Here is a 55,933-nt window from a genome sequence, read left to right as displayed (position 1 = left end):
CGCTGCGCACCCAGGGCACGGAGGCGCTGTATGCCGGCGCGCTCGGACGGGCGATCGTCGCCGAGTCCCGGGCGCCGCACACCAAGGCGGGTTCCTCGGTCATGGGCGGAAAGATGACGACGGCCGACCTGCGCGCCTACCGCGCCCTGACCAAGGCCCCGATCCACTCGCAGTACAAGGGCTACGACGTCTACGGCATGCCGGTCCCGAGCTCGGGCGGCATCGCGGTGGCCGAGATCCTCAACCTCGTCCAAGCCTACGAGGACCGCACGGGCGTCTCGACGTCCGACCTGTCGGACGTCGACTACCTGCACCGGTTCTCGGAGGCGTCGGCGACGGCCTTCGCCGACCGCAACCGCTGGGTGGGTGACGTCCCCGACGTGCCGGTCAAGGAGCTGACCGATCCTGCCTTCGCCGCAGAGCGCGCCTGCCTCTTCGACCCGATGAAGGCCCAGGCCCGTCCGATCCCGTTCGGCTCGCCGGACGGTGCCTACACCGCCTGCACGCCCGGCACGGTCGCGCAGAGCGAGCCCTACGAGGGGCAGTCGACGACGCACCTGACGGCCACCGACCGCTGGGGCAACGTCGCGTCGTACACCCTGACCATCGAGCAGACCGGTGGCTCGGGCATCACGGTCCCCGGGTACGGGTTCCTGCTCAACAACGAGCTCACCGACTTCAACTTCACGCCGCTGACCCCGGGCGTCCCGGACCCGAACCTGCCCGGCCCCGGCAAGCGTCCGCGGTCGTCGATGAGCCCGACGATCCTGCTCGACGACGGCAAGCCCTTCCTCGCGGTGGGTTCGCCGGGCGGTGCCACGATCATCACGTCGGTGTCGCAGACGATCCTCGGCTACCTCGACCGCGACCTGTCGCTCGTCGACGCGATCGCGGTGCCGCGCCTCAGCTCACGCAACGGCTCGAGCGAGGGCGCCGAGCCCGCGATCCTCAGCGGTCCGACCGGTGCGGCGCTGACGGCGATGGGCCACAAGCTGGCATCGGCGGGCACGCCGAACGAGATCGGTGCCGTGACGGCGATCCGCAGCCTGCGCGGGGGCCTGTTCGAGGCTGCCGCGGAGACGACGCGTCGTGGCGGCGGCTCGGCCATGGTCGTGCACCCCCGCTGACCTGACGACGAGACCCACGCGACGGGTGAGGCCGGTCCCGACGGGGCCGGCCTCACCTGTGTGCCAGGGCTCCGGCAGGTGCTTGAAATCGCAATCAGCGCGTTACCACACCAACCTTGTGATTGACGCATCCAGCCCATAACACGCCGAGAGTCCGTGTCGTTGACATGAGTACATCGGTCAGGGGATCGATGAGCAGGGCATCGATGACAGGAGCACGACCATGAACAGGAAACTCACGGCGATCCTCGCAGCAGCGGCCATCTCCACGATGGCCGCGCCCCTCGGTGCCGCACCGGCATCCGCAGCACCGCCGGCGACCGGAGTCTCGGCCCTCGCCTACGGCACCTACGTCGTGGTCGGGGGCCTCGTGCGTTCCGGGCCCACGGCTCTCGCCTCGATCGGCTGCACGACTGCCTTCGGCCACACGGCCACGGGATCCACGGCGGCAGTCACCGTCCCGACGGCCGGGTCGGTGGGGGCGACGCGCACCTCGGCCGCGACCTCGACGACGACGACCTACAAGATCAGCCGTGCCACGGCGACCACGGGGGCGGTCAACCTCCTCGGCGGGCTCGTCCGAGCCGATGCCGTCACCGGGGCCAGCACGGCGACGTTGAGCACGTCAGGCGTCTACAGCGGCGGCAACCGCGCCGAGCTGATCGGCCTCAAGATCGGCGGGCGTGCCCTCAATGCGAACCCGGCTCCGAACTCGGCGATCCCGCTGCGGACCTCGGCCGGGGCCGCTCTCGCCACGGTCTACCTCAACACGCAGACGAAGGCGTTCTCCGGCAACGACTGGCGAGTCAGCACGACGGCCCTGCGGGTCGTCATCACCGCACAGAACTCCCTCGGCCTGCCGGTCGGGTCACGCATCGACGTCGGGGTCGCCAATACCTCCTTGTCGCGACCGGTGGTCGGGCTCGTCTCCGGCATGGGCTACGCCACGTCGGCCAACCTCGCCGACGGCGCCGTGTCCTCGAGCCGGACCGCTCTCGCGTACCCCCCGTGCACCGGAGGCTCGGGACGTGCGACGGTGGCCACGGCAGGGGTGCCGGGGGTCGTGTCGACCGGCACGACGACGACAGACGTCATCTCCACCATCACGGCCACGTCCCGTCGCAGCCAGGTGAAGAGCACCATCGGTGCGCCCCGCGTGCTGAACGGCCTCATCAGCGCCGACACGATCGTCGCCGAGACCTCGGCGGCCCAGTCGAGCGCGGGCGCCACCCCGGTGACCACCGACGCCTCGCGGTTCGTCGGGCTGCGCATCACCGGTCTGCCCTCCATCACCTCGACGGTCAAGCCCAACACGGTCGTGACCGTGCAGGGGCTCGGCCGGGTCACCCTGCACAAGGTGACCCGCACCGCGACGTCGGTCGAGGTCGTCATGATCGAGGTCGTCACCGACCGCGTGCTGGGCTCGCTGCCGACGGGCTCCGTCGTCCGGGTCGGCTACTCCGCGAGCTCGCTGCTCTGAGGCGGCACCCATCGTGACGAGGCCGCGGTCGGCATCACCGACCGCGGCCCGTCATTTGGGGGAGAGAGGGCATATGCCGGCCGCGACGTGGGAGGTCAGGCCGGCTTGGGGGTCGGCCAGGGCCACGCCGTGCAGCCCTTGAGGCCGTAGGTCTGCTGCATCATGACCGGGGCCACCTTGCCCGAGCCGCCGCAGTAGGCGTGCGCGTGCCCGATGCCGTGGCCGACCTCGTGGTTGACGAGGTAGGTGCGGTAGCCGGCGATGTCGGTGCCGTAGGCCTCCGCGCCGAGGACCCACCGTCGCAGGTTGAGCACCACCCGCCCGGAGTTGTGGCAGCTGACCTGGCCGCGGGTCTGCAGCGGCGCGCAGAGCCGGTCGGTCGTGTCGGGGCTCGCGAGCGAGATGCGCAGGTCGACCGCGGCACCCTTGGCGGCTGCGGCGGGGGAGACGTTGACGAAGCGGACGCCGTCCTTCGCCTGCCAGCCCCGCGGATCGGTCAGCACGCTCCCCACCGTGGTGGCCAGGTCCGCGGCCTTGATGTCGAGACCACCTTCGAGCTCCACGGTGTAGCGCACCGTGCGGCCGCTCGGGGGGGTCGGGCGCAGGGCGGCCGCGGGCATGGCCACGACCGTGAACCTCCCGGACCCAGCCTGGACGACCGCGCCCTTGTCGTCTTTGCCGTCGTCCTTGCCGTCGTTCTTCCCGGCGGCCACCGCGTCGTCCGACGACGTCGAGCCCGTGGTGCCTGCCGCACCGGTCGCACCCGTCGAGGCGGAGCCGTCGACCTGCGAGTCCGTCGCGGCCTCGGGCACTCGCTCGACCTGGTCGATGGGGACCGCGGGTGCCGTGCCGGCCGTCAGGGAGACCCGCGCGGCACGTGAGACCGCGCCCTCGGGGACCGGCTCGTCGGCGCCGGCCGACGTCACGACCCAGAGGTCGGCAGCCACGCACAGCACGACGGCCAGACCCGCCCACGTCCGGCGGCGGCGGATCGCCTGCCGCCGTGACGGGGTCGGGCGGCGGACTGCGCTGCCACTCGCCATGGGGGTCACGCTAGGTCACGTACCCGGTGTGGTGGGGGATCGTGCGTCGGACCCGCCGACAGGGCCCGGGCTCGATTTGGTCCGCAGCGGTCCAGCCCGTACTGTGGTCCACGACCAATGACCGCCGGTTGGAGGGCGTGGGCAACCACGATCTCCCGAAGGTTCCGCACGATGCGGGCAACCAGCGCAGGACACTCAGCCTCACGGCATACCTCGAGTATGTCGCTGCGAGCCCCGAGCGCCCTGCGCCGGGGCTGTTTTCGTGCAGGCCCTCCGGGCCCCTTCGACAGGCGGCACCACGCAAGGGAAGGAGGCCCAGATGGCGAACTCCGAGAAGACGGCTGCCATTGCCGAGATCGCGGACAAGTTCCGTGAGTCCGGTGCGGCCGTTCTCACCGAGTACCGCGGTCTGACCGTGGCCCAGCTCTCGCAGCTGCGCACCTCGATCCGGGAACACGCCACCTACGCCGTGGTCAAGAACACGCTCACGGAGCGCGCCGCCAAGGAGGCCGGTATCACGGCCTTCGACGGTCACCTCCAGGGCCCCTCGGCCATCGCCTTCATCACCGGTGACCCGGTCGAGGCGGCCAAGGGTCTGCGTGACTTCGCCAAGGCACACCCCCTCCTCGTGATCAAGGCTGGCGTCCTCGACGGCAAGACCTTGTCTCCCGAGGAGATCACGAAGCTCGCGGACCTCGAGTCCCGCGAGGTTCTCCTGGCCAAGCTTGCGGGCGCCATGAAGGGCTCCCTCAACAAGGCCGCCTACCTCTTCGTCGCTCCTCTGTCGCAGACGGCCCGCGTGGTCGACGCCCTGCGCCAGAAGGTCGAGGCGCAGGGTCCCGCCACGGAGGCCGCTCCGGCCGCCGAGGCAACCACCGACGTCGCCGAGGGTGGCGACGAGAGCTGATTGCGCTCCTGCGCACCAGCTCGATTCAACAACACGCCACTCACGGCAATATCTAGGAAGGAAGCCACCATGGCGAAGCTCAGCACCGACGAGCTCCTTGACGCTTTCAAGGAGATGACCCTCATCGAGCTCTCCGAGTTCGTGAAGCAGTTCGAGGAGACCTTCGAGGTCACCGCTGCTGCCCCCGTTGCCGCGGTTGCCGCCGCTGCCGGTGGCGGCGCTGCCGCCGTCGAGGAGGAGGAGAAGGACTCGTTCGACGTCGTTCTCACCGCCGCGGGCGAGAAGAAGATCCAGGTCATCAAGGAGGTCCGCGCGCTCACGAGCCTCGGCCTCAAGGAGGCCAAGGACCTCGTTGACGGCGCCCCCAAGCCCGTCCTCGAGGGTGTCGACAAGGCTGCGGCCGAGAAGGCCAAGGAGCAGCTCGAGGGCGCCGGCGCGTCCGTCGAGCTCAAGTGATCTGACCCGGCTCTGCCGGGATCACTGCTCTACCGCGAAGGCGGGTCCGACCACACGGTCGGGCCCGCCTTTCGCTGTCCCGGTTTGCGGGGGTTGCTGGTTGGGCGGTCGTGCGGCGCGACGGCGCTCGCGGCGTGGAGCGTCGGCGGGGCGTATGCCGGCACGCTCGCTCCCAGCGTCAGCGCCCGCCGTCGATGCCGCGACCACCGCCACGCCCCGCGCCCCTCGAACGGGGGGCTGCGTCAGGCGGCGTGGGCCATGGCGTCCTTCAGGGCGGCGAGGACGAGGGCGACGCGGTCGGGGCGCGCGTTGTGGCCCATCAGGCCGATGCGCCAGACGGTGGAAGCGAACTCGCCCACGCCGGCGCCGATCTCGAGGTTGTGGCGCTCGAGCAGGTAGGCGCGGACGGCGGCTGAGTCGACCCCGTCGGGCACGCGGACCGTCGTCAGCTCGGGCAGGCGGGAGCCCTCGGCGGCGAAGAGGGCGAGGCCCATCTCCTCGAGGCCGTACTGGAGGAGGCGGCCGGCCTCGGCGTGGCGGTCCCAGACCTTCTCGAGGCCCTCGTCGGCGATGCGCTGGAGGCCTGCATGGAGGCTCGCGACCATCGCGGTCGGCGCCGTGTGGTGGTAGGTGCGCTTGCCCGAGCCAGAGGCCTCACCGACGTAGCCGCCGAGCAGGCCGAGGTCGAGGTACCAGGACGACGGCTTCTCGACGCGGCGCTCGAAGGCGCGGTCGCTGATGGTGAAGGGAGCGAGGCCGGGCGCGACGCCCAGGCACTTCTGGGTGCCGGCGTAGCCGATGTCGATGCCCCAGTCGTCGGCGCGCAGCTCGATCCCGCCGATGCTGGTGACCGCGTCGACGAGCAGCAGGGCGTCGCCCTTGACCGCGCCGAGGGCGGCGACGTCGGAGCGGACGCCGGTGGACGTCTCGGCATGGACTGCGGCGATGATCTTCGGTGCGGGGTGGGCGGCGGCGACCCTCTCGGCATCGACGGGTGTGCCCCACTCGTGGTCGACGCGGACCACCTCGGCGCCGTGACGGCCCGCGACGTCGACCATGCGCTCACCGAAGAGCCCGTTGACCGCCACGACGACGACGTCGCCGGGGGAGACGGTGTTGACGAAGGCGGCCTCCATGCCCGCTGACCCGGTGGCCGAGAGTGGGAGGGTGCGGCGGTTGTCGGTGCCCCAGGCGTACCGGAGCAGGTCGCACGTCTCGTCCATGATCGCGAGGAAGTCGGGGTCGAGGTGTCCGAGCAGAGGTGCTGCGAGGGCGAGGGTCGCCTCGGGGTAGGGGTTGCACGGACCGGGACCGAAGAGGTGCCGGTCGGCGATCGGGCGGCGGGTCGTGACGGGCGGGGTCGCGGTCATCAGAATCCTGCTCCGGGGTTGAGGATGCCCTGCGGGTCGAGGGCGTTCTTGATGCGGTGGGTGAGGGCCATGACGTCGGGCCCGAGCTGCTCGGGCAGGGCCGCGCGCTTGAGCCGGCCGACGCCGTGCTCGCCGGTGATGGTGCCGCCGAGCCCGATCGCGAGGCTCATGACCTCCGAGAAGGCCTGTGCCGCACGGGAACCGGCGTCCGTGTCGCCCGGCGGATAGACGATGACGGGGTGCGTGTTGCCGTCGCCGGCGTGGGCCACGACGGGGATCTCGAGGTCGTATCTGCGTGAGATGTCGGCGATGCCGGTCAGCAGGTCGGGGAGGCGCGGCACCGGCACGCCGACGTCCTCGAGCATGATCGCACCTCGCCGCTCGATGGCGACGATGGCGGCTCTGCGGGCCGCGACGAACATCTCGCCCTCGGCGGCATCCGTCGTCGTGAAGCACTCGCGCGCGCCGCCATCCCTGCACAGCCGCTCCATCACGGCGATCTCCTCGCCGCGGGCCGCGCCGGGGGCGTCGGACTGCGCGAGCAGCATGGCACCGGCCTCGCGGTCGAGCCCCATGCTGCGGTGGTCCTCGACGGCGTTGACCGACGCCCGGTCCATGAGTTCCATCATCGACGCGCGGAGGGTGTTGCCGATGGCGACGACCACCCGCGCGGCGTCCTCGACGGTGTCGAAGGTGGCCACGAGGGTGGCGGGCGGCGCCTGCGCGGGGACGAGACGTAGCGTCGCCCGGGTCACGACGCCCAGAGTCCCCTCGCTGCCCACGAAGAGCTTGACGAGCGAGAGGCCTGCGGTGTCCTTGACGCGCTGGCCGCCGAGGTGCACGAGCGTCCCGTCCGCGAGGACGACGTCGAGGCCGAGCACGTAGTCGGTCGTCACGCCGTACTTGACGCAGCACAGGCCGCCCGCGTTCGTCGCGACGTTGCCGCCGATCGAGCAGATCTCGAAGGACGACGGGTCGGGCGGGTACCAGAGCCCGTGCTCGGCGGCCGCCTGCTTGACCTCGGCGTTGAGGGCTCCGGCCTCGACGACCGCCGTGCGCGTGGTCGGGTCGATCTCGACGGTCCGCATCCGCTCGAGACTCAGCACGATGCAGCCGTCGACGGCGTTCGAGCCCCCTGAGAGCCCGCTGCCGGCACCGCGGGGCACGACGGGGACCTCGTGCTCCCCGGCCCAGCGCACGGKGGCCTGCACGTCGGCGGCGCTCGTCGCGCGGACCACCGCGAGCGGCACACCGGCTCCGGCGTCAGCCGTGTAGTCGAAGCGGTAGGCCGCCACGCTGTCGGGGTCGGTCAGCAACGCGCCGGGCGTCAGGGACTCGGCGAGCCCCTCGAGGGCGCGCAGGTCGGGAGCGTCCTTGCTCACTGTCGTCACCGGTCCACCGTAACCACGACCGGTGGGCGCGGGCGTCCCGGTCGAGGAGATGGCGTACGCCGTCCCGCGATCCGCCGATGGGCCCCGGTAGGTTTGCCCGCATGGGATGGCTGTCGCGCACCTTCAGGCCCGCTGCTGACGACGGTGCGGACACCGCCGCCGAGCAGGCGCCCCCCGTTGACCCCGACGCGCCCGAGGTGGCAGCGGCGCCGACGGTGCCCGCCCAAGCGCACAGCCCGGCCGCCGCGCCCGGCCCTGCTGCGGCAACCAGCCCTCTCGGGGCACTGACCGCCTCGATCCGCACGGCGCCTCCGACCCCGACGGCGGGCCCGATGGCCGACGCCTCGAGACCGACGACCGACGCCTCGAGTCCGACAGGACGCTACGGGCCCCTGGTGTACGTGACGCGCTTCGACAGCGCGCCGCCCGAGCTGGAGTGGCAGCTGCCGCTCAACGGCGAGCTGTACCGGCTCATGCCGGGCTCTGACCGGCCGGACTACTCGCTGCTCGTCCTCGAACGCCCGCTGCACTTCTACCCCCGCGACGGGTTCGACCTGCGTCGCGTTGAGCCAGAGCAGCAGGTGCAGGACCGCAAGGGCCGGACCATGGTGCGTGTGCACGCGCTGCTGCTGTGTGCGCGCTTCGTCGGCCAGCAGCTGCACCCGGGCATGGCCGACCTCGCCGTCAACCTCGCCTACGTCATCGACAACTCGCTGGCCCGCGACGCCGAGGTCGACTTCGCCAAGATCCAGTTCGCCGCGATCGGCTTCCTCAGCGAGGGCCACGCCCCGCGAGCCACGGCAGAGCCGGCCACCGAGGCCCCCGCGACGCCCGTCACCGATCCCATGGACGAGCCGGTCACCGACCCCGCCACGGAGCCGACCCCGCCGACCCCGCCGACCCCGTCGACCCCGTCGGTCACGTCGGACGCAGCGGCGGGCGGACGGCATACGCCCCCCACGCGGCTCGACGGGCTGCTCGACGAGCTGGCGACGACCCTGCGCCGCGGCGTCGAGGAGCAGCGGGGCGCGCCGGTCCAGCGGATGACCGCAGCCCTGACGATGGACGCCGACCACCGACTGACGGGGCTGTCGGGCAACGCCGACGGCCGGGCACCCGTGCCCAGCCCCGAGACCTTCGGCCGGATCGCCGACCTGCTCGCCCGCCTCGCGGACCTCGAGGGGGCCGACCGCGTCGCTGCGGTCACCCTGCGCGTCGACGGGGACGTCGTGACCCACGAGGTCACGGCCACGCACGACGGAGGTCAGTCGCCGGCGACCTCGCGGTAGCCGCGCACGCGTGCCGGGTCGGCGAGTCGACCGACACTGATCTCCCACATGCCGCCGTCGAAGCTCTCGTAGACGAGGACGGCATCGGATGAGTCCGTCGCGACGAACTCGACGAAATCGCACGTGCCCCGGACGCCGAGACCCGTGTCACCCTCGGCCGTGTAGGTGAGCGACCCGGCCTCGAGCAGCGTCCAGTCGCGGCCGTCGAGACTCATGGCCCCGTGCTTCGGGTCGCCGAAGAGGTCATCCCGAGTCCGCCAGTGGATGACGCACCCGGCGCCGCGCGGCTGCAGCGAGAGCCACTCCCGCGGCCCCGACGAGGTGATGCAGTGCTCGCCCCACCGAGTGCCGCCGAGGTCGAACCGGACGGTCCCGACGACGCGGTACGTGCTGCCCTCGACCTCGAGCAGAGCCCCCGGTGCGACCTGTGACGGCCGCAGTTCTGCGCGCATGCATCCTCCTGGCTCCACATGACTCGCACAGGTTAACCGTGGGGGAGCCGCCTGGCCGGGAGAACCCGACTGGCGCGTAACTTCCGCCCGGCGCCCTCGTTTCCCCCGTAGCCGAGTCGAGACGGCCAGGAAGACATAGGTGGATGCCACATGGGTGTGGAGATCGCGGTGCAAGGTCTGACCAAGACCTTCGGTTCGCAGACGATCTGGCGGGACGTGACCCTCACGCTTCCCGCGGGAGAGATCTCGGTCATGCTCGGGCCCTCGGGCACCGGCAAGTCCGTGTTCCTCAAGACGCTCGTCGGCCTGCTCAAGCCCGATGCCGGGTCGATCGTCATCAACGGACGTGACCTGACCCGCCTGCGCGAGGCCGACCTCTACGAGGTGCGCAAGCTCTTCGGCGTCCTCTTCCAGGACGGCGCCCTGTTCGGGTCGATGACCCTCTACGACAACGTCGCCTTCCCGCTGCGCGAGCACACGAAGAAGACCGAGGCCGAGATCAAGCGCATCGTGACCGAGAAGATGGACCTCGTCGGTCTGTCCGGTGCCGAGGGCAAGCTCCCGGGAGAGATCTCAGGCGGCATGCGCAAGCGCGCCGGACTGGCCCGGGCGCTCGTTCTGGACCCCGAGATCCTCCTCATCGACGAGCCGGACTCCGGTCTCGACCCGGTGCGCACGAGCTACATCAACCAGCTCTTCGTCGACCTCAACGCGCAGATCGACGCGACGTTCCTCATCGTCACGCACGACATCAACACGGCCCGGACGGTGCCCGACAACATCGGCCTGCTCTACCACAAGCACCTCGCGATGTTCGGGCCGCGCGAGATGTTGCTCAGCTCGGAGGAGCCCGTCGTGCGGCAGTTCCTCAACGCACAGACGATCGGCCCGATCGGCATGTCGGAGGAGAAGGACGCCGACGAGCTGGCCGCCGAGTCCGGTCAGGAGCTGCCGCCCCTGCCGCCGATCGCCCTCCAGCTCCCGACGAGCGACGGCAAGCCGCGTCGCGCGGAGCGGCCCGCCGGCGGCTGGTGCCGCGACAACGGCATCACCCCGCCCCCCGGCTCCTTCGAGTCGCGCAACGCCGGCATCCCCGGTGTCCGGGCGGGGGTGAGCTGACGTGGCCGCACCCCTCACGGGCGCCCTGCGCCAGTCCGGCTCGCTCTTCGCGCTCGCCCTCGACGTGTTCCGGGCCCTGCCCAAGCGCCCGTTCCAGGTCAAGGAGTTCATCCAGCAGGCGTGGTTCATCGCGAGCGTGACGATCCTGCCGACCGCCCTCGTCTCCATCCCGTTCGGCGCGGTCATCGCCCTCCAGCTCGGCACCCTGACCCGTCAGCTCGGCGCCCAGTCCTACACCGGCGCGGCTAGCGTCCTCGCCGTGCTGCGCGAGGCCAGCCCCATCGTCACAGCGCTGCTCATCGCCGGCGCGGGTGGCTCGGCCATCTGCGCCGACCTCGGCTCGCGCAAGATCCGCGAGGAGATCGATGCGATGGAGGTGCTCGGTATCAGCCCGATCCAGCGCCTCGTCGTGCCGCGCGTGCTCGCCTCGATGCTCGTCGCGGTCCTGCTCAACGGGCTCGTGTCGGTCGTCGGCGTCGTCGGCGGCTACGTCTTCAACGTCATCGTCCAGGGCGGCACACCGGGCGCGTACATCGCGAGCTTCACCGCGCTGGCCCAGCTGCCCGACCTCTGGACCGCCGAGATCAAGGCCCTGATCTTCGGTGCCATCGCGGCCGTCGTCGCGGCCTACAAGGGGCTCAACGCGGGCGGTGGTCCCAAGGGCGTCGGCGACGCGGTGAACCAGAGCGTCGTCATCACCTTCATGCTGCTCTTCGTCGTCAACTTCGTCATCACGGCCGTGTACTTCCAAGTCGTCCCGCAGAAGATCTGAGGAGAGGGCGATGGCGACCAGGACCCAGAACCGGACTCGACCGGGTTCGGAGCGGCTGCTCCACCTCGCGAGCCGGCCCTCCCGCGCGCTCGACTCGCTGGGCGAGCAGATGCGCTTCTACGTGCGCTCCCTCGCGTGGAGCGGACGCACGATCCGCCGGTACAAGAAGGAGGTGATCCGGCTGCTCGCCGAGGTCTCCCTCGGCACCGGTGCGCTCTCGGTCATCGGCGGCACGGTGGGCGTCATCGCCTTCCTCGCCTTCTTCACCGGCACCGAGGTCGGCCTGCAGGGCTACTCCTCGCTCGAGCAGCTCGGCACCGGGGCCTTCACGGGCTTCTTCTCGGCCTACCTCAACACCCGGGAGATCGCCCCGCTCGTCGCGGGACTGGCGCTCGCGGCCACGGTCGGCTGCGGCTTCACCGCCCAGCTCGGCGCCATGCGCATCTCGGAGGAGGTCGACGCGCTTGAGGTCATGGGCATCCCGTCGCTGCCGTTCCTCGTCACGACCCGCATGATCGCCGGCTTCATCGCCGTCATCCCGCTCTACGTCCTCGGGCTGCTCAGCTCGTATGCCGCCACGCGCTTCATCTCGACGGCGTACTTCGGGCAGTCGGAGGGCACCTACGACCACTACTTCCACCTGTTCCTGCCACCGGGTGACGTCTTCTGGTCGTTCTCGAAGGTCATGGTCTTCGCGGTCGTCATCATCCTCATCCACTGCTACTACGGCTACACGGCGTCGGGCGGCCCGGCCGGGGTCGGCGTCGCCGTCGGCACCGCGGTGCGCACGTCGATCGTCGCCATCAACATCGTCGACTTCTTCCTCTCCCTGGCCATCTGGGGCGCGACGACGAGCGTGAGGATCGCCGGATGAGCGACACCAGTCCAGGCCCGCTCACCCAGCTGACGCGGTGGCGCATCGGCGTGAAGGCCTACGGCATCGTCTTCCTCCTCGTGCTGGCGCTGCTCGTGGGCCTGGCCATCGCGTCCTTCCAGAAGCGCTTCACGCCCGTCGTCATGGTCACGCTCGAGACCGACCGCCTCGGCAGCCAGCTGCAGGAGAGCTCCGACGTCAAGCTGCGCGGCCTGCTCGTCGGCGAGGTGCGCCACGTCGAGGCCACCCCCACGGGAGCGCGTCTGGAGCTGGCCCTTCAGCCCGACGAGGTCGCCAAGATCCCGTCCAACGTCAGTGCACGGCTGCTGCCCAAGACGCTCTTCGGCGAGCGCTACGTCGACCTCGTGACGGCCACGTCGAACGCCCGGCCCATCGAGGCGGGGGACACCATCCCGCAGGACCGCAGCCGGGTGTCCATCGAGCTCGAGACGGTCCTCGACAACCTCTACCCGCTGCTGCGCACGGTGCAGCCGGCCAAGCTCGCGACCACCCTCAACGCGCTGTCGACCACGCTCGACGGCCGCGGCGACCAGATCGGCCGCAACCTCGTGCTCGTCGACCGCTACCTCAAGGCGCTCAACCCCAGCATGCCCACGATCCGACAAGACATCTCGCTGCTCGCCGACACCGCCGACCTCTACGCCGGCGTCGCGCCCGACTTCTTCCGTCTGACCGAGTCGCTGCGCGTCACGAACAAGACCATCGTCGAGAAGGACCAGCAGCTCGCGGCCTTCCTCGTCGGCACCGCAGGGTTCGCCAACGAGGCGGCCGGCTTCCTGCGCGACAACGAGCAGCGCATCATCCAGGTCGGCCAGGTCAGCAAGCCGACGCTCCAGCTGCTCGCCGAGTACTCTCCGATCTACCCCTGCGTGGCCTCGGGCCTGGTCAACTGGCTGCCGCGCGCCAACGCGGCCTTCGCCGGCGGAACCTTCCACATCACCCTCGAGGTCGTGCCTCCCCGACAGCCGTACAGGCCGGGTGAGGAGCCCCGTTGGGACGACAAGCGCGGGCCCCACTGCTACGGCCTGCCCACGCCCGACGGTTCACAGGCGAACCCCTTCGCGGGCAACCACTTCGACGACGGCACCCAGTCCGCGAGCGACGCGACGCCCTTCTCGTCCGTGCCCCAGGCACTGCTCGGCGACGCCTCCGCGGCCGACTCCGGCAGCGCCGGCACGGTCGACGAGCAGCGCGTCGTCGGGGCGCTGCTGGCCCACGGCGGACAGCCGTCCGACGGCGGCGAGAGCGGCATCCAGACCCTGCTCGCGGGGCCGATGATGCGCGGCACGGTGGTGAGCACCCGATGAAGGTCAAGGGCTCACTCATCAAGCTCATCGTCTTCGCGGCGGTCACGCTCTTCGCGACGAGCGTTCTCGCGCTGACGATCGCCAACATCCAGCTCGGCTCCAAGGCGACCTACACGGCTGTCGTCACCGACGCGACGGGTGTCATCGCCGGGCAGGACGTCCGCATCGCCGGTGTCAGGGTCGGCGAGGTCACCGACGTCCGCGTCGCCCACGACGCGACGTCCGAGGGCGCCACCGCCGAGATCGACTTCTCGGTGCTCAAGAGCTCGGTGCTGACGCAGGGCACCGAGGTGACGGTCAAGTACCGCAACCTCGTCGGCCAGCGCTACCTCGCGCTGAGCCAGGGCACCGGCGCCCCCGCCCCGCTCGCCGACGGCTCGACGATCCCGCTCTCGCGCACCCACCCCGCGCTCGACCTCACCGTCCTCTTCAACGGCTTCAAGCCGCTCTTCGCCGCGCTGTCGCCGAGCGACGTCAACGAGCTCTCGGGCCTGCTCATCCAGACGTTGCAGGGGGAGGGCGGCGACGTCAACACCCTGCTCGCCAAGACGGCCAGCCTCACGTCCGCCATCGCCGACCGCGACGCCGTCATCGGCCGCACCATCGACAACCTCAACACCGTGCTCGGCACCGTCGATGCCCACGACCAGCAGCTGCTCTCGCTCATCGACCAGCTCCAGCGCTTCACGAGCGGGCTCGCGGCCGACCGCGAGACGATCGGCCGTTCGCTGTCCGGGATCAACACCCTCTCGGCCGAGACCGCCGACCTGCTCGTCTCGACGCGCCCGCTCATCAAGGACGACGTCTCCCAGCTGCGCACGCTGGCCACGACGCTCAACAAGCCGGCCAACGTCAAGGAGTTCGAGGACTTCATCACCGGCGCGCCGGGGCGCATCGCCACGCTGACGCGCACGGCGACCTACGGGTCCTGGTTCAACTTCTACCTCTGCAAGTTCGACGCCTCGAGCCCGATCCTCCCGGGCGTGAGCCCCTCCTACGACGTCTCGTCAGCGAGGTGCGAGTCATGAGCATCCCCTTCCGAGAGCGCAACCCGGTCCCGATCGGTGCGATCGGCCTGCTCGTCATCGCGGTGGTGCTCTACCTGGCGTTCAACGCCTCCAGCCTTCCGCTCATCGGCGGCGGGACGGCATACAGCGCGGCCTTCTCGGAGGCCGGCGGCATCAAGCCCGACGACGACGTGCGCATCGCCGGGGTCAAGGTCGGCAAGGTGACCGGCGTCGACCTCGAGGACGGCCACGTCCGCGTCGACTTCACCATCACCGAGGACGCGAGCTTCGGCCCGCAGACCGGTGCCTCGATCCGGATGAAGACGATCCTCGGGGAGAAGTACGTCGCGCTCGACCCCAAGGGGCAGGGCCAGCTCGACGCCGACGCGCAGATCCCGGTCTCGCGCACCGTCAGCTCCTACGACGTCATCAACGCCTTCCAGGACCTCACGACGACGACCGAGCGCATCGACACCGACCAGCTCGCGAAGTCCCTGACGGTCATCGCCACGGAGTTCAAGGACAGCCCGCAGTACGTCAAGGCCACGCTCGACGGCCTCTCACGCCTCTCCCGCACGGTGGCGAGCCGCGACGCCGAGCTCGGCTCGCTGCTCCAGCGGGCCAACAGCGTCACCGGCCTCGTCCGCAGCCGCAACGAGCAGGTCAGCACGCTCATCCGTGACGCCGACCTGCTCATGGTCGAGCTCGTCAAGCGTCGCGACGACATCCGCACGCTCTTCCGCAACACCTCGGCGCTCGCCAAGCAGCTGACCGGCCTCGCGCGCGACAACCGGGCACAGCTGAAGCCGGCCCTCGCCCAGCTCGACACGACGCTCGCCATGCTCCAGAAGCACGACGCCGACCTCCAGAAGACGATCCAGGCGATGGCGCCCTTCACGCGGGTCTACGCCAACACCCTGGGCACCGGACGCTGGTTCGACACGTGGGTCTCCAACCTCGTCGTGCCGGTCGGCACGCCCGGGCTCGCCCTGCCCGGCACGAAGCTGCCCGACCTGCTCCTTCCCGGCACCTCCGGAGGTGGTCGCTGATGCCTGCGCGCCAAGGATCCCGTATGCCGTTCGGCCGGCTGCACGGCCCCGCCACCGTGCTCGGCAAGGTCGTCAGCGGCCTCGTCGTCGTCGCGCTCGTCGCGGCCGGCATCGTCTTCTGGCCCCGCCAGGGCCAGACGTCGGTCAGCGCCGACTTCACGCGCGCCGTCGGTCTCTACCCCGGGTCCGACGTGCGCATCCTCGGGGTCAAGGTCGGCCAGGTCGACACCGTGACGCCCGAGGGCGACCACGTGCACGTCACCTTCAGCTACGACGACAAGTACCGCGTTCCCGCCTCGGCCAAGGCCGCGATCGTCGCGCCGTCGCTCGTCTCGGACCGCTACGTCCAGCTGCTCCCCGTCTACGAGGCGGGCCCGGCCCTGGCTGCCGGGACGCGAATCCCCTTGGAACGCACGGCCGTTCCGGTCGAGCTCGACCGTGTGTCGCAGAGCCTCGACGACCTCATGGTGGCGCTCGGTCCCGACGGGGCCAACAAGGACGGTGCTCTCAACGAGCTGCTGCGCACCTCTGCCGCCAACCTCGACGGCAACGGCGACAAGATCAACGGCACGGTGCACGACCTCTCGACCGCGCTCTCGACCCTGTCCGGCAGCCGCGACGACCTCTTCGGCACCGTGAAGAACCTCCAGTCCTTCACCTCGATGCTCGCGACGAACAACGCGCAGGTGCGGCGGCTCAACACCGACCTCGCGACCGTGGCGACCCAGCTGAGCGAGGAGCGCGAGAACCTCAAGGCGACGCTCGAGAGCCTCGGGGTCGCGGTCGACGAGGTGTCGGGCTTCGTCTCCGACAACCGGGCGCTGCTCAAGAGCAACCTCGACCGGGCGGTCACCGTCACCAACGCCTTCGCGAAGAACCGTCAGGCCCTGGCCCAGCTCCTCGAGAACGCCCCGGTCGCGCTGTCGAACCTCCAGAACGCCTACCACCCCGAGACCGGCACCCTCGACACCCGCAACAACGCCAAGGGCCTCGACGACCCGCTGCTGCTCGTGTGCTCGATCCTCACCGGCCCGACGCACACCGGCAACACCAAGCTGTGCGACTCCCTCAAGAAGGCGTTGCTGCCGAAGCTGCCCACCCTGCCGTCGCTGCCGAGCGGCACTGCGCTGCAGGGCACTCCGCAGTCGAGCGGCCTCGTCAACCTGCGTGGCGCCGACCCCACCCTCGGCGGACTGCTCGGAGGCTCCCGATGACGTATGCCGTCCGCTCCCGTTCCCGACGCCGGTCCGCCGTCGTCGTGCTGGCCTCCCTCGCTCTCGGGGGCTGCAGCGCCTACGACCTCCCGCTCCCGGGTGGCGCCGGTACCGGCGACGACTCCTACACGGTCACCGCCGAGTTCGCCGACGTGCTCGACCTCGTGCCGCAGTCGTCGGTGAAGGTCAACCAGGTGACCGTCGGGTCCGTCGAGGACATCCAGGTGACCGGGTGGACCGCGACGGTCCGGCTGCGGCTCCCCGGCAACGTCGTGCTGCCCGACAACGCCACGGCCGAGCTCAAGCAGACCTCGCTGCTCGGCGAGAAGTACGTCGCGCTGGCGGCCCCCACCGACGTGCCGGCCGAGGGCCGCCTCGGGCAGGGTGACCGCATCCCGCTGTCGCGCACGAGCCGCAACCCCGAGGTCGAGGAGGTCCTCGGCGCGATGTCGTTGCTGCTCAACGGTGGTGGTGTCGCACAGCTGAAGACCATCGAGGCCGAGCTCAACAACGCCCTCCGCGGTCGCACCGGCGACGTCAAGGACCTCGTCACGCAGCTGAACACGTTCGTCGGGGGACTCGACGCCCAGAAGGGCGAGATCGTCCGGGCCATCGACAGCATCGACCGGCTCTCGTCGACCCTGGCCCGGAACCAGGCCAAGATCGCTGCGGCTCTGGACGAGCTGCCCAAGGGCCTGAAGATCCTCGCCGACCAGCGTCGGCAGCTGACGGCGATGCTGACGGCGCTGCGCGACCTCGGCGAGGTCGGCACCCGGGTGATCCGAGGGTCGCGCGCCGACCTCGAGGCCAACCTCCGGGCCGTGAGCCCGATCCTGCGCCAGCTCAACAAGGCCGGTGACGACCTGCCGAAGAGCTACCAGCTGCTCCTGACCTACCCCTTCCCCAACAACGCCCAGAACACGATCAAGGGTGACTTCACGAACCTCTGGGCCACCCTCGACACCAACCTCGACACCATCGCCGGCAACCTCGGCGTCGGGAAGCTCCCGAACCTCCCGGGCATCCCGGGGGTGCCGCTGCCCTCCGTGCCACTGCCGTCGGTGCCGCTGCCCTCGGTCCCGCTGCCCTCGGTCCCGCTGCCGAGCGTCACCGTGCCCTCGGTGCCCGGGGTGCCCCTGCCGACGACGCTGCCGGGCGGCCTGCTCGGCTCAAGCCGGCCCGGCTCGGGAGCCGGCACCGCCGACGCGGCGTCGTGGTCCACGCTCTTCCCCACGGGAGGCGCCCGATGATCACCCGCACCGTCCGACTCCAGCTGGCCGCCTTCGCCCTGCTGTCCATCACCCTCGTCGCGATCCTGTCGGCCAACTACGTCGGTCTCACCGACAAGATCGCCGGCGGCAGCTACGTCGTGTCCGCCGACCTCGCCCAGTCGGGTGGCATCTTCGTCGGCGCCGAGGTCACCTACCGAGGCGTCACGGTCGGGAAGGTCGACGGGATGCGCCTGGCGGGCGACGGCGTCGTCGTCGACGCGCGCCTCGACCGCGGCACGGAGGTCCCCAAGGACACCAGGGCCGTCGTCGAGAACCGCTCGGCGGTGGGGGAGCAGTACCTCGACCTCCAGCCCCGCACGCCTCGGGCGCCCTACCTCGCCGCCGGTGACGTCATCCCGCGCGACCGGACCGCGTTCCCGCTCCGTATCGACCAGCTGCTCCAGCACGTCGACGACACGGTGTCGTCGGTGCCGCGCGACGCCCTCGTGACGACGGTCGACGAGCTGGCCGAGGCGTTCAAGGGTGGTGGCTCCGACCTGCAGCGGCTCATCGACTCGGGTGACGCCCTGACCGCGGCCGCCTCCGAGGCGCTCCCCGAGACGACCCGTCTCATCGACGACGGACGGATCGTCCTCGACACGCAGGTCAAGAGCGGCGACGACATCCGCACCAGCGTGTCCGGCTTCGCGAACGTCGCCGACGCGCTCCGTCAGGCCGACCCCGACCTGCGCGTCGTCCTCGACCGAGGGTCCGTCGCGGTCGAACAGCTCGATGCCCTCATCTCGGAGAACAAGCAGAGCCTGGCTGCGCTCCTCGCCAACTTCATCACCATCGGCAACGTGACGACGGCCCGGCTCGACGGCATCGAGCAGCTCCTCGTCACCTACCCCGACGTCGTGACGGGTGGCTTCAGCGTCGTGCCCGGCGACGGCACCGCGCACTTCGGGCTCGTGCTCAACGTCGACGACCCCAAGGCGTGCGAGGCCGGCTACGAGGGCACGACGAAGGTCGACCCGCACCGCACGACGGGCCTGCCGCCCGTCAACCTCGACGCGCACTGCGCGGCTTCTCGCGGCTCGGGCGTCAACGTGCGCGGGGCCCAGAACGCCCCCAAACCCACCCGAGGGGGGCAGAGCGGGCAGAGCTACCCGATGTCCTTCGGGGCGACCCCGGTCGCCCTCGGCAACCGGGCCGTGACCTCCGGCAGCCCTGAGTCGTTGTCAGTCCAGTCGCCGGTCGCTCCGGCCGGTGGCGACGAACGGACCGACAACGGCACGAGCTGGCTCTGGATGATGCAGGAGGCGCTCCGCTAGCCGGTGACGGAAGGAATCCCCTCGATGACGATGGTCACCACCCGCTCGGAGACCGAGCGACCGCCGCGATCGCAGCGGTCGCCCGAGAGCTCCACCGACCGCGAGCCCGATGAGCTCGACGAGCGCCACGAGCCTCACGACCCCGCTGAGGCCGCGGTTGGCTCCGGTCCCCCCGACGCGCCACGTGCGGGCCTTAGGGGTGTCCGCACGTGGCGCCCCACCCCGCGCCTGCTGTGGATCGTCACGGCCGTGCTGCTGCTCGCGGCGGTCGCCGTCACGGCGACGTTGGGGCGCACCGCGTGGCAGCAGCAGCGCGAGGCCGACAACCGCGCCGCTGCCCTCGCCGCCGGGCGGCAGATCGCCGTCAACTTCGTGACGATGAACGCCACGACGTTCGACGCCGACACCCAGCGCGTCCTCGACGACTCGACCGGGGCCTTCCGCAAGGAGTACGCCTCCACGCTGGCCCAGCTCAAGCCCGTCGTCACCGCCAACAAGACCGTCTCGACCGTCGAGCGGGCCGAGGCCTCGCTCGTGTCGGGCGACGACGACTCGGCCAAGGTCATCGTCGGGGTCGTCGCGCCGACCTCGAACGCCTCGACCCCCAAGGCCGAGAAGAAGACGTACCGGCTCCGGCTCGACCTCGTGAAGGTCGGCGACGCCTGGAAGGTGAGCACCCTTGACTTCGTCAGCTGATCCCCGCCGTCCCCTCGCAGCGTCGGCCTCGTCCGCCGCGAGCTCGCGCAGGCGCGTGGCAGGTGCCCGCCGCCGGTCCTCCGGCGCCGGAGCCCCTGCGACCTCGACGATCGTCCTCGACCGGGGCTCGTCCACCACCGACGAGAGCCGTGGTGGTCCCTCCGCAGGTGACACCGCCGGCACGACCACCACCACCAGCACCGGCGACCGCGAGGCAGTGGTCGTCGAGCGCCAGGTAGGCCCGACCGGCGCACAGGAAGTGGACGCAGACGACGCGCAGACAGAGGACGCCTCGCGCTCGCGCGGCACTGCCGGACTCTGGGCGTCCGCCATCGGCGCCACCCTGGCGCTCGCCCTGCTCGCGGCCTCGCTCGTCTACGGCCTGCGCCCCGGGGTGTCCGACACCGACCGGACGGCCGCGGTGGGTTCGGCGCGGACCACTCTGGAGAGCCTGCTCAGCTACAGCGGCTCCGCGTTCGACAAGCACATCGGGGAGGTCACCCCGCAGCTGACCGCCCCCTTCAAGGACCAGTTCACCAAAGTCGCCGCCACCGACATCAAGCCGATGGCCGTCAAGAACGACGCCACCGTCCAGGCCAAGGTCTACGACGCAGGCGTCATGGACGCCGACGGCGACGGCGGCGAGGGGACGACCGTGCGGGTCATGGCGTTCGTCAACCAGGCCACGACCACCAAGGCCCAGCAGGCACCGGCGATCGACCAGAACCGGGTCATCGCCACGATGCGGAAGGTGGGCGACCGCTGGCTCGTCAGCGAGCTGTCCGCCTTCTGACGGGGGAACGAGGGGGGAAGGTCCCGGGCGCCCGAGAGGTCGCCCGGGACCGAGCGGCCCACGGCGGCGCGCCGGACGCTGCACCCCGGGCGGTGACGCTGACGGGCGCCGTGAGTCGTGGCCCGGACCGCCCGCTGGGCGCTGCGGCATACTGCACGCTGTGAAGCTCATCCAGGCCAATGGCGTCCCAGAGTCCCTCGCCCGCGTCGACCAGCCGGAGGCCACGCCCGTGCGCGTCGGCGTCGTGCAGCACGAGTGGGTCGACGACCCCGCGGCCCTCGTCGAGACCCTCCGCGACGGCATCCGTACGGCCGCCGAGGCCGGCGCCACCATCGTGTTCCTGCCCGAGCTGACCTTGTCGCGCTACCCGGCCGACACCCTGCCCGAGGGCACCCCGTCCGCGACGGCCGAGGACCTCGAGACGGGCCCCACGGTGACCTTCGCCCGCGACGCGGCCCGTGACTTCGACGTCCACGTCCACGCCTCTCTCTACGAGCGCGCCGACGAGGGCGACGGGCTCGGCTTCAACACCGCGGTCGTCGTGGCCCCGAGCGGGGAGGTCGTGGCCCGCACCCGCAAGACCCACATCCCCGTCACGGCCGGCTACTACGAGGACAAGTACTTCCGTCCGGGCCCGTCCGAGGATGCGTATCCGGTTGTGGCACTGGGCGACCCGTCGCTCAAGCTCGGCCTGCCGACCTGCTGGGACGAGTGGTTCCCCGAGGTCGCCCGTCTCTACTCGCTCGGCGGCGCCGAGGTGCTCTGCTACCCCACGGCGATCGGCTCCGAGCCCGACCACCCGGACTTCGACACCCAGCCGCTGTGGCAGCAGGTCATCGTCGGCAACGGCATCGCCAACGGCCTCTTCATGGTCGTGCCCAACCGTTTCGGCACGGAGGGGCTCATCACCTTCTACGGCAGCTCGTTCATCTCCGACCCGTACGGCCGCGTCCTCGTCCAGGCCCCCCGCGACGAGGCCGCCGTCCTCGTCGCCGACCTCGACCTGGCGCAGCGTCGCGACTGGCTCGAGCTCTTCCCCTTCCTCGCCACCCGTCGTCCCGACTCGTATGCCGCCCTGACCGCCCCCGTGCGCGAGGAGCACCGTCGCGAGGTGACGCCGTGACCGACACCGCCGTGACCGACGCTTCTGCGGCGGAGGCCGGTGGGGCAGCGCCCGGCTGGATGATGCCGTCCGAGACGGCCCGGCACGACCGCACGTGGATGGCGTGGCCGAGCCAGGGCTACACGCTCGGCGAGACCACCGAGGAGGTGGCCGCGGCGCGTCGCACGTGGGCCGCGGTCGCCAACGCGGTCGTCGAGTTCGAGCCCGTGCGCATGGTCGTCGTCCCCGCCGACCTCGAGGTGGCCGCCGGCCACCTGCACCCCGACGTCGAGCTCGTCCCGGCCGCCCTCGACGACGCGTGGATGCGCGACATCGGCCCGACCTTCGTCCGCTCGGCCGACGGCTCGCGGCTCGGGGCGGTCGACTGGGTCTTCAACGGCTGGGGCGCGCAGTCCTGGGCCACGTGGGAGCACGACGCCCGGATCGGTGCCTTCGTCGGCGGCCTGTCCGGGGCCGAGGTCGTCGGCTCGTCCCTCGTCAACGAGGGCGGGGGCATCCACGTCGACGGGCTGGGCACGGTGCTGCTCACCGAGACCGTCCAGCTCGACCCGGGCCGCAACCCGGGGCTGGCGCGCAGCGACGTGGAGGCGGAGCTCGCCCGCACCATCGGCGCCACGACATGCATCTGGCTGCCGCAGGGCCTGACCCGCGACTACGACGAGTTCGGCACCCGGGGCCACGTCGACATCGTGGCCACCATCGCGAGCCCGGGCGTCGTGCTGCTCCACGAGCAGCGGGACCCCTCCCACCCCGACCACGCGGTGTCGCGCACCCTGCGCGAGCTCCTCGAGGAGGCGCGGGACGCTCGTGGCGAGCGTTTCGAGGTCGTCGGCGTGCCGGCTCCGCGCACCCTGGCCGACGCCGAGGGGCCCGTCGACTGGTCCTACATCAACCACCTCGTCGTCAACGACGGCGTCATCGCCTGCACCTTCGGGGACGAGCAGGACGACGCGTCCCTCGGTGTCCTCGCCGACGCGTACCCGGGCCGACGGGTGGTCGGCGTCGACGCGCGGCCGCTCTTCGACCGTGGCGGCGGCATCCACTGCATCACCCAGCAGCAGCCCTCCCTCTGAGGCGGGCGCACACTCCCGTCCGACGGGAGCCCCGGAACGCCGAGTGGGCACGTCCCCCACAGGGACGTGCCCACTCGACGTGGTGGTACGGGCGTCGCCCGGGCGGTCAGGCCTGGGGGAGGCGCTTGTGGATGTCCTCGCTCATCCGGACGACCGACAGGTAGAACTCGAGGGTCATGCGGATGACGGCGAGGTAGATGATCACGAAGATCGGACCGAGGATGAGCGCGGCGAGACCGGTCCCGACGCTGTTGGCGAAGCCGGCGAAGACGAAGATGAGCCAGCTCGCGACGAGCGCGACGGTCGCCAGCAGGTAGACGAAGCGCACGAGGATCGGCGTGACGAAGTTCGTGAAGCTGAAGTCGAAGAGAGCCGTGAAGAAGCCGGCCCCTTCCCGCGTGGGGTCGGGGATGCTCGACATCCCGCTCGGTCCACCCGTCGGAGCCACGGGCGGCGGCGGGGGAGGCGTGCTGCCGCCCACAGGTGCGCCGGCGGCGCCGGGTGCGCCAGGTGCCCCCGGTCCGGGCGAGGCGGGCTGGCTGCTCGGGATCGGCGTGGTGGGGTCGCTCCCGGCGGGCTGGTTGAAGGACGGTTGCTCGGGCGGGTTCGGATCGGACATGGCTTCCCTCTCGGAAGGAGACGTCAACGGATCTCTGGCGTGCTCCATGCTAGGGCGGGGGCCGTCCCGACGGTCCTCAACGAGGCCCGCCGCCGCCGTGTTCGTGCAGGTCAGCGGGGTTCCGGGCGGTCCTCGGCGGCGTGTCGCGACGCGCCTGCGAGGGCGAGGGTCTTGACGTCCGGCCCGCGGAGGGCCATATTCGTCGCGTTCGCATCGCGAGCTCCCGGTCCGGGGGGCGTGGCAGGTCACGTCGAGGGCGCCCGGTCGTTCGAGACCGGGTGGGCACCTCGGGAGACGATCTCCGTCCCTTGACCCGGCTGGACACTCCTGCCCTTTACCGGTAGGCTAGGCCTTTGCGCTGCCCATGCCCACCCTTCGCGACCTCGGTCAGGCCCAACACCATGCCATCCGGCATCCGGTATGACCTCGGGACCCGCGAGCGGAGCCATGCGGCAACGCGGATCTGAAGATTCGAAAAAGGCCCGTGGAAGGACCCTCCTTGGCTGCCTCGCGTACTGCGACGAACATGTCCACCGCACAGACCCCTTCGGGGCGTCTGTCCTTCGCGAAGATTCGCGAACCACTCGAGGTCCCCGACCTCCTGGCGCTTCAGACGGAGAGCTTCGACTGGCTGCTCGGCAACGAGCGCTGGCAGGCTCGCGTCGCCGCGGCCAAGGCCGAGGGACGCACCGACGTCCCGGACCGGTCCGGGCTCGAGGAGATCTTCGAGGAGATCTCCCCGATCGAGGACTTCAGCGGCTCGATGTCGCTGTCGTTCCGCGACCACCGCTTCGAGGAGACCCGCAAGACGATCGAGTCGTGCAAGGAGCGCGACCAGACGTACGACGCACCGCTCTTCGTCACCGCCGAGTTCATGAACGCCCAGACGGGTGAGATCAAGAGCCAGACGGTCTTCATGGGCGACTTCCCGCTCATGACCGAGCGCGGCACCTTCATCATCAACGGCACCGAGCGTGTCGTCGTCTCGCAGCTCGTCCGCAGCCCGGGCGTCTACTTCGAGCGCACGCCCGACAAGACGTCCGACAAGGACATCTACACGGCCAAGATCATCCCGAGCCGCGGCGCCTGGCTCGAGTTCGAGATCGACAAGCGCGACATGGTCGGCGTCCGCGTCGACCGCAAGCGCAAGCAGTCGGTCACCGTCCTCCTCAAGGCCCTCGGCTGGACCGAGGCCCAGATCCTCGAGGAGTTCGGCGAGTTCGAGTCGATGCGCCTCACCCTGGAGAAGGACCACACCCAGGGCCAGGACGACGCGCTGCTCGACATCTACCGTAAGCTGCGCCCGGGCGAGCCGCCGACCAAGGAGGCCGCGCAGACCCTGCTCGACAACCTCTACTTCAACGGCAAGCGCTACGACCTCGCCAAGGTCGGCCGCTACAAGGTGAACAAGAAGCTCGGTCTCGACGCCTCGATCAACGACTCGACCCTGTCGATCGACGACATCGTCAAGACGATCAAGTTCATCGTCACGCTGCACGACGGCCAGGACTCGATGAAGGGCGTCAAGAACGCCGAGGAGATCGACGTCCGCGTCGAGGTCGACGACATCGACCACTTCGGCAACCGTCGCCTCCGCTCCGTCGGCGAGCTCATCCAGAACCAGGTCCGCACGGGCCTGTCGCGCATGGAGCGTGTCGTCCGCGAGCGCATGACGACGCAGGACGTCGAGGCGATCACCCCGCAGACCCTGATCAACATCCGCCCCGTGGTGGCCTCGATCAAGGAGTTCTTCGGCACGTCGCAGCTCTCGCAGTTCATGGACCAGAACAACCCGCTCGCGGGTCTGACGCACAAGCGTCGTCTGTCCGCGCTCGGCCCGGGTGGTATCTCCCGTGACCGCGCCCAGATGGAGGTCCGTGACGTCCACCCGTCGCACTACGGCCGCATGTGCCCGATCGAGACGCCGGAAGGCCCGAACATCGGCCTCATCGGCTCGCTCGCGTCCTACGGTCGCATCAACGCGTTCGGCTTCATCGAGACGCCGTACCGCAAGGTCACCGGCGGTCACGTGACCGACGACGTCGACTACCTGTCCGCCGACGAGGAGGACCGCTACGTCGTCGCCCAGGCCAACGCGCCGCTCGACAAGCAGAACAACTTCACCGAGGACCGCGTGCTCGTGCGCACCAAGGGTGGAGAGGTCGAGCTCGTCCCCGGCGACGAGGTCGACTACATGGACGTCTCACCGCGCCAGATGGTCTCGGCCGCGACCGCGATGATCCCGTTCCTCGAGCACGACGACGCCAACCGTGCCCTCATGGGCGCCAACATGCAGCGTCAGGCCGTCCCGCTCGTCAAGAGCGAGGCGCCCATCGTCGGTACCGGCATGGAGTTCCGCGCCGCCCTCGACTCGGGCGACGTCGTCCGTGCCGAGAAGGCCGGTGTCGTCCAGGAGGTGTCGGCCGACCTCGTCACCGTCGCCAACGACGACGGCACGTACCAGACGTACCGCATCGCCAAGTTCGCGCGCTCCAACCAGGGCACGAGCTACAACCAGGTCGTCGTCGTCAACGAGGGCGACCGTCTCGAGGCCGGTGGCGTCATCGCCGACGGTCCCGCGACCGAGGGTGGCGAGATGGCGCTCGGGCGCAACCTGCTCGTGGCGTTCATGTCGTGGGAGGGCCACAACTACGAGGACGCGATCATCCTCAGCCAGCGTCTCGTCCAGGACGACGTCCTCTCCTCGATCCACATCGAGGAGCACGAGGTCGACGCCCGCGACACGAAGCTCGGCCCCGAGGAGATCACCCGGGACATCCCGAACGTCTCCGAGGAGGTCCTCGCCGACCTCGACGAGCGCGGCATCATCCGCGTCGGCGCCGAGGTCCGTGACGGCGACCTGCTCGTCGGCAAGGTCACGCCCAAGGGCGAGACCGAGCTGACGCCGGAGGAGCGCCTGCTGCGCGCCATCTTCGGTGAGAAGGCCCGCGAGGTCCGCGACACGTCGCTCAAGGTGCCCCACGGCGAGACCGGCACGGTCATCGGCGTCAAGGAGTTCCGTGCCGACCTGGGCGACGACCTGCCGCCCGGCGTCAACCAGCTCGTCCGCGTCTACGTGGCCAACAAGCGCAAGATCACCGACGGTGACAAGCTCGCCGGCCGCCACGGCAACAAGGGCGTCATCTCCAAGATCCTCCCGGTCGAGGACATGCCCTTCCTCGAGGACGGCACGCCGGTCGACGTCGTGCTCAACCCGCACGGTGTTCCCCGTCGTATGAACCTCGGCCAGATCCTCGAGCTGCACCTCGGCTGGGCCGCCTCGCGCGGCTGGAAGATCGAGGGCAGCCCGGAGTGGGCCAAGGAGATCGCGCCCGACGCGCACGAGGCCCCTGCGGGCACGCGCGTGGCGACGCCGGTCTTCGACGGTGCCTCCGAGGACGTCGTCACGGGTCTGCTCGACTCGACGCTCAAGACGCGCGACGGGGTCCGCCTCATCGATGCCTCGGGCAAGACGCGCCTCTTCGACGGCCGCTCCGGCGAGCCGTTCCCGGAGCCCGTCGCGGTCGGCTACATGTACATCCTCAAGCTCCACCACCTCGTCGACGACAAGATCCACGCTCGTTCGACGGGTCCCTACTCGATGATCACCCAGCAGCCGCTCGGCGGTAAGGCCCAGTTCGGTGGCCAGCGCTTCGGTGAGATGGAGGTCTGGGCCCTCGAGGCGTACGGCGCCGCCTACACGCTCCAGGAGCTGCTGACGATCAAGTCGGACGACGTTCCCGGCCGCGTGAAGGTCTACGAGGCCATCGTCAAGGGCGAGAACATCCCCGACTCGGGCATCCCGGAGTCGTTCAAGGTCCTCCTCAAGGAGATGCAGTCCCTGTGTCTCAACGTCGAGGTCCTGAGCAGCGACGGGACGACGATCGAGATGAAGGAGTCCGACGAGGAGGTCTTCCGCGCGGCGGAGGAGCTCGGCATCGACCTGAGCCGGCGTGAGCCGTCCAGCGTCGAAGAGGTCTGAGAAGGCCCCCTAACGACAAGCGGTGCGTATGCCGCTGGGCCCGCTCAGCGGCATACGCCCCCTCGTCAACGAACACCACTCAGACCAAAGACTTAACGAGAGTTACGAGAGAAGGAACCACGTGCTCGACGTCAACTTCTTCGACGAGCTGCGCATCGGCCTCGCCACCGCGGAATCCATCCGCCAGTGGAGCCACGGCGAGGTCAAGAAGCCGGAGACCATCAACTACCGCACGCTCAAGCCCGAGAAGGAGGGCCTGTTCTGCGAGCGCATCTTCGGCCCCACCCGGGACTGGGAGTGCAACTGCGGCAAGTACAAGCGTGTCCGCTTCAAGGGCATCATCTGTGAGCGCTGTGGCGTCGAGGTCACGCGCGCCAAGGTGCGGCGTGAGCGGATGGGCCACATCGAGCTCGCCGCCCCCGTCACCCACATCTGGTACTTCAAGGGTGTCCCGAGCCGCCTCGGCTACCTGCTCGACCTCGCCCCGAAGGACCTCGAGAAGGTCATCTACTTCGCGGCCTACATGATCACGTCCGTCGACGAGGACCAGCGTCACGCTGACCTGCCGTCGCTCGAGGCGCAGATCCAGGTCGAGAAGAAGGAGATCGAGAACCGCCGCGACGCCGACGTCGAGTCGCGCGCGCAGCTGCTCGAGCGCAACGTCGCCGAGCTCGAGGCCGAGGGTGCCAAGGCCGACGCGAAGCGCAAGGTCCGCGACCAGGCCGAGCGCGAGATGAACAACATCCGCAAGCGTGCCGACCAGCAGGTCGAGCGCCTCGAGCAGGTCTGGGACCGCTTCAAGAACCTCAAGGTCCAGGACCTCGAGGGCGACGAGATCCTCTACCGCGAGATGCGTGACCGCTTCGGTCTGTACTTCGAGGGCGGCATGGGCGCCGCGGCGATCCAGAAGCGCCTCGAGTCCTTCGACCTCGACGCCGAGGCGGACCTCCTCCAGGAGATCATCGCCACCGGCAAGGGCCAGAAGAAGACCCGTGCGATCAAGCGCCTCAAGGTCGTCAACGCCTTCCAGATGACGACGAACCACCCGTCGGGCATGGTCCTCGACGCGATCCCGGTCATCCCCCCGGACCTGCGCCCCATGGTGCAGCTCGACGGTGGCCGCTTCGCGACCTCGGACCTCAACGACCTCTACCGTCGCGTCATCAACCGCAACAACCGCCTGAAGCGCCTGCTCGACCTCGGTGCCCCCGAGATCATCGTCAACAACGAGAAGCGCATGCTCCAGGAGGCCGTCGACAGCCTCTTCGACAACGGCCGTCGTGGTCGCCCGGTCACGGGCCCCGGCAACCGGCCGCTCAAGTCGCTGTCCGACATGCTCAAGGGCAAGCAGGGTCGTTTCCGCCAGAACCTGCTCGGCAAGCGCGTCGACTACTCCGGCCGTTCGGTCATCGTCGTCGGCCCGCAGCTGAAGCTGCACCAGTGCGGTCTGCCCAAGCAGATGGCGCTCGAGCTCTTCAAGCCGTTCGTGATGAAGCGTCTGGTCGACCTCGACCACGCGCAGAACATCAAGTCGGCCAAGCGCATGGTCGAGCGTGCTCGCCCGGTCGTGTGGGACGTCCTCGAAGAGGTCATCACGGAGCACCCGGTGCTGCTCAACCGCGCACCCACGCTGCACCGTCTCGGCATCCAGGCGTTCGAGCCGCAGCTCGTCGAGGGCAAGGCCATCCAGATCCACCCGCTCGTCTGCTCGGCCTTCAACGCCGACTTCGACGGTGACCAGATGGCCGTCCACGTGCCGCTGTCGGCAGAGGCGCAGGCCGAGGCCCGCATCCTCATGCTGTCGAGCAACAACATCCTCAAGCCGGCTGACGGTCGCCCCGTGACCATGCCGACCCAGGACATGATCACCGGCATCTACCACCTGACCGACGCGGTCGACGGTGGCGGCATCGGTGCAGGTCGCGCGTTCTCGTCCCCCTCGGAGGCCCGCATGGCCTTCGACCGTGGCGAGATCCTGCTCGGTTCGGCGATCAAGCTGCGCCTGACGGACGCGGTGCCCCCGGCCGGCTTCGAGCTGCCCGAGGGTGTCGAGGCCGGCGAGGACGGCATCGTCAAGAGCATCACGCTCGAGACGACGCTCGGCCGCGCGATCTTCAACGACACGCTGCCGCTCGACTACCCGTTCGAGAACCGCCCGGTCGACCGCAAGCGCCTCTCGGCGATCGTCAACGACCTCGCGGAGCGCTACTCCAAGGTCCAGGTCGCCGCGTCCCTCGACGCCCTGAAGGAGGCCGGTTTCCACTGGTCCACCCGCTCGGGCTGCACCGTCGCCATCTCCGACGTCACGACGCCGGACAACAAGACGGCGATCCTCGAGGGCTACGAGACGAAGGCCGCCAAGGTCCAGACGCAGTACGAGCGCGGTCTCATCACCGACGACGAGCGTCGTCAGGAGCTCGTCGAGATCTGGACGCAGGCGTCCAACCAGGTCGCCAAGGAGATGGAGACCAACTTCCCGCGCACGAACCCCATCTACCGGATGGTGTCCTCGGGTGCTGGTGGTAACTGGTTCCAGATCCGTCAGATCGCCGGCATGCGTGGCCTCATGGCCAACCCGAAGGGCGAGATCATCCCGCGCCCGATCAAGGCGAACTTCCGTGAGGGCCTCACGGTGCTCGAGTTCTTCATCTCGACGCACGGTGCCCGTAAGGGTCTGGCCGACACGGCTCTTCGTACCGCCGACTCGGGCTACCTCACGCGTCGTCTCGTCGACGTGTCGCAGGACGTCATCATCCGTGAGGACGACTGTGGCACCGAGCGCGGCCTCAAGCTGCCGATCGCCCAGGTCAACGAGACCACGGGCACCCGGTCGCCGAGCGAGGTCGTCGAGGCCTCGGTCTACGCCCGCACGCTGGCCGAGGACGTGGTCGTCGACGGCGAGACGCTCGCCGTGGCCGGCATCGACCTCGGTGACGTCGTCATCGACGCGCTCTACGCGGCGGGTGTCGACGAGGTCCGGATCCGTTCGGTCCTCACCTGCGACAGCAAGGTCGGCACGTGTGCGGCCTGCTACGGCCGGTCGCTCGCGACGGGCAAGCTCGTCGACATCGGCGAGGCCGTCGGCATCATCGCGGCCCAGTCGATCGGTGAGCCCGGCACGCAGCTGACGATGCGTACCTTCCACACCGGTGGTGCGGCCGCGGCCGACGACATCACCCAGGGTCTGCCGCGTGTCGTCGAGCTCTTCGAGGCGCGGACGCCCAAGGGTGTCGCCCCGATTGCCGAGGCCACCGGCCGCGTCGAGATCGAGGACACCGACAAGGCGCGTCGCGTCCTGCTCACGCCGGACGACGGCTCCGAGCAGCACGCCTACCCGGTGAGCAAGCGTTCGCGCCTGCTCGTCGGCGACGGTGACCACGTGACCGTGGGTGACAAGCTCGTCCAGGGCGCGATCGACCCGAAGCAGGTCCTTCGCATCCTCGGCCCGCGTGCCGCCCAGAAGCACCTCGTCGACGAGGTGCAGCGGGTCTACCGTCAGCAGGGTGTGTCGATCCACGACAAGCACATCGAGGTCATCGTCCGACAGATGCTGCGTCGCGTGACGATCATCGAGGCCGGCGACGCCGACCTACTGCCCGGCGAGCTCGCCGAGCGTGGTCGCTTCGAGGAGGAGAACCGCAAGGTCATGGCCGAGGGTGGGCGTCCGGCCGCCGGTCGTCCCGAGCTCATGGGCATCACCAAGGCCTCGCTCGCGACCGAGTCGTGGCTGTCGGCCGCGTCCTTCCAGGAGACGACCCGCGTGCTCACGCAGGCCGCCATGGAGGCCAAGTCCGACCCGCTGCTCGGCCTCAAGGAGAACGTCATCCTCGGAAAGCTCATCCCTGCCGGCACGGGTCTGCCCCGCTACCGGAACGTCAAGGTCGAGCCCACCGAGGAAGCCAAGGCCGCGATGTACTCGCTGCCGAACTACGACGCCTACGACTACGCAGGCTTCGGTTCGGGCACCGGCGAGGCCATCCGTCTCGACGACGAGGCTCTCGGTCTCGACCAGTTCTGACCGGTCTCGTCCGCCCCGCGAGCGGCGGACGACGACCACCACGTATGCCGCTGGGCCGGCTCCCTGACAGGGGAGCCGGCCCTCGGCGTATCCGGGACGGGCGGGTTCCGGCGCCACCGTCTACTCCGCGCGCGACGCCGCCCTGCGCCGCGCGGTGGGCCGGCTCATGACCGACCCGAGCGTGACGGCCTCGACGGCGCACGTCGAGCGCACTGAGGGCCAAGGGGATCACGCGGGTCACGGGTGACGTCGTCGGCGACGCGTCCGCCTTCGACGAGGTGCGTTACAACCCCTACTGGCCGACGTCGTACGCGTCGAGCTACTACGCCGCGCAGGTGTCGGCCCTGACGCTGGCCCCGGACACCGACTACGACGCCGGCGCCGTCATCGTCACCGCGACGCCCGGCACGAGCACCGCCAGCGCGCCGCGGCTCACCGTGACGCCGGCGTCCGCGGCCTCGCACGTGCGCCTGGTCTACAGGTCGCCTACCTCCGCCACCGGGTCGGCGACCACGATCTCGGTCGCCCGAACGGTCGGCACCAACACGCTGACGGTCTCCGGTCAGGTGCCGCTCGAGCACTCGGCCGCCAAGAAGTGGGTCACCGTCGACGACCCCGCCCTCATGACCGCGCGTGCGCTGCGCGCGCGGCTCGTGGCCGCTGGCATCCAGGTCGACGGGACCGTCGTGCGCGGCAGGACGCCGGCCGGTCAGGCGCTGCTGGCGCGGCACACGTCGATGACCCTGGGGCAGCTGCTCGTGCCGTTCCTCAAGCTGAGCAACAACGGCCACGCTGAGGCCATCACGAAGACCCTCGCGGCCCGGTCGGGGCGTCCGGGCAGCTGGGCGGACGGCACGAAGGTACTGCGCGACTACGCGTCTCGCATCGGTTCCCCACCGCGGGACTGCGGTTCGTCGACGGCTCGGGACTCGCCCGGGCCGACCGCCTGACCCCCCAGCTCGCGAGCCTCCTCGACAAGGTCCAGCGCACGTCGTGGTGGCCCATCTTCCGTGCCGCGCTGCCGGTCGCGGGGGCCGACCCGGCCCGGTGGACCGGCGGGACCCTGGCGAGCCGCATGCGGGGCACCGCGGCTGCGGGCAACCTGCGCGCCAAGAACGGGAGCCTGACCCGCGTCACGTCTCTCGCTGGCCATGTCACGGGCTCGGACGGCCGCCGCTACGTCTTCGTCATGATGAGCAGCTACTCCGTCACCTCGCCGCGGCCGGTCGAGGACCGTCTCGGCGTGCTGCTCGCGCGCTGGCGCATGACCAACCGCTGAGCCGTGAGACCTGCTGCCTCGGTAGGGTGGTCGCATGACCGAGCCCACGGCCGACGTGCCGAACGCGCCCGAGACCGCCGAGCCCGCGGCGACCGAGCCCACCACCGACGCGCCTGGTGTCGAGTCTGCCGCGGAGCCCGCTGCCGGGCCGGCCGACCGTCGCACGGACGAGAGCGACAGCGGTCCCGCACCGACGATCATCGTGCTCACCGAGGAGGCGCTCAAGCCCGTCGACGTCGACAAGATCATCGGGCTGCACGAGGACGAGGCGCCGACCTACCGGGTCCTCGTCCCCGCCGACACGGAGCGCAACCTGCTCAGCTCCTTCCTCAACCACCTCAGCCTCTTCGAGATGCGAGAGGCGCTCGAGTCGCTGCGCCCGGTGGACCGGAGCGAGGCCCACACCGATGCCGACGCCGCGTTGTCGACGACGCTGGCTGAGTTCGGGGGCCACGACGTCGTGGCGACCGGCGAGATCACCGCCGACGACCCCATGCCGACGCTCGTCGAGGAGGTGGCCCGCCTCGGCGCCCTCGAGGTCGTCGTCGTCACCGAGCCGCACGCCGTCGAGGACACCTTCCACACCGACTGGGCCTCCCGGGCCCGGGAGGCCCTCGGCGTGCCCGTGCTGCACATGTACGCCGGTGACTGGCGTCTGGGCTGACCGGGCGCGTCGGTGCCGTGGCGGGGTGCGCGCCGGACGGCATACCGCATCGGCCCCGTAGGGGCCGGTCTAACCGATTTGGTCGGCGTGCCGCGCCCCGGTACGCTTGAACACTGTGTCTGAGGCACGTAATCAGGCATGCGCGATGACGGCCTCGGTGCCCTGTCCGCCCGCTCACCGCGGGACGTGACATCACTGCGGTCCAGAGCACACCTTTCGCCGGGCAACCCTTCCCACCGACGGCCTCCCGGCCGTCGTGAAGCAGGGGAGTGCAGGGGGAAGTACCGGTTCCGACACACCCGACCTCGGGGGTCGAGGGGCCGAACAGTCAAGGAGTCGCCCGCCAGGGCGACTGACCACGAGCAACGTTATGGAGTAACCAGGTTGCCTACCATCAACCAGCTGGTCCGCAAGGGCCGCCAGGACAAGGCCAGCAAGGCCAAGACCCCGGCGCTCAAGGGTTCGCCCCAGCGCCGCGGTGTCTGCACCCGCGTGTACACCACCACCCCCAAGAAGCCGAACTCTGCCCTCCGCAAGGTCGCCCGCGTGCGCCTCAGCTCGGGCATCGAGGTCACGGCCTACATCCCCGGCGTCGGCCACAACCTGCAGGAGCACTCGATCGTGCTCGTGCGTGGTGGTCGTGTGAAGGACCTCCCGGGTGTGCGTTACAAGATCGTCCGCGGCACGCTCGACACCCAGGGTGTCAAGAACCGCAAGCAGGCTCGTAGCCGTTACGGCGCGAAGAAGGAGAAGAGCTGATGCCTCGTAAGGGACCCGCTCCGAAGCGCCCGCTCGTCGTCGACCCGGTCTACCAGAGCCCGCTCGTCACGCAGCTCGTCAACAAGATCCTCCTCGACGGCAAGAAGTCGATCGCTGAGATGATCGTCTACGGCGCCCTCGAGGGTGCTCGCCAGAAGACCGGCACCGACCCCGTCGCCACGCTCAAGCGTGCGCTCGACAACGTCAAGCCGGCCATGGAGGTCAAGAGCCGTCGCGTCGGTGGCGCGACCTACCAGGTGCCGATCGAGGTCAAGCCGAACCGCTCGACCACGCTCGCCCTGCGCTGGCTCGTCGGCTACTCGCGGCAGCGTCGCGAGAAGACGATGACCGAGCGCCTCATGAACGAGATCCTCGACGCGAGCAACGGCCTCGGTGCCGCTGTCAAGCGCCGCGAGGACACGCACAAGATGGCCGAGTCCAACAAGGCCTTCGCGCACTACCGCTGGTGACCCAGCGGTCCGGTCGGTATGCCGGGGAGCTCGCTCCACGGCATACCGCCGGGCACGCGCCCGCCCGTCACATGACGTGGCCCACGGCGCCCACGATTTTCACCCCACGACGAATGAGACGAGAAACCTGACGTGGCACTCGACGTCCTGACGGACCTCAACAAGGTCCGCAACATCGGCATCATGGCGCACATCGACGCTGGCAAGACCACGGTGACGGAGCGCATCCTCTTCTACACCGGTGTCAACCACAAGATCGGTGAGACCCACGACGGTGCGTCGACGACCGACTGGATGGAGCAGGAGAAGGAGCGCGGCATCACGATCACGTCTGCCGCCGTGACCTCCTTCTGGGAGGGCACCCAGATCAACATCATCGACACCCCCGGACACGTGGACTTCACGGTCGAGGTCGAGCGCTCGCTGCGCGTCCTCGACGGTGCCGTCGCGGTGTTCGACGGCAAGGAGGGTGTCGAGCCGCAGTCCGAGACGGTGTGGCGTCAGGCCGACAAGTACGACGTGCCGCGCATCTGCTTCGTCAACAAGATGGACAAGCTCGGCGCCGACTTCTACTTCACCGTGGCGACCATCAAGGACCGCCTCGGTGCGGAGCCGCTCGTCATGCAGCTGCCGATCGGTGCCGAGAACGACTTCCTCGGTGTCATCGACCTCGTCTACATGCGTGCCCTCGTGTGGCCCGGCGACGCCAAGGGCGACGTGACCATGGGTGCCAAGTACGAGATCGCCGAGATCCCTGCCGACCTCCAGGCGAAGGCCGAGGAGTACCGCATGGCCCTCGTCGAGCGCGTCGCCGAGTCCGACGACGAGCTCATGGAGAAGTACCTCGGTGGCGAGGAGCTGACCCCCGAGGAGCTCAAGGCCGGCATCCGCAAGCTCACGGTCAACTCCGAGCTCTACCCGGTCTTCTGTGGCTCCGCGTTCAAGAACCGCGGCGTCCAGCCGATGCTCGACGCCGTCGTCGACTACCTCCCGTCGCCGCTCGACGTGCCGCCGATGATCGGTCACAAGCCGGGCGACGAGGCCGTCGAGCTGACCCGTGCGCCGTCCACCGAGGAGCCCTTCTCCGCGCTGGCGTTCAAGGTCGCGACGCACCCGTTCTTCGGCACGCTGACCTTCATCCGCGTCTACTCGGGCCACATCAGCTCGGGCACGAGCGTCATCAACTCGACCAAGGGCCGCAAGGAGCGCATCGGGAAGCTCTTCCAGATGCACGCCAACAAGGAGAACCCCGTGGAGGAGGCCCTCGCCGGCCACATCTACGCGGCCATCGGCCTCAAGGACACGACGACCGGCGACACGCTGTCGGACATCAACGAGCAGATCGTGCTCGAGTCGATGACCTTCCCGGACCCCGTCATCCAGGTCGCCATCGAGCCCAAGACCAAGGGCGACCAGGAGAAGCTCGGCACGGCCATCCAGAAGCTCTCGGCCGAGGACCCGACCTTCCAGGTCCACCACGACGAGGACACCGGCCAGACGATCATCGCCGGCATGGGCGAGCTGCACCTCGACATCCTCGTGGACCGCATGAAGCGCGAGTTCAAGGTCGAGGCCAACGTCGGCAAGCCGCAGGTGGCCTACCGCGAGACGATCCGCCGCGCCGTGCTCAAGTACGACTACACGCACAAGAAGCAGACCGGTGGCTCGGGTCAGTTCGCCAAGGTCCAGGTCAGCTTCGAGCCCCTGGGCGAGACCGAGGACGGCTCGATGTACGAGTTCGTCAACGGTGTCACCGGTGGTCGCGTCCCGCGTGAGTACATCCCGTCGGTCGACGCCGGTATCCAGGACGCCATGCAGTACGGCGTGCTCGCCGGGTACCCCCTCGTGGGCATCAAGGCGACCCTGAACGACGGCGCCTACCACGACGTCGACTCCTCGGAGATGGCGTTCAAGATCGCCGGCTCGATGGTCCTCAAGGAGGCCATCAGGCAGGCGGACCCCGTCCTGCTCGAGCCGATGATGGCCGTCGAGGTCCGTACGCCCGAGGACTACATGGGCGACGTCATCGGTGACATCAACTCCCGCCGTGGCCAGATCCAGGGCATGGAGGACATCAGCGGTGCCAAGGTCGTCAAGGGCCTCGTCCCGCTGTCCGAGATGTTCGGCTACGTCGGCGACCTGCGCTCCAAGACGCAGGGTCGCGCGAGCTTCTCCATGGAGTTCGACTCCTACGCAGAGGTCCCCAAGGCCGTTGCCGAGGAGATCATCAAGAAGACCCGCGGGGAGTGACTGCGGGACATCCCGTAGTCTCTTCCATCGGAAACCACCCCAACAGCGCCACGTCCTGCCCTGGTCGTACGGCGTAACACGAGATAGTCCTGAGGAGGACCACAGTGGCGAAGGCAAAGTTCGAGCGGACCAAGCCGCACGTCAACATCGGCACCATCGGTCACATTGACCACGGCAAGACGACGCTGACGGCTGCGATTTCCAAGGTTCTGCACGACAAGTACCCCGACCTGAACCCCCAGTTCGCGTTCGAGGACATCGACAAGGCTCCCGAGGAGCGCCAGCGCGGTATCACGATCTCGATCGCGCACATCGAGTACCAGACGGAGGGTCGTCACTACGCCCACGTCGACTGCCCGGGCCACGCTGACTACGTGAAGAACATGATCACGGGTGCGGCTCAGATGGACGGCGCGATCCTCGTGGTCGCCGCCACCGACGGCCCCATGCCGCAGACGAAGGAGCACGTCCTCCTGGCCCGCCAGGTCGGCGTCCCCTACATCGTCGTGGCGCTCAACAAGGCCGACATGGTCGACGACGAGGAGATCCTCGAGCTCGTCGAGATGGAGGTCCGTGAGCTCCTGTCGCAGTACGAGTTCCCGGGCGACGACCTCCCGGTCGTGCAGGTCTCGGCGCTCAAGGCGCTCGAGGGCGACGAGAAGTGGGGCCAGTCGGTCCTCGACCTCATGGACGCCGTCGACAACTCCATCCCCGAGCCCGAGCGCGACGTCGACAAGCCGTTCCTCATGCCCGTCGAGGACGTCTTCACGATCACCGGTCGTGGCACCGTCGTCACCGGTCGTATCGAGCGCGGCATCCTCAAGGTCAACGAGGAGATCGAGATCGTCGGCATCCACACCGGTCCGCCGGCCAAGACGACCGTCACGGGCGTCGAGATGTTCCGCAAGCTCCTCGACGAGGGTCGCGCCGGTGAGAACGTCGGTCTGCTCCTTCGTGGCACGAAGCGCGAGGACGTCGAGCGCGGGCAGGTCATCTGCAAGCCGGGCTCGATCACCCCGCACACGGACTTCGAGGCTCAGGTCTACATCCTCTCGAAGGACGAGGGCGGCCGTCACACGCCGTTCTACGACAACTACCGTCCGCAGTTCTACTTCCGTACGACGGACGTGACGGGTGTCGTGCACCTGCCCGAGGGCACCGAGATGGTCATGCCCGGCGACAACACCGACATGACGGTCGAGCTCATCCAGCCGATCGCCATGGAGGACGGCCTCAAGTTCGCCATCCGCGAGGGTGGCCGCACGGTCGGCGCCGGTCGCGTCACCAAGATCATCAAGTGATCTGACGCTGCACCTGCAGCAACTGCTTCACCGGTAGGGCCCGTTCCGCTTCGGCGGAGCGGGCCCTTCCGCCGTCCGGGCGGCGCGAGGCGCCCGACGGCCCGAGCGGCGTCAACCGTCGAGAGGCCAAAGTTCGCCCCCCGGAACCGTCGAAGGGCCAAAGTTCGCCCCCTCCAAACCGTCGAGTGGCCAACGTTCGCCGTCCTTCTGCCGCGCGTCAGGTCAGGGTCTGGTGGCGGTGGTGTAGCGGACCTGCTGGGTGAGGTGGAGCCGGCCGTCCTCGCCCCGGTCGGGCTCGAGGGCTGACTCGATGCGGGTGAGGACGGCAGGGAGCTCGGGGTCGGGGACGGAGGCCCAGAACTGGCGCATGCCGAGCGTCATCGTCCAGGCGCGCCAGGCGGCTGCGTCCGGGAAGGTGACGTCGAGCGGCTCGTCGTGGCTGTCGACGTCGGTGGCCCCTGCGGACTCGAGGAGCGCGGTCACCGAGTCCGTGGTGGCGAAGGGGCCGGTCCGACCGGTGGTGCGGGCGTCGAGGACCTGGGGCGGCGCATACGCCATGAGCACGGCCTCGGCGGCCGTCCAGGCAGGGTCGGTGGGACCGAAGGTCGACAGGCCGAGGCGACCGCCGGGGCGCAGGAGGGCGATCCAGCAGCCGAGAGTCTCGGCGGGCTGGGGGTCGAAGAAGAGCACGAGAGACGCGGTGACGACGTCGAAGGTGTCGGGCGGCATCGTGTCCGGGGTGGCCTCACCCGTCCGGGTGTCGAGGGTGCTGACCGCTCGGGTCTCGGCCTCGGTGCGCAGCTGGTCGAGCATGGCGGAGGAGAGGTCGACCGCGGTGACGTGGCCGGTGGGGCCGACGGCGTCGACGAGCGGGAAGGTCGCGGCTCCGCGGCCTGCGCCGACGTCGAGGGCGCGGTCACCGGGTCGGGGCGAGGTCAGCTCGACGAGGCGGGCGCCGATGGGTCCGAACCACGGCACGTTGCTGCGGTCGTAGCCGGGAGCGAGCTGGTCGAAGAGCGCGGCGACGCCGGCGCGGCGTTCGGAGGGGTCCATGGCCCGATGGTCCTCCTGGCGGGGGCCGGCCGGCGGGTTGCACGGCCGCCGATCCGGTGCGGCTACTGGCCGAGGGCGACGAGGACGACGGTGTCGGAGTCGGCGGCGAGGTAGGCCTTGGCGCGGAAGGATCCCTGGGCGAAGAGCGCGTCGAGCGAGGTAGAGCGGAGCAGCTGACCCGACGGCAGAGCGGAGCGGACGCCGTCCTCGACGTCGGGGGTCTCGGTGGTGGGCTCCGGTGAGGCTGCGCGGAGGGTGGCCGCGGTCTCGGGAGTGACCTCGACGACGGCGTCGATCCAGTACGTCGACGGTCCCGGTGCGTCGCCGCCGAGGGTCCCCGACATCCACGTCGCGGAAACCGGCGTGCCGAGCGCGCTGAAGCGCTTGGTCAGCGGCTCCAGGTCGGTGCGCACGTCGCCGGTGCCGGTCTTGGTCGCGCTGCTCACGGTGCTCCTCGTGCGGTCGTTGGCGGGGGTGGGTTCGGTGCTGCACCCCGCGGTGACGGTGACGGTCAGGGCGGCCGCGAGCGCGGCCAGGGCGGGGCGGGTCCTCATCGGCTGCTCCCTCGTTCGTCGGCTCGGTCCTCCCGACCCAGGCCCGGGGTGCGCTCGACATCCCCCGGTCCCACGTCGATGCTCGGCGGCGGCGAGCCGACCGGCCACGTGATCGTACGCGTGACGTCGCCGCTCGACGGGAAGGGCTTGGCCCAGCCGATCTCGGTGAAGCGCCCGTTCTCGTTGTCGCCGGCGCCGCTCGCGATGTCGGACTGGTCGGGGTTGAAGTTGTAGTAGTCCTCGGCGTGCACGGTGACCTGCATCGAGACCTTGCCGTTCAGGGCGGTGACGTCGGCGCTGCTCCACTGCTGGTAGCCGCCGATCGTCTTCTGCCAGTTCTCGGTCGTCGGGTAGGCGGTCGCCGGGTGAGCGTCCCCGGTCATGCTGAAGTGCGAGTTGCCGTTGCGGACCATCTCGTCGACGGCCGCGGCGGTGCGGGCGACCTCGGAGTTGACGTTCGCCGCGATCGACGGGTCCTCCTGGTAGCCCTCCTCGTAGTCGAAGCGCATCGGCTCGCCGTTGTTGTCCCAGTAGTGGGCATACATCGCCGTCGCGTCATCGAGGTCCGACTTGACGATGCGGCCACCCTCGAGCTTCGCCATCCACTCGAGCTTGGCGATGTGGTCGTGCCAGTTCGAGTCCTTGGAGTCGTACTCGAACCCCTCGTCCCACTCGATGTGGGGCTTCGTCGGCTCACCGAAGTCGTAGCCGTCGACGGGACCACCGGTGCCCGTCGTGGCAGGCGGCGGAGGGGAGGACGGGGTGGGCGCGGGTCCCGGCGACGGTGACGGAGTGGGGCCGAACGACATCGGGACGCCGGCGCCGAAGGGAACTCCAGCTGCGGTGCCACCGGATCCGCTTGTCCCACCGGCGTTTCCGCTGGCACCGCGCTGCTTCGCGGCGTTCTCGCGCAGCTTCGCGCCGAGGCCGTGCAGGGCGCGCTCCAGTGCGTCGATGCTGGGGGCGGACGACCGCCAGTCGCCACGGAAGGAGTCGAAGTCCCTTCCGCCCCAAGCGGTTCCGAGCGCGCCGAACGCGTGGTCGACGGCGTTGCGTACCGCCCGGCACTCGCCCGCGAAGCGGTCGAGCTCGCTGGCGCTGCGATCGAGGACGTCAGGATCGGCGCCCTTCTTGTACACGACCACGGCTGATGCCCTCCCCGAGCTGTCGGCGTCCGTGGCGACCGAGGCGTGGCCGCTCCCCAAACCCTAGGCAGGGTGGGCCGGCTCGGCCAATGGGGAGCTCTCCCCGTCTTGGGCGGTCCGCGGCCGCCAGAACCACGGCGTCACATCGGCCAGGAGCGAGGCGATCTCGCGTCGGACCGGCTCCCCGTGCGGCACGGCGACCGGCTCACCGTCCCGGAGCACCTGCTCGTCGAGGGCCACGTGCAGCGAGCGCAGCGTCCGCATCGTGTTGCTCGCCTCGGCGGGCACCGGACCCGGAGATCCCGCCGCGAACATCGCGCGGGAGTGACCGAGCCACCCGATGGCCGTGGCCTCGTCGACGTCGTCGCGGGTCAGCACGAGGGCGATCGCGTAGGCGAGCCGATCGTCCTCCTGGTCGCGCCACACGGACGTCGTCGGTGCGACGAGCCGAAGACCCAGGGCGTCGAGCAGGGCCGCGGGGTCGCCGACACCGGCGGCGCCACACGCCCCGAAGAAGTCGGCGCCGTGCGCGACGGCGTGCACCCACCCGAGGACGGGGTCGTGCCCCCGGAGGTCCGGCTCGGCGACGTACCACCGGGTGCCGTCCTCGACCCAGCCCGGCTCGAAGTCGCCGGCGGAGACGAGTGCGGCGAGGACGAGCGGCGCGAAGGCCCGCGCCTCCACCCGTGAGTGGTCGAGCCGCTCGAGCATCTCCACGGCGAGCCACGAGCGGTCGTCCGCGCCGAGGGCACCCTCCCGCACGAGGCGCGCCAGGGCGGCATACGCCCTGTCGTCCCGCACCGCGGGGTCGGGGGAGGCCAGGTCGTCGACGAGGGAACGCAGCATGGTCTCGGGCATGCGGGGGATCCTGCCACTCGCCCCCACGGCGTGGCCGCGGCGACGTTCGTTGCCGCCGGTGCCCGGATGCCGTATGACTGGCCGCATGGTCTCGACAGGGGAGAGGGTGTCGGCGCGGCGCCCGGCAGGTGGCAGGGGACCCGGCCGTGGGAGAGGGAGCCGGTGGGCCTCGGTGCTCGGCGTCGTGCTGGTGCTCTCCGTGTCCGGGTGCGCCAAGGACGGCGGCTCCGCCTTCTCCCTTCCCCGGGCGGGATCGCAGGCGGGTCCGGCCGCCGCTGACCCGACGTCCCGGGCACCGACCGACCCGGTCCCGACCACCCCCTCGCCCGCCACGCCGGCCTCGACCGTGGCCACGGCGACGTCGGACCCTGCCGCGCCGGTGGTCGTCGCGGGCCGCGTCACGGCCCGGAGGGCGGGCCTGTCCTTCGAGGTGCCGGACGGGTGGCAGGCCATCGACCCGTCGTCCGCTACTCGCGCCGGCGCCTCCGTGCTGCCGGACTCGTTCCGGACGCTCGCCGAGCAGTGAGGCCCTCGTCGCGAGGTCGCGGGTGCCCCTCGCGACGATGATCGTCGCGAGCCGGTCCCTCGCCGTCCAGTTGGACGGGCACGTCACCTACATCACCGTCTCGGCCTCCGACTGGGACACCGCCGACGCCATCGCCGACGGCATCCTGCGGACCCTGCGCCGCGTCTGACCCCGCGCGTCGCCTCCGGCCCGGCCCGACCCGAGGCGCCGGCCGACCGGCGGATAGGGTCGGGAGCCATGGCGCACTCGTTCGACACGGATACCGAAGCCCAGGGCCTCATCGACTACGTCGACGCCTCACCGACGCCGTTCCACGCGTGCGAGCAGGCGGCGGCGCGGCTCGTCGCAGAGGGCTTCACCGAGGTCGTCGAGACCGAGCCGTGGCCCACCGAGCCGGGCCGGCGCTACCTCGTGCGGGGCGGGTCGCTCATCGCCTGGGACACCACCGGCGCGCACGGGGCCGGGGCCGGTCCCGCGGCGGGCTTCCGCGTCGTCGGGGCCCACACCGACAGCCCCAACCTGCGCGTCAAGCCCAACCCCGACCACGCGCGCGCCGGCTGGCAGATGCTCGGCATCGAGCCCTACGGCGGCCTCATCCTCAGCTCGTGGCTCGACCGCGACCTCGGTCTCGCCGGCCGGGTCGCCGTGCGCGGCGCCGACGGCGTCGAGTCGCGGACGTTCCACGGGCGGGACGCGCTGCTGCGCGTCGCGCAGCTCGCCATCCACCTCGACCGCACCCAGAACGAGGCGCTCACCCTCAACAAGCAGGCCCACATGGAGCCGCTCTGGGGCGTAGGCGACGAGCCCGGCGACTTCGTCGGCTACCTCGCCGAGCAGGTCGGAGTCGACCGCGAGGACGTGCTGTCCTGGGACGTCATGACCCACCCGGTCCAGCCGTCCACCCGCCTCGGTCGGGCGCGGGAGCTCATCGCGGCCCCGCGCCTCGACAACCTCGCGACGTCGTATGCCGGTGTGCGGGCGCTGCTCGACGCCGTGGCCACCGAGCCCGCCCACGTGCCGGTCCTCGTGCTCTTCGACCACGAGGAGATCGGCAGCACGTCCGAGCGCGGCGCCACCTCGACCCTGCTGCCCTCGGTGCTCGAGCGCATCGTCACGGCCGGCGGCGGCACCCGCGACGACTACTGGCGCGCCCTGGCAGCGACGGTCATCGCGTCCGGCGACATGGGTCACGCCACCCACCCCAACTACGCCGACCGCCACGAGCCGATGCACCAGATCCGCGTCAACGGCGGACCCGTGCTCAAGGTCAACACCAACCTGCGCTACGCGACCGACTCGGTCGGTGCGGCGGCGTTCCGCCTCGCCTGCGAGCAGGCCGGCGTCCCCATGCAGACCTTCGTGACCCGCAGCGACCTGCCGTGCGGGTCGACGGTCGGGCCGGTGACGTCGTCCCTGACGGGCGCGACGACCGTCGACTTCGGGGCGGCGGCCCTGTCGATGCACAGCACGCGCGAGCTCATGGGGGCCGAGGACCCGGCCATGTATGCCGGAGCGCTGAGCGCGTTCCTCGCCCCCGCCTGAGCACGCGGCGGGGGAGTCGCAGCACGCTCCCGCGGGACGGTCCGTGGCCACCCGGGCGCGACGGCATACGTCCGCGGCCGAGGTGGCTCCGTGCGGACCTGCTGCTGCGGGGTGCGATGATCACGGCGTGGAGACCACGCTCGTCGTGCCGGACCGGCCGACCCTCGTCTACGACGCCGACTGCGGGTTCTGCACGCGCAGTGTGCGGTTCATCGAGCGATGGGTAGACCGGCGCCAGCGCTACGACGTGCGTCCCTGGCAGTCGCTCGACCTCGCCGCCGTGGGACTCACCGCGCAGGACTGTGACGAGGCGGCCCAGTTCATCACCGCCGACGGCCGCGTCCTGTCGGGTCACCCCGCGATCGCGAGCGCCGCGACCCACGGCGCCCCGGTCTGGCGACCGGCCGGCCACCTCCTCATGGCGCCGGGGATCTCGTGGGTGGCCGCCAAGGCCTACCGCTGGGTGGCCGCGCACCGGCACCAGCTGCCGGGTGGCACCGCCGYGTGCGCCCGCCCTGCCGCCTGACGACGCGCCACGTGCACGGCCCTGCAGTGACGGCCCGGCTCGATTTGATAGTGCGGTGCGCGCTCTGGCACACTGTTCAGGTTGCTTGACGCGCGTCGCTGACCCATGTCGGTGCCGCCGCCCCTTGAGAGCCTCCTGACGGGGACTCGCCCGGACTCCTCTCGGAGGCCCGAGGGAAGCGCAAGTTACCCGGTTCGGCCGGGCAATCCACACGAAAGTGGCACTCAGGTGCGCACCTTTCACCGCGAAGCGGGCGCGACACGCCCGACCTCGGGGGTCGGATGGCCAAGGGAACCGGTAGTCAGAAGCGAGAGAGAGACGTTCATCAGATGGCGGGACAGAAGATCCGCATCCGGCTGAAGTCGTACGACCACGAGGTCATCGACAACTCGGCGCGGAAGATCGTTGACACAGTGACGCGCGCCGGCGCGACCGTGGTGGGACCCGTCCCGCTGCCGACGGAGAAGAACGTCTTCGTCGTCATCCGGTCGCCGCACAAGTACAAGGACAGCCGCGAGCACTTCGAGATGCGCACGCACAAGCGCCTCATCGACATCATCGACCCGACGCCCAAGGCCGTCGACTCGCTGATGCGTCTCGACCTGCCGGCGGACGTCAACATCGAGATCAAGCTCTGAGGCGGTTGTRGAGATGACTGTTGCTCAGAAGAACGTCAAGGGCGTGCTCGGCGAGAAGCTCGGCATGACCCAGGTGTGGGACGCAGACAACAAGCTCGTCCCCGTGACCGTGGTCAAGGCCGGCCCCTGCGTCGTGACGCAGGTGCGTGCCGACGAGACCGACGGCTACTCCGCGGTCCAGATCGCCTTCGGTGCGATCGACCCGCGCAAGGTGAACAAGCCCATGAGCGGCCACTTCGAGAAGGCCGGCGTGACGCCGCGCCGTCACCTCGTCGAGCTCCGCACGGCCGACGCCGCCGCCTACGAGCTCGGCCAGGAGATCACGGCCGAGTCCTTCGAGGCCGGCCAGCGCGTCGACGCGACGGGCACGACCAAGGGCAAGGGCTTCGCCGGTGTCATGAAGCGTCACGGCTTCCACGGCGTCAGCTCCTCCCACGGTGCGCACCGCAACCACCGCAAGCCGGGCTCCATCGGCGGCTGCTCGACCCCGGGCCGTGTCTTCAAGGGCATGCGCATGGCTGGTCGCATGGGTGGCGTTCGCCAGACGACCCAGAACCTCCAGATCCACGCCGTTGACGCCGAGAAGGGCCTCCTGCTCATCAAGGGTGCCGTTCCCGGCCCCCGCGGTGGCATCGTCCTGATCCGCACGGCTGCGAAGGGTGCATGATCCACATGGCCACGAAGACCCCCACGCTTCCCGCTGACATCTTCGACGTCCAGACCAACGTCCCGCTGATCCACCAGGTCGTGGTGGCACAGCTCGCGGCCGCTCGTCAGGGCACGCACTCGACGAAGACCCGCGGCGAGGTCCGCGGCGGTGGGCGCAAGCCCTACCGCCAGAAGGGCACCGGTCGCGCCCGTCAGGGCTCGACCCGCGCCCCGCAGTTCGCCGGCGGTGGCGTCGTCCACGGCCCGCAGCCGCGTGACTACTCGCAGCGCACCCCCAAGAAGATGAAGGCCGCCGCCCTGCGCGGTGCCCTCTCCGACCGGGCCCGCTTCGACCGCATCCACGTCGTCGACTCCATCGTCTCGGGCGACCTGCCCTCGGCGAAGGACGCCGCCGCGCTGCTCGCCGGTCTCACCGAGCGCCCCAACCTGCTCGTCGTGCTCGAGCGCGGTGACGAGGTGGCGTTCAAGTCGGTCCGCAACCTGCAGAACGTCCACGTGCTGGTCGCCGACCAGCTCAACACKTACGACGTCCTGTGCGCCGACGACATCGTCTTCACCCAGGCCGCCCTCGACGCGTTCGTCGCCGGTCCCGTGAAGGCTGACAAGGCCGACAAGGAGGCCACCAAGTGAGCATCCACACCAAGGACCCCCGCGACATCCTGATCGCGCCGGTCGTCTCCGAGAAGTCGTACGGTCTGCTCGACGAGGGCAAGTACACCTTCATCGTCGACCCCCGTGCGAACAAGACGGAGATCAAGATCGCCATCGAGCAGATCTTCAACGTCAAGGTCGACAAGGTCCACACCCTGAACCGTCAGGGCAAGACCCGTCGCACCCGTTTCGGCCTCGGCAAGCGCAAGGACACCAAGCGTGCGATCGTCTCCCTCCGCGAGGGAACGATCGACATCTTCGGTGCGGGCGCCTGAGATCGACGAAGAATAAGGACACACGAACATGGGTATCCGTAAGTACAAGCCGACCACGCCGGGCCGTCGTGGCTCGTCGGTCGCCGACTTCGTCGAGATCACGCGTTCCACCCCGGAGAAGTCGCTCGTCCGCCCCCTGTCGAAGACGGGTGGCCGCAACAACGCGGGCCGCATCACCACGCGTCACATCGGTGGCGGCCACAAGCGTGCCTACCGCGTCATCGACTTCCGTCGCCATGACAAGGACGGCGTGCCGGCCAAGGTCGCTCACATCGAGTACGACCCCAACCGCACCGCGCGCATCGCGCTCGTCCAGTACTCCGACGGCGAGAAGCGCTACATCCTGGCTCCGAACAAGCTGAAGCAGGGCGACCCGATCGAGAACGGCCCCGCGGCCGACATCAAGCCGGGCAACTCGCTTCCGCTGCGCAACATCCCGGTGGGTACGGTCGTCCACGCGATCGAGCTCAAGCCCGGTGGTGGCGCGAAGATCGCCCGCTCCGCGGGTGCTCGCGTGCAGCTCGTCGCCAAGGACGGCCCCTACGCCCAGCTGCGTATGCCGTCCGGTGAGATCCGCAACGTCGACGCGCGCTGCCGCGCGACCGTCGGCGAGGTGGGCAACGCCGAGCAGAGCAACATCAACTGGGGCAAGGCCGGCCGCATGCGCTGGAAGGGCAAGCGCCCGACCGTCCGTGGTGTCGCCATGAACCCGGTCGACCACCCGCACGGTGGTGGTGAGGGCAAGACGTCCGGTGGACGTCACCCCGTCAGCCCGTGGGGTCAGGCCGAGGGCCGGACCCGCAAGGGACACAAGGAAAGCGACAAGCTCATCGTTCGTCGCCGCCGTACTGGCAAGAAGCGCTGATAAGGAGCCTTTGGAATGCCTCGTAGCCTGAAGAAGGGCCCCTTCATCGACGACCACCTTCAGAAGAAGGTGGACGCCCAGAACGAAGCGGGCACCAAGAACGTCATCAAGACCTGGTCGCGTCGTTCGGTCATCAGCCCGGACATGCTGAGCCACACCTTCGCCGTCCACGACGGCCGCAAGCACGTCCCGGTGTTCGTCACCGAGTCGATGGTCGGCCACAAGCTCGGCGAGTTCGCACCGACCCGCACGTTCAAGGGTCACGTGAAGGACGACAAGAAGGGTCGTCGTCGCTGATGGCCACCGAATCCAAGGAAGAAGTCATGGAAGCCAAGGCTTCGGCGCGGCACGTCCGTGTCAGCCCGCAGAAGGCTCGCCGTGTCGTGGACCTGATCCGCGGCAAGGCCGCCACCGACGCCGTCACGGTGCTCACCTTCGCCCCGCAGTCGGCCTCCGAGCCGGTCAAGAAGGTGCTCGAGAGCGCCATCGCCAACGCCCGGGTCAAGGCTGACCGCGAGTCGGTCGCCTTCGACGAGCGCAACCTCGTCATCACGGCCGCGTTCGTGGACGAGGGCCCGACGATGAAGCGATTCCGGCCGCGCGCCCAGGGCCGCGCCGGTCGCATCAACAAGCGCACGAGCCACATCACCGTGGTCGTCACGCAGCCGGAGAACACGAAGGGAGCCCGCTGATGGGTCAGAAGGTCAACCCGCACGGCTTCCGTCTGGGCATCACCACCGACCACAAGAGCCGCTGGTTCGCAGACTCGACGAAGTCGGGTCAGCGCTACCGCGACTACGTCAAGGAAGATGTCTCGATCCGTCGCCTGATGGAGAAGGGCATGGAGCGCGCCGGCATCGCATCGGTCGAGATCGAGCGCACCCGTGACCGCGTCCGCGTGGACATCCACACCGCCCGCCCCGGCATCGTCATCGGTCGCCGCGGCGCCGAGGCCGACCGCATCCGCGGCGAGCTCGAGAAGCTCACGGGCAAGCAGGTCCAGCTCAACATCCTCGAGGTCAAGAACCCCGAGATCGTGTCGCAGCTGGTCGCCCAGGGCATCGCCGAGCAGCTCTCGGCCCGTGTCGCGTTCCGTCGCGCCATGCGCAAGGGCATGCAGTCCGCCCAGCGCGCCGGCGCCAAGGGCATCCGCGTGCAGGTCTCCGGCCGTCTCAACGGCGCCGAGATGAGCCGCACCGAGTTCTACCGCGAGGGCCGCGTCCCGCTGCACACCCTGCGTGCGCAGATCGACTACGGCTTCTACGAGGCCCGCACCACGTTCGGCCGCATCGGCGTCAAGGTGTGGATCTACAAGGGCGACATGACGGCCAAGGAGCTCGCTGCCCAGCAGGCCGCCGCTCCGCGCCCGTCGCGTGGTCCGCGTCGTGACGGCGGTGACCGTCCGAACCGCGCCCGTCGTGGTGACCGCAACGAGACCGCCGCTGCTCCGGCAGTGAACGAGACCGCTGCTGCCGAGGCCCCCGCCGCGGCCAGCACCGAGAATGAGCAGGCCTGACCATGTTGATTCCCCGTCGAGTCAAGCACCGCAAGCAGCACCACCCGAACCGCCACGGCGCGGCCAAGGGTGGCACGACGATCGCCTTCGGTGACTACGGCATCCAGGCTCTCGAGCCGGCCTACGTGACCAACCGTCAGATCGAGTCCGCTCGTATCGCGATGACCCGCTACATGAAGCGTGGCGGCAAGGTGTGGATCAACATCTACCCCGACCGTCCGCTCACCAAGAAGCCCGCCGAGACCCGCATGGGTTCCGGTAAGGGTTCGCCGGAGTGGTGGATCGCCAACGTCAAGCCGGGTCGCGTCATGTTCGAGATCTCGGGCGTGGCGGAGCCGGTGGCGCGTGAGGCCATGCGCCTCGCGATGCACAAGCTCCCCATGAAGTGCCGCTTCGTTCAGCGTGAGGGTGGTGACATCTGATGGCAGTCGGAACCAAGGACCTGGCTCCCGAGCAGCTGCGTGGTCTGGACGACACGAAGCTGGCGGACGAGCTGAAGAAGGCCAAGGAAGAACTGTTCAACCTGCGTTTCCAGTCGGCCACCGGCCAGCTGGACAACCACGGCCGTCTGCGCGCCGTCAAGAAGGACATCGCGCGCATCTACACCGAGATGCGTGAGCGCGAGCTCGGCATCGGCTCGGCCCCCGCCGCCCCCAAGGCGCCGGAGAAGGCCGAGAAGGTCGAGAAGAAGGCTGCCAAGGCCGACAAGAAGGCCGACAAGGCCGAGAAGGCTGACAAGGCCGAGAAGGCTGACAAGGCCGAGAAGAAGGCCAAGAAGGCTGACAAGGCGCAGGAGGCTGACGCATGAGCGAGCAGGAGAAGGTCGTGAGCGACCAGGCGAGTGAGCGCAACTACCGCAAGACCCGTCAGGGCTACGTGGTGAGCGACAAGATGGACAAGACCGTCGTCGTCGAGGTCGAGGACCGCGTCAAGCACGCGCTCTACAGCAAGGTCATCCGCCGCACCAGCAAGGTCAAGGCGCACGACGAGCAGAACGAGGCCGGCGTGGGCGACCGCGTGCTCATCATGGAGACGCGTCCGCTCTCCGCGACGAAGCACTGGCGCATTGTCGAGATCCTCGAGAAGGCCAAGTAAGCCACCCCCCATTTCCGTTCGGCAAGGCTCATCCGGGCAACCGGTGAGAACCAGCACGACGACAGGAGTTAGACAGTGATTCAGCAGGAGTCGCGGCTGCGCGTCGCCGACAACACCGGTGCCAAGGAAATCCTTTGCATCCGTGTTCTCGGCGGCTCGGGCCGTCGCTACGCCGGCATCGGCGACACCATCGTCGCCACCGTCAAGGACGCGATCCCTGGCGGCAACGTGAAGAAGGGTGACGTCGTCAAGGCCGTCATCGTCCGCACCGTCAAGGAGCGTCGCCGCGCCGACGGTTCCTACATCAAGTTCGACGAGAACGCTGCGGTGATCCTCAAGGCCGACGGTGACCCTCGTGGTACCCGCATCTTCGGCCCGGTGGGCCGTGAGCTGCGCGAGAAGAAGTTCATGAAGATCATCTCGCTCGCGCCGGAGGTGCTGTGAACATGGCGAAGACCACCATCAGCAAGATGAAGATCAAGAAGGGCGACCTCGTCCAGGTCATCTCCGGCCGCAGCCAGAAGAACGGCGGCGACCGGGGCAAGCAGGGCAAGGTCATCGCGGTCTACCCCGAGACCCAGCGTGTGCTGGTCGAGGGCATCAACCGCGTCACCAAGCACGTCAAGGCCGGCGCGACCGCCCGTGGCACCCGCACCGGTGGCCTGACGCACACCGAGGCCGCGATCCACGTGAGCAACGTGGCGATCGTCGACCCCGAGTCGAAGAAGCCGACCCGCGTCAAGACGCGTGTCGAGACCGTCGAGCGCAATGGCCGTCAGAAGGCGTCCCGCGTCCGTGTCGCGGTCAAGTCGGACAAGGACCTCTGAGAATGACTGACACCAGCACCAAGCCGCGCCTTCAGCAGCGCTACCAGGACGAGATCAAGAGCTCGATGCTCGAGCAGTTCGGCTACGCCAACGTCATGCAGGTTCCCGGCGTCGTCAAGGTCGTCGTCAACATGGGTGTCGGCGACGCGGCCAAGGACAGCAAGCTCATCGAGGGTGCCGTCCGCGACCTCACCGCCATCACCGGTCAGAAGCCGGTCGTGACGAAGGCTCGCAAGTCGATCGCCCAGTTCAAGCTGCGTGAGGGCATGCCCATCGGCGCCCACACGACGCTGCGCGGTGACCGCATGTGGGAGTTCCTCGACCGTCTCGTGACGATCGCCCTCCCGCGCATCCGTGACTTCCGTGGCCTCTCGCCGAAGCAGTTCGACGGCAACGGCAACTACACGTTCGGCCTGACCGAGCAGTCGATGTTCCACGAGATCGACCAGGACCGGATCGACCGCGTGCGAGGCATGGACATCACCGTGGTCACCACGGCGACCAACGATGACGAGGGTCGCGCGCTGCTCAAGCAGCTCGGCTTCCCCTTCAAGGAGAACTGACATGGCCAAGACCGCGCTCGTTAACAAGGCGAACCGGAAGCCGAAGTTCAAGGTCCGCGCGTACACCCGTTGCCAGAAGTGCGGTCGCCCGCACTCGGTGTACCGCAAGTTCGGCCTCTGCCGCATCTGCCTTCGCGAGATGGCTCACGCGGGCGAGCTGCCGGGCGTGACCAAGAGCTCCTGGTAATCGGCTCCCCGAGCCCAGAGCAACCCCAAGACCAACACACCTCTGACACCGTAGGTCGGCCACACGACGGCCCAGCCGTCGCCGGGCAGATAGCCCCGGTCGAAACCCCGGTGAGGAAGGGCGGAGAGCCCACATGACCATGACTGACCCGATTGCGGACATGCTGACCCGCGTCCGGAACGCCAACTCGGCGCACCACGACGTCGTCTCCATGCCGTACTCGAAGCTGAAGAAGAACATCGCCGAGATCCTCCAGAGCGAGGGCTACATCGCCTCGTGGAAGATCGAGGAGGCCGAGGTCGGCCAGACGCTGACCATCGACCTCAAGTACGGCCCGAACCGCGAGCGCTCCATCGCCGGCGTGCGTCGCGTGAGCAAGCCCGGTCTGCGCGTCTACGCCAAGTCGACGAACCTGCCCAAGGTTCTCGGTGGCCTCGGCGTCGCGATCCTGTCGACGTCGAACGGTCTGCTGACCGACCGCCAGGCACACGAGAAGGGCGTGGGTGGGGAAGTCCTCGCCTACGTCTGGTAAGGAGACACTGACATGTCGCGAATCGGACGACTTCCGGTCTCCATCCCCTCGGGTGTGGACGTCAAGGTCGAGGGCCAGGACGTCATCGTCAAGGGCCCCAAGGGTGAGCTCTCCCTGACCGTCGTGCAGCCGATCACGGTCGAGCTGGGCGAGGGCAACCTCGAGGTCAAGCGCCCCAACGACGAGCGCGACTCGCGCTCGCGCCACGGCCTGACCCGGTCGCTCATCAACAACATGGTCCTCGGTGTCACCGAGGGCTACGAGAAGAAGATGGAGATCCACGGCACGGGTTACCGTGTCGCCGCGAAGGGCTCGGACCTCGAGTTCTCGCTCGGATACTCGCACCCGATCCTCATCCAGGCTCCCGCCGGCATCAGCTTCGCCGTCGAGAACCCGACCCGCTTCTCGGTGCAGGGCATCGACAAGCAGCTCGTCGGTGAGGTCGCGGCGAACATCCGCAAGCTGCGCAAGCCCGACCCGTACAAGGGCAAGGGCGTTCGCTACGCGGGCGAGCAGATCCGTCGCAAGGTCGGAAAGGCCGGTAAGTAAGCCATGGCAATGATCATCAAGCGCGGTAAGTCCAAGGCTGCCGCCCGCATCCGTCGCCAGGTTCGCGGTCGCAAGAAGATCGCCGGCACCGCGGCGCGCCCCCGCCTCGTCGTGTCGCGCTCGAGCCGTCACCTCTTCGTCCAGGTCGTCGACGACACCGTCGGCAAGACCGTGGCCTCGGCCTCGACGATGGAGGCCGACCTGCGCTCCTTCGACGGTGACAAGACGGCCAAGGCCAAGAAGGTCGGCGAGCTCGTGGCCGCCCGTGCCAAGGACGCCGGTATCGAGGCCGTCGTGTTCGACCGTGGTGGCAACAAGTACCACGGCCGTGTCGCGGCGATCGCCGAGGGCGCCCGCGAAGGCGGTCTGTCCCTGTGAGCAACTTCGTGAACGCAATTGTTGAGATGAGGAACATCTGATGCCCGGACAGCAGCGTCGAGGCACCGGCCCCGCCGGTGGCGGCGAGCGCACCGAGCGCGGAGACCGCCGTGACAACCGCGGCGGCCGCGACAACCGCGACAGCCGTGACGACAAGAACCAGTACGTCGAGCGCGTCGTGACCATCAACCGTGTCGCCAAGGTCGTCAAGGGTGGTCGTCGCTTCAGCTTCACCGCCCTCGTCGTCGTCGGTGACGGTGACGGCACGGTGGGCGTCGGCTACGGCAAGGCCAAGGAAGTTCCCGCGGCCATCGCCAAGGGTGTCGAGGAGGCCAAGAAGAACTTCTTCAAGGTCCCCCGCATCCAGGGCACCATCCCGCACCCCGTCCAGGGTGAGGCCGCCGCTGGTGTCGTCATGCTCCGCCCCGCCGCCCCCGGTACCGGTGTCATCGCCGGTGGCCCGGTGCGTGCGGTGCTCGAGTGCGCCGGCGTCCACGACGTCCTCAGCAAGTCGCTGGGCTCCGACAACGCCATCAACATCGTGCACGCGACGGCCCAGGCCCTGCGCGAGCTCGAGCGCCCCGAGTCGGTCGCTGCCCGTCGTGGCAAGACCCTCGAGGAGGTCGCTCCGGCGGCCATGCTCAAGGCCCGTGCCGCCGGTATGGCCGAGGCCCAGGCTGCGAAGGCTGGTGCGTGATGGCTCGTCTCAAGGTGACCCAGACCCGTTCCGAGATCGGTGGCAAGCAGAACCAGCGTGACACGCTGCGCAGCCTCGGTCTGAAGCGCATTGGCGACGTCGTCGTCAAGGAGGACCGTCCCGAGATCCGCGGGATGGTCAAGACGGTCACGCACCTCGTGTCCGTCGAGGAGGTTGACTGACCATGGCCGACAACGCCAAGAAGTCGGGCGAGTCCGCCCTCAAGGTCCACCACCTGCGTCCGGCCCCCGGAGCCAAGACCGCCAAGACCCGCGTCGGTCGTGGTGAGGGCTCCAAGGGCAAGACCGCTGGTCGTGGTACCAAGGGTACGAAGGCCCGTTACCAGGTCCCGGAGCGTTTCGAGGGCGGCTCGATGCCGATGCACATGCGCCTCCCGAAGCTCCGCGGATTCAAGAACCCGTTCCGCACGGAGTACCAGGTCGTGAACCTGGACCGCCTGCAGCTGCTCTTCCCGGAGGGTGGTCAGGTGTCCGTCGCCGACCTCGTCGCCAAGGGTGCCGTCCGTGACGGCTTCCCGGTGAAGGTCCTCGGCACGGGCGAGATCTCCGTCAAGGTCGAGGTCGAGGCACACAAGTTCTCGGCCTCCGCCAAGGAGAAGATCGAGGCCGCCGGCGGCACGGTCACGGCCCTCGCCGGCTGAGACCAGGCTTCAGTGAACACCACACATCTCGTGTGAGCAGCGCCCCGGGCGCCCGACCCGCGAGCCGACGTGACGTCGGCCACCGCGGTGGGAGCCCGGGGCGCTGCGCCTTTGCGTTAACCTTCCACGGATTGCATGAATTACGCCGCGCCACCCCGCGGCCCCCCAGGAGGACCCAGTGCTCGCCGCCTTCGCACGCGCGTTCCGTACCCCGGACCTGCGCAAGAAGCTGCTCTTCACGCTCGGCATCATCGTGCTGTTCCGGCTCGGATCACACGTGCCGACGCCGGGCATCAGCTACAGCCTCGTGCAGGACTGCCTGCAGGCCAGCAAGGGTCAGAGCGGCGACCAGAGCGGCTTCCTGAACCTGGCCAACCTCTTCAGCGGCGGTGCGCTGCTGCAGCTGTCCGTGTTCGCGCTCGGGATCATGCCGTACATCACGGCCAGCATCATCATCCAGCTGCTCACGGTCGTCATCCCGCGCTTCGAGGCGCTCAAGGAGGAGGGCCAGTCAGGGCAGAGCAAGCTGACGCAGTACACCCGCTACCTGACGATCGGTCTCGCGATCCTCCAGTCGGCGACCCTCGTCACCTTCGCGCGCAACCCGTCCAGCCTCTTCGGCGGCTCCTGCGACTCGATCATGACCGACCAGTCGATGGTCACGATCCTCATCATGGTCCTGACGATGACGGCCGGCACCGGCCTCATCATGTGGTTCGGCGAGCTCATCACCGACAAGGGCGTCGGCAACGGCATGTCCCTCATGATCTTCACCTCGATCGCCGCCGGCTTCCCCGCCTCGCTCTGGGCCATCAAGGAGAACAAGGGCTGGGGCACCTTCCTCGGCATCCTCATCCTCGGTGTCTTCGTCATCGCCGCGGTCGTCTTCGTCGAGCAGTCCCAGCGCCGCATCCCGGTGCAGTACGCCAAGCGGATGGTCGGACGCCGGATGTACGGCGGCACGTCCACGTACATCCCGCTCAAGGTCAACATGGCCGGCGTCATCCCGGTCATCTTCGCCAGCTCCCTGCTCGCCCTGCCGGGCCTCGTCGCGCAGTTCAACACCCGCGCCGACGGCAACAACCCGGGCTGGGTCTCGTGGGTGCAGGAGAACCTCGTCAAGGGTGACCACCCCTTCTACATGGCGACCTACGTCGCGCTCATCCTCTTCTTCAC

62 protein-coding genes (2 of these 62 cut by a window edge) are annotated in these 55,933 nt (G+C 69.5%); 53 read left to right on the top strand and 9 right to left on the bottom strand.

The window, feature by feature from the left end:
- Together ggt and AB4Y83_RS04225 are read left to right on the top strand one after the other, a co-directional pair.
- Positions 1-1,127: the 3' portion of a gamma-glutamyltransferase gene (gene ggt / locus AB4Y83_RS04230; RefSeq protein ID WP_442296104.1), read on the top strand. It extends 757 nt beyond the left edge of the window; the window shows 1,127 of its 1,884 coding nt (coding positions 758-1,884); its start codon lies beyond the left edge, outside the window; the stop codon is at positions 1,125-1,127.
- Between the two features lie 223 nt (positions 1,128-1,350).
- The gene (locus tag AB4Y83_RS04225; protein WP_442296103.1) at positions 1,351-2,607 is read left to right on the top strand and encodes a choice-of-anchor P family protein; all 1,257 of its coding nucleotides are present in this window, start codon (positions 1,351-1,353) and stop codon (positions 2,605-2,607) included.
- Between the two features lie 95 nt (positions 2,608-2,702).
- On the opposite strand, the gene AB4Y83_RS04220 is transcribed toward AB4Y83_RS04225, so the two are convergent.
- Positions 2,703-3,650 carry a DUF3152 domain-containing protein gene (locus AB4Y83_RS04220; RefSeq protein WP_442275226.1) on the bottom strand — a complete coding sequence of 316 codons (948 nt, stop codon included), beginning with the start codon at positions 3,648-3,650 and terminating at the stop codon, positions 2,703-2,705.
- A gap of 319 nt (positions 3,651-3,969) precedes the next feature.
- Between AB4Y83_RS04220 and rplJ the strand changes: the two genes are divergently transcribed.
- Both rplJ and rplL read left to right on the top strand, forming a co-directional pair.
- Entirely contained in the window at positions 3,970-4,557 is a 588-nt protein-coding gene (gene rplJ / locus AB4Y83_RS04215) for a 50S ribosomal protein L10 (RefSeq protein WP_056771162.1), read from the top strand.
- Positions 4,558-4,626: 69 nt separating this feature from the next.
- Positions 4,627-5,013: a 50S ribosomal protein L7/L12 gene (gene rplL / locus AB4Y83_RS04210; protein ID WP_056771157.1), complete on the top strand. Its 387-nt coding sequence runs from the start codon at positions 4,627-4,629 to the stop codon at positions 5,011-5,013.
- Positions 5,014-5,255: 242 nt separating this feature from the next.
- Here the strand turns inward: rplL and AB4Y83_RS04205 are convergent, their stop codons facing one another.
- Complete coding sequence (locus AB4Y83_RS04205; RefSeq protein WP_442275225.1) at positions 5,256-6,383, bottom strand: pyridoxal-phosphate-dependent aminotransferase family protein; 1,128 nt, start codon at positions 6,381-6,383, stop codon at positions 5,256-5,258.
- Positions 6,383-7,774, bottom strand: coding sequence for an FAD-binding oxidoreductase (locus tag AB4Y83_RS04200; RefSeq protein WP_442296102.1), 1,392 nt, complete (start codon positions 7,772-7,774; stop codon positions 6,383-6,385). The genes AB4Y83_RS04205 and AB4Y83_RS04200 overlap by 1 nt, the downstream gene beginning before the upstream one ends.
- 101 nt (positions 7,775-7,875) lie before the next feature.
- On the opposite strand from AB4Y83_RS04200, the gene AB4Y83_RS04195 reads away from it, so the two are divergent.
- Complete coding sequence (locus AB4Y83_RS04195; RefSeq protein WP_442296101.1) at positions 7,876-9,063, top strand: hypothetical protein; 1,188 nt, start codon at positions 7,876-7,878, stop codon at positions 9,061-9,063.
- Here the strand turns inward: AB4Y83_RS04195 and AB4Y83_RS04190 are convergent.
- Entirely contained in the window at positions 9,039-9,515 is a 477-nt protein-coding gene (locus AB4Y83_RS04190) for a DUF4178 domain-containing protein (protein WP_442296100.1), read from the bottom strand. The two genes, AB4Y83_RS04195 and AB4Y83_RS04190, sit on opposite strands and share 25 nt — an antisense overlap.
- Before the next feature lie 150 nt (positions 9,516-9,665).
- Between AB4Y83_RS04190 and AB4Y83_RS04185 the strand changes: the two genes are divergently transcribed.
- From AB4Y83_RS04185 to AB4Y83_RS04125, 13 genes are all read left to right on the top strand, one after another.
- On the top strand, positions 9,666-10,634 hold the full coding sequence (locus AB4Y83_RS04185) for an ABC transporter ATP-binding protein (RefSeq protein WP_056771142.1): 969 nt from the start codon (positions 9,666-9,668) through the stop codon (positions 10,632-10,634).
- 1 nt (position 10,635) lies between these two features.
- Positions 10,636-11,406, top strand: a complete 771-nt coding sequence (locus AB4Y83_RS04180; RefSeq protein ID WP_056752740.1) for an MlaE family ABC transporter permease — start codon at positions 10,636-10,638, stop codon at positions 11,404-11,406.
- 10 nt (positions 11,407-11,416) lie between these two features.
- A complete protein-coding gene (locus AB4Y83_RS04175) occupies positions 11,417-12,280 on the top strand; it encodes an MlaE family ABC transporter permease (RefSeq protein WP_442275221.1) in 864 nt (287 codons plus the stop codon).
- On the top strand, positions 12,277-13,608 hold the full coding sequence (locus tag AB4Y83_RS04170; RefSeq protein ID WP_442296099.1) for an MCE family protein: 1,332 nt from the start codon (positions 12,277-12,279) through the stop codon (positions 13,606-13,608). The genes AB4Y83_RS04175 and AB4Y83_RS04170 overlap by 4 nt, the downstream gene beginning before the upstream one ends.
- Positions 13,605-14,636 (top strand): MCE family protein, encoded by a 1,032-nt coding sequence (locus AB4Y83_RS04165; RefSeq protein ID WP_442296098.1) that lies wholly within the window; start codon positions 13,605-13,607, stop codon positions 14,634-14,636. The genes AB4Y83_RS04170 and AB4Y83_RS04165 overlap by 4 nt, the downstream gene beginning before the upstream one ends.
- Positions 14,633-15,664, top strand: coding sequence for an MCE family protein (locus AB4Y83_RS04160; protein WP_442296097.1), 1,032 nt, complete (start codon positions 14,633-14,635; stop codon positions 15,662-15,664). Before AB4Y83_RS04165 ends, AB4Y83_RS04160 begins: the two co-directional genes overlap by 4 nt.
- Positions 15,664-16,878, top strand: a complete 1,215-nt coding sequence (locus AB4Y83_RS04155; RefSeq protein WP_442296096.1) for an MCE family protein — start codon at positions 15,664-15,666, stop codon at positions 16,876-16,878. The genes AB4Y83_RS04160 and AB4Y83_RS04155 overlap by 1 nt, the downstream gene beginning before the upstream one ends.
- On the top strand, positions 16,875-18,128 hold the full coding sequence (locus AB4Y83_RS04150; RefSeq protein WP_442296095.1) for an MCE family protein: 1,254 nt from the start codon (positions 16,875-16,877) through the stop codon (positions 18,126-18,128). Before AB4Y83_RS04155 ends, AB4Y83_RS04150 begins: the two co-directional genes overlap by 4 nt.
- On the top strand, positions 18,125-19,423 hold the full coding sequence (locus AB4Y83_RS04145) for an MCE family protein (RefSeq protein ID WP_442296094.1): 1,299 nt from the start codon (positions 18,125-18,127) through the stop codon (positions 19,421-19,423). The genes AB4Y83_RS04150 and AB4Y83_RS04145 overlap by 4 nt, the downstream gene beginning before the upstream one ends.
- Positions 19,424-19,447: 24 nt before the next feature.
- Positions 19,448-20,119, top strand: coding sequence for a hypothetical protein (locus AB4Y83_RS04140; RefSeq protein ID WP_442296093.1), 672 nt, complete (start codon positions 19,448-19,450; stop codon positions 20,117-20,119).
- A 55-nt stretch (positions 20,120-20,174) separates the two neighbouring features.
- Complete coding sequence (locus AB4Y83_RS04135; protein WP_442296092.1) at positions 20,175-20,912, top strand: hypothetical protein; 738 nt, start codon at positions 20,175-20,177, stop codon at positions 20,910-20,912.
- A gap of 160 nt (positions 20,913-21,072) precedes the next feature.
- Positions 21,073-22,035: a nitrilase-related carbon-nitrogen hydrolase gene (locus AB4Y83_RS04130; protein ID WP_056771115.1), complete on the top strand. Its 963-nt coding sequence runs from the start codon at positions 21,073-21,075 to the stop codon at positions 22,033-22,035.
- 62 nt (positions 22,036-22,097) lie between these two features.
- On the top strand, positions 22,098-23,108 hold the full coding sequence (locus tag AB4Y83_RS04125; protein WP_442275388.1) for an agmatine deiminase family protein: 1,011 nt from the start codon (positions 22,098-22,100) through the stop codon (positions 23,106-23,108).
- A 106-nt stretch (positions 23,109-23,214) separates the two neighbouring features.
- Here AB4Y83_RS04125 and AB4Y83_RS04120 read toward each other — a convergent pair whose 3' ends face one another.
- Positions 23,215-23,727 carry a DUF4282 domain-containing protein gene (locus AB4Y83_RS04120; protein ID WP_442296091.1) on the bottom strand — a complete coding sequence of 171 codons (513 nt, stop codon included), beginning with the start codon at positions 23,725-23,727 and terminating at the stop codon, positions 23,215-23,217.
- A gap of 499 nt (positions 23,728-24,226) precedes the next feature.
- Here AB4Y83_RS04120 and rpoB point away from each other — a divergent pair, with 499 nt between their 5' ends.
- The 9 genes from rpoB (at position 24,227) to tuf (ending at position 38,450) form a co-directional block, all read left to right on the top strand.
- Entirely contained in the window at positions 24,227-27,709 is a 3,483-nt protein-coding gene (rpoB, locus tag AB4Y83_RS04115; RefSeq protein ID WP_056822101.1) for a DNA-directed RNA polymerase subunit beta, read from the top strand.
- A gap of 121 nt (positions 27,710-27,830) precedes the next feature.
- A complete protein-coding gene (locus AB4Y83_RS04110; RefSeq protein ID WP_020143258.1) occupies positions 27,831-31,727 on the top strand; it encodes a DNA-directed RNA polymerase subunit beta' in 3,897 nt (1,298 codons plus the stop codon).
- A gap of 212 nt (positions 31,728-31,939) precedes the next feature.
- On the top strand, positions 31,940-32,677 hold the full coding sequence (dacB, locus tag AB4Y83_RS04105) for a D-alanyl-D-alanine carboxypeptidase/D-alanyl-D-alanine endopeptidase (protein WP_442296194.1): 738 nt from the start codon (positions 31,940-31,942) through the stop codon (positions 32,675-32,677).
- A complete protein-coding gene (locus tag AB4Y83_RS04100; protein ID WP_442296193.1) occupies positions 32,569-33,006 on the top strand; it encodes a D-alanyl-D-alanine carboxypeptidase in 438 nt (145 codons plus the stop codon). The genes dacB and AB4Y83_RS04100 overlap by 109 nt, the downstream gene beginning before the upstream one ends.
- Positions 33,007-33,040: 34 nt before the next feature.
- Positions 33,041-33,670 (top strand): hypothetical protein, encoded by a 630-nt coding sequence (locus tag AB4Y83_RS04095; protein ID WP_442275211.1) that lies wholly within the window; start codon positions 33,041-33,043, stop codon positions 33,668-33,670.
- A 384-nt stretch (positions 33,671-34,054) separates the two neighbouring features.
- Complete coding sequence (gene rpsL, locus AB4Y83_RS04090; protein ID WP_020143255.1) at positions 34,055-34,429, top strand: 30S ribosomal protein S12; 375 nt, start codon at positions 34,055-34,057, stop codon at positions 34,427-34,429.
- On the top strand, positions 34,429-34,899 hold the full coding sequence (rpsG, locus tag AB4Y83_RS04085; RefSeq protein WP_020143254.1) for a 30S ribosomal protein S7: 471 nt from the start codon (positions 34,429-34,431) through the stop codon (positions 34,897-34,899). The genes rpsL and rpsG overlap by 1 nt, the downstream gene beginning before the upstream one ends.
- A gap of 132 nt (positions 34,900-35,031) precedes the next feature.
- The gene (fusA, locus tag AB4Y83_RS04080) at positions 35,032-37,149 is read left to right on the top strand and encodes an elongation factor G (RefSeq protein WP_056771105.1); all 2,118 of its coding nucleotides are present in this window, start codon (positions 35,032-35,034) and stop codon (positions 37,147-37,149) included.
- Positions 37,150-37,253: 104 nt separating this feature from the next.
- Positions 37,254-38,450, top strand: a complete 1,197-nt coding sequence (gene tuf, locus AB4Y83_RS04075) for an elongation factor Tu (RefSeq protein ID WP_020143252.1) — start codon at positions 37,254-37,256, stop codon at positions 38,448-38,450.
- Between the two features lie 222 nt (positions 38,451-38,672).
- Here tuf and AB4Y83_RS04070 read toward each other — a convergent pair whose 3' ends face one another.
- From AB4Y83_RS04070 to AB4Y83_RS04055, 4 genes are all read right to left on the bottom strand, one after another.
- Positions 38,673-39,503 (bottom strand): class I SAM-dependent methyltransferase, encoded by an 831-nt coding sequence (locus AB4Y83_RS04070; RefSeq protein WP_442296090.1) that lies wholly within the window; start codon positions 39,501-39,503, stop codon positions 38,673-38,675.
- A gap of 62 nt (positions 39,504-39,565) precedes the next feature.
- Positions 39,566-40,057 (bottom strand): hypothetical protein, encoded by a 492-nt coding sequence (locus AB4Y83_RS04065; protein WP_442275209.1) that lies wholly within the window; start codon positions 40,055-40,057, stop codon positions 39,566-39,568.
- Positions 40,054-41,202: a WXG100 family type VII secretion target gene (locus tag AB4Y83_RS04060; RefSeq protein ID WP_442296089.1), complete on the bottom strand. Its 1,149-nt coding sequence runs from the start codon at positions 41,200-41,202 to the stop codon at positions 40,054-40,056. The genes AB4Y83_RS04065 and AB4Y83_RS04060 overlap by 4 nt, the downstream gene beginning before the upstream one ends.
- Positions 41,203-41,265: 63 nt before the next feature.
- A complete protein-coding gene (locus tag AB4Y83_RS04055; protein WP_442296088.1) occupies positions 41,266-42,060 on the bottom strand; it encodes a DUF2785 domain-containing protein in 795 nt (264 codons plus the stop codon).
- Positions 42,061-42,232: 172 nt separating this feature from the next.
- Here AB4Y83_RS04055 and AB4Y83_RS04050 point away from each other — a divergent pair, with 172 nt between their 5' ends.
- The 26 genes from AB4Y83_RS04050 to secY form a co-directional block, all read left to right on the top strand.
- Positions 42,233-42,586 (top strand): hypothetical protein, encoded by a 354-nt coding sequence (locus tag AB4Y83_RS04050; protein WP_442275206.1) that lies wholly within the window; start codon positions 42,233-42,235, stop codon positions 42,584-42,586.
- Positions 42,587-42,608: 22 nt separating this feature from the next.
- The gene (locus AB4Y83_RS04045) at positions 42,609-42,755 is read left to right on the top strand and encodes a hypothetical protein (RefSeq protein ID WP_442275205.1); all 147 of its coding nucleotides are present in this window, start codon (positions 42,609-42,611) and stop codon (positions 42,753-42,755) included.
- A gap of 68 nt (positions 42,756-42,823) precedes the next feature.
- On the top strand, positions 42,824-44,128 hold the full coding sequence (locus tag AB4Y83_RS04040) for a M18 family aminopeptidase (RefSeq protein ID WP_442296087.1): 1,305 nt from the start codon (positions 42,824-42,826) through the stop codon (positions 44,126-44,128).
- A 127-nt stretch (positions 44,129-44,255) separates the two neighbouring features.
- Positions 44,256-44,654 carry a thiol-disulfide oxidoreductase DCC family protein gene (locus AB4Y83_RS04035; protein ID WP_442296086.1) on the top strand — a complete coding sequence of 133 codons (399 nt, stop codon included), beginning with the start codon at positions 44,256-44,258 and terminating at the stop codon, positions 44,652-44,654.
- 329 nt (positions 44,655-44,983) lie between these two features.
- Positions 44,984-45,292, top strand: a complete 309-nt coding sequence (gene rpsJ / locus AB4Y83_RS04030) for a 30S ribosomal protein S10 (RefSeq protein ID WP_009775966.1) — start codon at positions 44,984-44,986, stop codon at positions 45,290-45,292.
- Between the two features lie 13 nt (positions 45,293-45,305).
- Entirely contained in the window at positions 45,306-45,959 is a 654-nt protein-coding gene (rplC, locus tag AB4Y83_RS04025; RefSeq protein ID WP_030194212.1) for a 50S ribosomal protein L3, read from the top strand.
- Positions 45,956-46,591: a 50S ribosomal protein L4 gene (rplD, locus tag AB4Y83_RS04020; protein WP_056752799.1), complete on the top strand. Its 636-nt coding sequence runs from the start codon at positions 45,956-45,958 to the stop codon at positions 46,589-46,591. The genes rplC and rplD overlap by 4 nt, the downstream gene beginning before the upstream one ends.
- Positions 46,588-46,887 carry a 50S ribosomal protein L23 gene (rplW, locus tag AB4Y83_RS04015; RefSeq protein WP_056771080.1) on the top strand — a complete coding sequence of 100 codons (300 nt, stop codon included), beginning with the start codon at positions 46,588-46,590 and terminating at the stop codon, positions 46,885-46,887. Before rplD ends, rplW begins: the two co-directional genes overlap by 4 nt.
- Positions 46,888-46,915: 28 nt before the next feature.
- A complete protein-coding gene (gene rplB, locus AB4Y83_RS04010; RefSeq protein ID WP_020143241.1) occupies positions 46,916-47,752 on the top strand; it encodes a 50S ribosomal protein L2 in 837 nt (278 codons plus the stop codon).
- Positions 47,753-47,767: 15 nt separating this feature from the next.
- A complete protein-coding gene (rpsS, locus tag AB4Y83_RS04005) occupies positions 47,768-48,049 on the top strand; it encodes a 30S ribosomal protein S19 (RefSeq protein ID WP_020143240.1) in 282 nt (93 codons plus the stop codon).
- A 26-nt stretch (positions 48,050-48,075) separates the two neighbouring features.
- Complete coding sequence (gene rplV / locus AB4Y83_RS04000; RefSeq protein ID WP_020143239.1) at positions 48,076-48,444, top strand: 50S ribosomal protein L22; 369 nt, start codon at positions 48,076-48,078, stop codon at positions 48,442-48,444.
- Entirely contained in the window at positions 48,444-49,268 is an 825-nt protein-coding gene (gene rpsC, locus AB4Y83_RS03995) for a 30S ribosomal protein S3 (protein WP_020143238.1), read from the top strand. The genes rplV and rpsC overlap by 1 nt, the downstream gene beginning before the upstream one ends.
- Positions 49,269-49,270: 2 nt before the next feature.
- On the top strand, positions 49,271-49,690 hold the full coding sequence (gene rplP, locus AB4Y83_RS03990; protein WP_020143237.1) for a 50S ribosomal protein L16: 420 nt from the start codon (positions 49,271-49,273) through the stop codon (positions 49,688-49,690).
- A complete protein-coding gene (rpmC, locus tag AB4Y83_RS03985) occupies positions 49,690-50,076 on the top strand; it encodes a 50S ribosomal protein L29 (RefSeq protein WP_344254811.1) in 387 nt (128 codons plus the stop codon). Before rplP ends, rpmC begins: the two co-directional genes overlap by 1 nt.
- Positions 50,073-50,363, top strand: coding sequence for a 30S ribosomal protein S17 (gene rpsQ, locus AB4Y83_RS03980; protein WP_020143235.1), 291 nt, complete (start codon positions 50,073-50,075; stop codon positions 50,361-50,363). Before rpmC ends, rpsQ begins: the two co-directional genes overlap by 4 nt.
- 75 nt (positions 50,364-50,438) lie before the next feature.
- A complete protein-coding gene (gene rplN / locus AB4Y83_RS03975) occupies positions 50,439-50,807 on the top strand; it encodes a 50S ribosomal protein L14 (protein ID WP_020143234.1) in 369 nt (122 codons plus the stop codon).
- Positions 50,808-50,809: 2 nt separating this feature from the next.
- Positions 50,810-51,190, top strand: a complete 381-nt coding sequence (gene rplX / locus AB4Y83_RS03970; protein ID WP_056771076.1) for a 50S ribosomal protein L24 — start codon at positions 50,810-50,812, stop codon at positions 51,188-51,190.
- Between the two features lie 2 nt (positions 51,191-51,192).
- Entirely contained in the window at positions 51,193-51,753 is a 561-nt protein-coding gene (gene rplE / locus AB4Y83_RS03965; protein WP_056752812.1) for a 50S ribosomal protein L5, read from the top strand.
- A gap of 1 nt (position 51,754) precedes the next feature.
- Positions 51,755-51,940, top strand: coding sequence for a type Z 30S ribosomal protein S14 (locus AB4Y83_RS03960; protein ID WP_020143231.1), 186 nt, complete (start codon positions 51,755-51,757; stop codon positions 51,938-51,940).
- 133 nt (positions 51,941-52,073) lie between these two features.
- Positions 52,074-52,472 (top strand): 30S ribosomal protein S8, encoded by a 399-nt coding sequence (gene rpsH, locus AB4Y83_RS03955; protein ID WP_020143230.1) that lies wholly within the window; start codon positions 52,074-52,076, stop codon positions 52,470-52,472.
- Between the two features lie 12 nt (positions 52,473-52,484).
- Positions 52,485-53,021, top strand: coding sequence for a 50S ribosomal protein L6 (gene rplF, locus AB4Y83_RS03950; RefSeq protein WP_028785452.1), 537 nt, complete (start codon positions 52,485-52,487; stop codon positions 53,019-53,021).
- Between the two features lie 3 nt (positions 53,022-53,024).
- Positions 53,025-53,399: a 50S ribosomal protein L18 gene (gene rplR / locus AB4Y83_RS03945; RefSeq protein ID WP_056752819.1), complete on the top strand. Its 375-nt coding sequence runs from the start codon at positions 53,025-53,027 to the stop codon at positions 53,397-53,399.
- A gap of 40 nt (positions 53,400-53,439) precedes the next feature.
- Positions 53,440-54,096, top strand: a complete 657-nt coding sequence (gene rpsE / locus AB4Y83_RS03940) for a 30S ribosomal protein S5 (protein ID WP_020143227.1) — start codon at positions 53,440-53,442, stop codon at positions 54,094-54,096.
- Positions 54,096-54,278, top strand: coding sequence for a 50S ribosomal protein L30 (gene rpmD / locus AB4Y83_RS03935; RefSeq protein WP_020143226.1), 183 nt, complete (start codon positions 54,096-54,098; stop codon positions 54,276-54,278). Before rpsE ends, rpmD begins: the two co-directional genes overlap by 1 nt.
- 2 nt (positions 54,279-54,280) lie before the next feature.
- On the top strand, positions 54,281-54,757 hold the full coding sequence (rplO, locus tag AB4Y83_RS03930; protein WP_020143225.1) for a 50S ribosomal protein L15: 477 nt from the start codon (positions 54,281-54,283) through the stop codon (positions 54,755-54,757).
- A 178-nt stretch (positions 54,758-54,935) separates the two neighbouring features.
- Positions 54,936-55,933: the 5' portion of a preprotein translocase subunit SecY gene (gene secY / locus AB4Y83_RS03925; RefSeq protein WP_442275203.1), read on the top strand. 325 nt of this gene lie beyond the right edge of the window; 998 of the gene's 1,323 nt are visible here — the first part of the coding sequence; the start codon lies at positions 54,936-54,938; its stop codon lies off the right edge, out of view.

Origin of the sequence: Terrabacter sp. RAF57 (genome assembly GCF_052113925.1) — a bacterium.
Taxonomy (GTDB): domain Bacteria; phylum Actinomycetota; class Actinomycetes; order Actinomycetales; family Dermatophilaceae; genus Terrabacter.
The sequence above is the reverse complement of the archived record's forward strand: the minus strand, read 5'-3'. Positions and strand labels throughout refer to the sequence as shown.

Coding starts and splice junctions, on each gene's coding strand:
- AB4Y83_RS04225 (WP_442296103.1), top strand. CDS start 1,351: ATGAACAGGAAACTCACGGCGATCCTCGCAGCAGCGGCCATCTCCACG.
- AB4Y83_RS04220 (WP_442275226.1), bottom strand. CDS start 3,650: ATGGCGAGTGGCAGCGCAGTCCGCCGCCCGACCCCGTCACGGCGGCAG.
- rplJ (WP_056771162.1), top strand. CDS start 3,970: ATGGCGAACTCCGAGAAGACGGCTGCCATTGCCGAGATCGCGGACAAG.
- rplL (WP_056771157.1), top strand. CDS start 4,627: ATGGCGAAGCTCAGCACCGACGAGCTCCTTGACGCTTTCAAGGAGATG.
- AB4Y83_RS04205 (WP_442275225.1), bottom strand. CDS start 6,383: ATGACCGCGACCCCGCCCGTCACGACCCGCCGCCCGATCGCCGACCGG.
- AB4Y83_RS04195 (WP_442296101.1), top strand. CDS start 7,876: ATGGGATGGCTGTCGCGCACCTTCAGGCCCGCTGCTGACGACGGTGCG.
- AB4Y83_RS04190 (WP_442296100.1), bottom strand. CDS start 9,515: ATGCGCGCAGAACTGCGGCCGTCACAGGTCGCACCGGGGGCTCTGCTC.
- AB4Y83_RS04185 (WP_056771142.1), top strand. CDS start 9,666: ATGGGTGTGGAGATCGCGGTGCAAGGTCTGACCAAGACCTTCGGTTCG.
- AB4Y83_RS04175 (WP_442275221.1), top strand. CDS start 11,417: ATGGCGACCAGGACCCAGAACCGGACTCGACCGGGTTCGGAGCGGCTG.
- AB4Y83_RS04170 (WP_442296099.1), top strand. CDS start 12,277: ATGAGCGACACCAGTCCAGGCCCGCTCACCCAGCTGACGCGGTGGCGC.
- AB4Y83_RS04165 (WP_442296098.1), top strand. CDS start 13,605: ATGAAGGTCAAGGGCTCACTCATCAAGCTCATCGTCTTCGCGGCGGTC.
- AB4Y83_RS04160 (WP_442296097.1), top strand. CDS start 14,633: ATGAGCATCCCCTTCCGAGAGCGCAACCCGGTCCCGATCGGTGCGATC.
- AB4Y83_RS04155 (WP_442296096.1), top strand. CDS start 15,664: ATGCCTGCGCGCCAAGGATCCCGTATGCCGTTCGGCCGGCTGCACGGC.
- AB4Y83_RS04150 (WP_442296095.1), top strand. CDS start 16,875: ATGACGTATGCCGTCCGCTCCCGTTCCCGACGCCGGTCCGCCGTCGTC.
- AB4Y83_RS04145 (WP_442296094.1), top strand. CDS start 18,125: ATGATCACCCGCACCGTCCGACTCCAGCTGGCCGCCTTCGCCCTGCTG.
- AB4Y83_RS04140 (WP_442296093.1), top strand. CDS start 19,448: ATGACGATGGTCACCACCCGCTCGGAGACCGAGCGACCGCCGCGATCG.
- AB4Y83_RS04125 (WP_442275388.1), top strand. CDS start 22,098: ATGCCGTCCGAGACGGCCCGGCACGACCGCACGTGGATGGCGTGGCCG.
- AB4Y83_RS04120 (WP_442296091.1), bottom strand. CDS start 23,727: ATGTCCGATCCGAACCCGCCCGAGCAACCGTCCTTCAACCAGCCCGCC.
- AB4Y83_RS04095 (WP_442275211.1), top strand. CDS start 33,041: ATGACCGAGCCCACGGCCGACGTGCCGAACGCGCCCGAGACCGCCGAG.
- rpsG (WP_020143254.1), top strand. CDS start 34,429: ATGCCTCGTAAGGGACCCGCTCCGAAGCGCCCGCTCGTCGTCGACCCG.
- AB4Y83_RS04070 (WP_442296090.1), bottom strand. CDS start 39,503: ATGGACCCCTCCGAACGCCGCGCCGGCGTCGCCGCGCTCTTCGACCAG.
- AB4Y83_RS04065 (WP_442275209.1), bottom strand. CDS start 40,057: ATGAGGACCCGCCCCGCCCTGGCCGCGCTCGCGGCCGCCCTGACCGTC.
- AB4Y83_RS04055 (WP_442296088.1), bottom strand. CDS start 42,060: ATGCCCGAGACCATGCTGCGTTCCCTCGTCGACGACCTGGCCTCCCCC.
- AB4Y83_RS04040 (WP_442296087.1), top strand. CDS start 42,824: ATGGCGCACTCGTTCGACACGGATACCGAAGCCCAGGGCCTCATCGAC.
- rpsJ (WP_009775966.1), top strand. CDS start 44,984: ATGGCGGGACAGAAGATCCGCATCCGGCTGAAGTCGTACGACCACGAG.
- rplC (WP_030194212.1), top strand. CDS start 45,306: ATGACTGTTGCTCAGAAGAACGTCAAGGGCGTGCTCGGCGAGAAGCTC.
- rplB (WP_020143241.1), top strand. CDS start 46,916: ATGGGTATCCGTAAGTACAAGCCGACCACGCCGGGCCGTCGTGGCTCG.
- rpsS (WP_020143240.1), top strand. CDS start 47,768: ATGCCTCGTAGCCTGAAGAAGGGCCCCTTCATCGACGACCACCTTCAG.
- rplV (WP_020143239.1), top strand. CDS start 48,076: ATGGAAGCCAAGGCTTCGGCGCGGCACGTCCGTGTCAGCCCGCAGAAG.
- rpsC (WP_020143238.1), top strand. CDS start 48,444: ATGGGTCAGAAGGTCAACCCGCACGGCTTCCGTCTGGGCATCACCACC.
- rplP (WP_020143237.1), top strand. CDS start 49,271: ATGTTGATTCCCCGTCGAGTCAAGCACCGCAAGCAGCACCACCCGAAC.
- rpmC (WP_344254811.1), top strand. CDS start 49,690: ATGGCAGTCGGAACCAAGGACCTGGCTCCCGAGCAGCTGCGTGGTCTG.
- rpsQ (WP_020143235.1), top strand. CDS start 50,073: ATGAGCGAGCAGGAGAAGGTCGTGAGCGACCAGGCGAGTGAGCGCAAC.
- rplX (WP_056771076.1), top strand. CDS start 50,810: ATGGCGAAGACCACCATCAGCAAGATGAAGATCAAGAAGGGCGACCTC.
- rplE (WP_056752812.1), top strand. CDS start 51,193: ATGACTGACACCAGCACCAAGCCGCGCCTTCAGCAGCGCTACCAGGAC.
- AB4Y83_RS03960 (WP_020143231.1), top strand. CDS start 51,755: ATGGCCAAGACCGCGCTCGTTAACAAGGCGAACCGGAAGCCGAAGTTC.
- rpsH (WP_020143230.1), top strand. CDS start 52,074: ATGACCATGACTGACCCGATTGCGGACATGCTGACCCGCGTCCGGAAC.
- rplF (WP_028785452.1), top strand. CDS start 52,485: ATGTCGCGAATCGGACGACTTCCGGTCTCCATCCCCTCGGGTGTGGAC.
- rplR (WP_056752819.1), top strand. CDS start 53,025: ATGGCAATGATCATCAAGCGCGGTAAGTCCAAGGCTGCCGCCCGCATC.
- rpsE (WP_020143227.1), top strand. CDS start 53,440: ATGCCCGGACAGCAGCGTCGAGGCACCGGCCCCGCCGGTGGCGGCGAG.
- rpmD (WP_020143226.1), top strand. CDS start 54,096: ATGGCTCGTCTCAAGGTGACCCAGACCCGTTCCGAGATCGGTGGCAAG.
- rplO (WP_020143225.1), top strand. CDS start 54,281: ATGGCCGACAACGCCAAGAAGTCGGGCGAGTCCGCCCTCAAGGTCCAC.